Source organism: Paenibacillus allorhizoplanae (assembly GCF_927798215.1).
Taxonomy (GTDB): domain Bacteria; phylum Bacillota; class Bacilli; order Paenibacillales; family NBRC-103111; genus Paenibacillus_E; species Paenibacillus_E allorhizoplanae.
The window spans coordinates 576,717-621,370 of record NZ_CAKMMW010000003.1 but is presented as its reverse complement, the minus strand read 5'-3'; the positions used below and the strand labels follow the sequence as shown (position 1 = coordinate 621,370).

31 protein-coding genes are annotated in these 44,654 nt (G+C 45.6%); 19 read left to right on the top strand and 12 right to left on the bottom strand.

Going from position 1 to position 44,654, the window contains the following annotated elements; all coding sequences use genetic code 11:
• Positions 1-437: 437 nt before the first annotated feature.
• Positions 438-1,406 (top strand): GNAT family N-acetyltransferase, encoded by a 969-nt coding sequence (locus L6I86_RS08850; RefSeq protein WP_236286304.1) that lies wholly within the window; start codon positions 438-440, stop codon positions 1,404-1,406.
• 71 nt (positions 1,407-1,477) lie between these two features.
• Here the strand turns inward: L6I86_RS08850 and L6I86_RS08845 are convergent, their stop codons facing one another.
• Complete coding sequence (locus L6I86_RS08845; protein WP_236286302.1) at positions 1,478-3,751, bottom strand: helix-turn-helix domain-containing protein; 2,274 nt, start codon at positions 3,749-3,751, stop codon at positions 1,478-1,480.
• A gap of 335 nt (positions 3,752-4,086) precedes the next feature.
• Between L6I86_RS08845 and L6I86_RS08840 the strand changes: the two genes are divergently transcribed.
• From L6I86_RS08840 to L6I86_RS08825, 4 genes are all read left to right on the top strand, one after another.
• Positions 4,087-4,992, top strand: coding sequence for an ABC transporter permease (locus L6I86_RS08840; RefSeq protein WP_236286300.1), 906 nt, complete (start codon positions 4,087-4,089; stop codon positions 4,990-4,992).
• A gap of 16 nt (positions 4,993-5,008) precedes the next feature.
• A complete protein-coding gene (locus tag L6I86_RS08835) occupies positions 5,009-5,869 on the top strand; it encodes a carbohydrate ABC transporter permease (protein WP_236286299.1) in 861 nt (286 codons plus the stop codon).
• A 156-nt stretch (positions 5,870-6,025) separates the two neighbouring features.
• On the top strand, positions 6,026-7,579 hold the full coding sequence (locus tag L6I86_RS08830) for an extracellular solute-binding protein (protein ID WP_236286297.1): 1,554 nt from the start codon (positions 6,026-6,028) through the stop codon (positions 7,577-7,579).
• 103 nt (positions 7,580-7,682) lie between these two features.
• Positions 7,683-13,805, top strand: coding sequence for an S-layer homology domain-containing protein (locus tag L6I86_RS08825; RefSeq protein WP_236286294.1), 6,123 nt, complete (start codon positions 7,683-7,685; stop codon positions 13,803-13,805).
• A 1,019-nt stretch (positions 13,806-14,824) separates the two neighbouring features.
• Here the strand turns inward: L6I86_RS08825 and L6I86_RS08820 are convergent.
• Entirely contained in the window at positions 14,825-16,072 is a 1,248-nt protein-coding gene (locus tag L6I86_RS08820) for a carbohydrate-binding protein (RefSeq protein ID WP_236286285.1), read from the bottom strand.
• A 379-nt stretch (positions 16,073-16,451) separates the two neighbouring features.
• Here L6I86_RS08820 and L6I86_RS08815 point away from each other — a divergent pair, with 379 nt between their 5' ends.
• Positions 16,452-17,678, top strand: coding sequence for a GNAT family N-acetyltransferase (locus L6I86_RS08815; RefSeq protein WP_236286278.1), 1,227 nt, complete (start codon positions 16,452-16,454; stop codon positions 17,676-17,678).
• A gap of 61 nt (positions 17,679-17,739) precedes the next feature.
• Here the strand turns inward: L6I86_RS08815 and L6I86_RS08810 are convergent, their stop codons facing one another.
• The 3 genes from L6I86_RS08810 to L6I86_RS08800 are packed head-to-tail and all read right to left on the bottom strand — an operon-like array spanning position 17,740 to position 21,048.
• Positions 17,740-18,603, bottom strand: a complete 864-nt coding sequence (locus L6I86_RS08810; protein ID WP_236286276.1) for a transglutaminase family protein — start codon at positions 18,601-18,603, stop codon at positions 17,740-17,742.
• Positions 18,600-19,559 (bottom strand): alpha-E domain-containing protein, encoded by a 960-nt coding sequence (locus L6I86_RS08805; RefSeq protein ID WP_236286274.1) that lies wholly within the window; start codon positions 19,557-19,559, stop codon positions 18,600-18,602. The genes L6I86_RS08810 and L6I86_RS08805 overlap by 4 nt, the downstream gene beginning before the upstream one ends.
• Positions 19,560-19,593: 34 nt before the next feature.
• Entirely contained in the window at positions 19,594-21,048 is a 1,455-nt protein-coding gene (locus L6I86_RS08800) for a circularly permuted type 2 ATP-grasp protein (protein ID WP_236286272.1), read from the bottom strand.
• A gap of 350 nt (positions 21,049-21,398) precedes the next feature.
• Here L6I86_RS08800 and L6I86_RS08795 point away from each other — a divergent pair, with 350 nt between their 5' ends.
• Together L6I86_RS08795 and L6I86_RS08790 are read left to right on the top strand one after the other, a co-directional pair.
• Positions 21,399-23,606 carry a methyl-accepting chemotaxis protein gene (locus L6I86_RS08795; protein WP_236286271.1) on the top strand — a complete coding sequence of 736 codons (2,208 nt, stop codon included), beginning with the start codon at positions 21,399-21,401 and terminating at the stop codon, positions 23,604-23,606.
• 181 nt (positions 23,607-23,787) lie between these two features.
• On the top strand, positions 23,788-24,330 hold the full coding sequence (locus L6I86_RS08790) for a hemerythrin domain-containing protein (protein WP_236286270.1): 543 nt from the start codon (positions 23,788-23,790) through the stop codon (positions 24,328-24,330).
• Positions 24,331-24,781: 451 nt separating this feature from the next.
• Here the strand turns inward: L6I86_RS08790 and trhO are convergent, their stop codons facing one another.
• On the bottom strand, positions 24,782-25,687 hold the full coding sequence (trhO, locus tag L6I86_RS08785; protein WP_236286267.1) for an oxygen-dependent tRNA uridine(34) hydroxylase TrhO: 906 nt from the start codon (positions 25,685-25,687) through the stop codon (positions 24,782-24,784).
• A gap of 83 nt (positions 25,688-25,770) precedes the next feature.
• Positions 25,771-29,565, bottom strand: a complete 3,795-nt coding sequence (locus L6I86_RS08780; protein ID WP_236286265.1) for a response regulator — start codon at positions 29,563-29,565, stop codon at positions 25,771-25,773.
• 160 nt (positions 29,566-29,725) lie between these two features.
• On the opposite strand from L6I86_RS08780, the gene L6I86_RS08775 reads away from it, so the two are divergent.
• The 6 genes from L6I86_RS08775 (at position 29,726) to L6I86_RS08750 (ending at position 36,339) form a co-directional block, all read left to right on the top strand.
• Positions 29,726-31,432 (top strand): methyl-accepting chemotaxis protein, encoded by a 1,707-nt coding sequence (locus L6I86_RS08775; protein ID WP_236286263.1) that lies wholly within the window; start codon positions 29,726-29,728, stop codon positions 31,430-31,432.
• Positions 31,433-31,548: 116 nt separating this feature from the next.
• Complete coding sequence (locus tag L6I86_RS08770) at positions 31,549-32,664, top strand: stalk domain-containing protein (protein ID WP_236286261.1); 1,116 nt, start codon at positions 31,549-31,551, stop codon at positions 32,662-32,664.
• 138 nt (positions 32,665-32,802) lie between these two features.
• Entirely contained in the window at positions 32,803-33,123 is a 321-nt protein-coding gene (locus L6I86_RS08765) for an SPW repeat domain-containing protein (RefSeq protein WP_056624415.1), read from the top strand.
• Positions 33,124-33,316: 193 nt separating this feature from the next.
• Positions 33,317-33,865: a cysteine hydrolase family protein gene (locus L6I86_RS08760; protein WP_236286255.1), complete on the top strand. Its 549-nt coding sequence runs from the start codon at positions 33,317-33,319 to the stop codon at positions 33,863-33,865.
• Positions 33,866-33,918: 53 nt separating this feature from the next.
• Complete coding sequence (locus L6I86_RS08755) at positions 33,919-35,379, top strand: nicotinate phosphoribosyltransferase (RefSeq protein ID WP_420851857.1); 1,461 nt, start codon at positions 33,919-33,921, stop codon at positions 35,377-35,379.
• A gap of 120 nt (positions 35,380-35,499) precedes the next feature.
• The gene (locus L6I86_RS08750; protein ID WP_236286253.1) at positions 35,500-36,339 is read left to right on the top strand and encodes an aldo/keto reductase; all 840 of its coding nucleotides are present in this window, start codon (positions 35,500-35,502) and stop codon (positions 36,337-36,339) included.
• 73 nt (positions 36,340-36,412) lie between these two features.
• Here the strand turns inward: L6I86_RS08750 and L6I86_RS08745 are convergent, their stop codons facing one another.
• Together L6I86_RS08745 and L6I86_RS08740 are read right to left on the bottom strand one after the other, a co-directional pair.
• Positions 36,413-37,207 carry a hypothetical protein gene (locus L6I86_RS08745; protein ID WP_236286251.1) on the bottom strand — a complete coding sequence of 265 codons (795 nt, stop codon included), beginning with the start codon at positions 37,205-37,207 and terminating at the stop codon, positions 36,413-36,415.
• Positions 37,208-37,363: 156 nt separating this feature from the next.
• Positions 37,364-37,576, bottom strand: coding sequence for a hypothetical protein (locus tag L6I86_RS08740; protein ID WP_173111184.1), 213 nt, complete (start codon positions 37,574-37,576; stop codon positions 37,364-37,366).
• Between the two features lie 202 nt (positions 37,577-37,778).
• Between L6I86_RS08740 and L6I86_RS08735 the strand changes: the two genes are divergently transcribed.
• From L6I86_RS08735 to L6I86_RS08715, 5 genes are all read left to right on the top strand, one after another.
• Complete coding sequence (locus tag L6I86_RS08735; protein ID WP_236286250.1) at positions 37,779-38,726, top strand: ABC transporter ATP-binding protein; 948 nt, start codon at positions 37,779-37,781, stop codon at positions 38,724-38,726.
• Positions 38,723-39,826 (top strand): ABC transporter permease, encoded by a 1,104-nt coding sequence (locus L6I86_RS08730; RefSeq protein ID WP_236286249.1) that lies wholly within the window; start codon positions 38,723-38,725, stop codon positions 39,824-39,826. Before L6I86_RS08735 ends, L6I86_RS08730 begins: the two co-directional genes overlap by 4 nt.
• 125 nt (positions 39,827-39,951) lie before the next feature.
• Entirely contained in the window at positions 39,952-40,542 is a 591-nt protein-coding gene (locus tag L6I86_RS08725; RefSeq protein WP_236286247.1) for a DUF1989 domain-containing protein, read from the top strand.
• A gap of 70 nt (positions 40,543-40,612) precedes the next feature.
• On the top strand, positions 40,613-41,239 hold the full coding sequence (locus tag L6I86_RS08720) for a LysE family transporter (RefSeq protein WP_236286245.1): 627 nt from the start codon (positions 40,613-40,615) through the stop codon (positions 41,237-41,239).
• A 100-nt stretch (positions 41,240-41,339) separates the two neighbouring features.
• Positions 41,340-42,113, top strand: coding sequence for a YqcI/YcgG family protein (locus L6I86_RS08715; protein WP_236286244.1), 774 nt, complete (start codon positions 41,340-41,342; stop codon positions 42,111-42,113).
• Between the two features lie 7 nt (positions 42,114-42,120).
• On the opposite strand, the gene L6I86_RS08710 is transcribed toward L6I86_RS08715, so the two are convergent.
• The 3 genes from L6I86_RS08710 to L6I86_RS08700 all read right to left on the bottom strand — a co-directional run bounded on the left by L6I86_RS08710 (position 42,121) and on the right by L6I86_RS08700 (position 44,617).
• On the bottom strand, positions 42,121-43,455 hold the full coding sequence (locus L6I86_RS08710) for an amino acid permease (RefSeq protein WP_236286241.1): 1,335 nt from the start codon (positions 43,453-43,455) through the stop codon (positions 42,121-42,123).
• Between the two features lie 89 nt (positions 43,456-43,544).
• Positions 43,545-44,183, bottom strand: coding sequence for a spore coat protein (locus tag L6I86_RS08705; RefSeq protein ID WP_236286239.1), 639 nt, complete (start codon positions 44,181-44,183; stop codon positions 43,545-43,547).
• Positions 44,184-44,440: 257 nt separating this feature from the next.
• Complete coding sequence (locus tag L6I86_RS08700) at positions 44,441-44,617, bottom strand: YjfB family protein (RefSeq protein ID WP_236286237.1); 177 nt, start codon at positions 44,615-44,617, stop codon at positions 44,441-44,443.
• Between the last annotated feature and the right edge of the window lie 37 nt (positions 44,618-44,654).

The window sequence follows — 44,654 nt, the reverse complement described above, 5'->3', positions numbered from 1 at the left end:
TTCTTTAGGTTACCTTTCACCAGTTCAATATGAAGAAAACTACTACAAAGAAGTTAGTTAATTCTCTTAATAGGTGTCTACTTTCTTGACAGAGGTCCATTTTTACAGTTAATTGGATATTATTAACCAATTTCGAGGAAATAGATGTAGTTTATACAGTTAGTTGTCGGTAAGCGGGCGTGCAAGTAGCTGGTGGGTGTGGTAAGAGCGAGAGTGGGAGGCAAGCAGCTAACGAGTGTGTATATGCACAAGTGTTGGTAATCAGATGCTATATCAAACTAACGTGTGTCATCACAAGGCCATTCTTATCATCTACAAACAATTGAAAGATTTGCTTATAGGCGAGATCGCCCAGATGTCCTATATTTGTCAGTAAGGCTATGCCATTTGCGGTAACTTACGTATGTGTAATCAGGGATACCCAGAGGAGGAGCAGCATGAACTGGATTTTCGAACGGATGGAAGAGTCACATCTGAGTGATATGGTAGCGCTATGGAATAAGGAGTTGTCGGGGTCGTTTCCGATGAGGCTTCGATTGCTGGAGCAGAATGTCCTAGGAGACAGACTTTGGCTAAGGGAAGGATCCTGGGTGGCGCTAGAGCCATCGTCCGGGCGTGTTGTTGGATTCGTCATTGCTAAGAGGGCAAGTGAAGTTACTGCGCGTTTTGGCATTCGCAGGGATATGGGATGGATTCAGGCACTGATGGTAGACCCGCAGCATAGAAACAAGGGAATCGGTAGTTACTTGCTTTACAAAGCTGAAGATGCCCTGCAGAATGCTGGAGCACGGCGGATCATGCTGGGCAACGATCTGCATGGACGTCTGTTTCCGGGGATTCCAGATCAGCTCAAGGAAACGAAGGCGTGGTTTGAGAAGAGAACGTACACCTTCTTGGAGCAATCTTTCGACCTACTAAACGCGTACGAGGATGATCAGACGGTAGCTTTACCAGAGGTCCATGAGGCGACATTCCGAGTCGCAAATCCTCATGATCGAGAAGGCTTAACAGCGTTCATGAGTCGCTGCTTTCCTGGCGCATGGGATTATCAGCATCGCGACTATTGGGAACGCGGTGGTACGGGTAGAGAGTTCGTCCTGTTAGAGAAAGAGGGCTCGATTATTGGGTTTTGCAGAATGAATGATACGCAATCTCCTTTGTTAGCTCAGAACATTTACTGGTCGCCGCTTTTCGAGGGGGAATTAGGCGGTATTGGCCCACTAGGCATCGATGAGAGCTTCCGAGGACATAAATATGGTATCTCGATTGTACAAGCAGCGATTCATTATTTGTTGCAGCGTGACGTCCGTCACGTGGTCATTGATACGACCCCTTACGTAGATTTCTACGGAAAGCTGGGCTATCAGAGTTGGAAGTGCTACGCGAGATATGCCAAGGATCTATAAGGTATTAATCAAAGAGGGAGCCGTTATGCCGAACAGGCGTAATGGCTCCCTTTATTATTTGCTCCTTGTATTCAGTTTTTATTATTAAGCCTTCTGAACTCACTAGGAGTAATCCCCGTATGTCGCTTGAATACACGGTTGAAAGAAGCAGCTGTGAAGTAGCCGACGAGCGAAGCGATTTCCTGCACTTTCAGGTCGGTATCCCGCAGCATTTCAATTGATTTATTCATTCGGACGGTGAAGATGTAATCGCTGAAATTCGTTCCCGTTTTTTCTTTGAAGTAGGTCGATAGATATGGACCAGTAATTCCCAGCTTGGCTGAGATGGCTTCCAGTGACAGATCATCTCCGAAATTAGACTCCACATATTCCATGACGAACTTGGTCATGACGTCTGTTTCAGATTTCTTCTCTTTAATGGCGGCTGCAGATCTTGCTAAGAACCAGTGCAAGAAATCCTTGTACTGCGCTAAGGTATGGCATGCTTTCAAGAGATCGTAAGGTGAACCTCTGTCAGAGAACGTGTGGATGGAAATATTTTGGGCGTACATACTCTTCATTGCTTTGTTCACGATATCTTTGGTGAAGTCTTGGAACTGGTGGGCTAGTGCGCCTGCCTTCGCAAGCTGATCGAGCAGCTTATCGGCTAGAGGAATCGTGACGGCATCAGATCCTGCTTGTAGATTAGCTGTCAGCTCGTTCTCCTCAGACGGTGTAGGAATCAGTAGAGCAGGCTGTGGAAGCCATTCCGTAATAATCTGAACATCTTCGCCTAGCCGCCGTTGTTTAATGAGATCTAGCGCGTTCTGATAGGTTTCCACAAAGTCAGATGAGTTCTTGTGAATAGGGCTTGGTGCAATGGTGAAATTGCAATAAGCAGAGTCGATATCCAGCATACGCACAAGATGATCTAGATCATCAGGATGCCCGACCTCTTCCTCATTTTCGATAAAAAGAATGGACAAGATCTGATCCTTTTCCAATTGAAAGGTTAATGAATCTGTGTACATGCGCGAGAAATGGGCCTCGATCAGCTCTTTATACGTGTTAAAAATGCGCTGATGCCCGTTCGTAATTTCCGTGAGGAATTTATCCTTGAAGTCGATTTGAAAAAGGATGAGCTTGTACGGCTTGTTCGCGTCGATAGAGGTCTGCAATTGTGAGCCTTTGCCTTCCAGTTTCTTCAATCGTGTCATATAGGCAAATTGCTGCAACAGGGTATTCTTGGAGCGAATATCGTTATGAAATTCCTGATTCGATCGGGATAGATCGTGAAGTGTATTGTGAAGTAAGTTGAATTCCTTAATTCGGCTATTCGTAATGTTTTGCAGGCCAGCAGGATGATACGCTTCCAGCGAGCGAAGCATATTCGCAAGTGGATTATGGAATCTCCTAGCAATCAGATAGGAAACTGCAAGTGAGATGAATAGGGAAAGTAGGATAAGCACTAGCATATTGAGGTTAAGTCGGTGAATTTGCTTGGTGAGACCTTTGTCGGAAACGACCTCGATATAAGTTAAACCTGTCTCTGCGCTGGTCTGGTAGAAGTAATAGGTATTCTTAATTAATGAATAGCCACTTCCAGATTTCTCCTTGATTTCAGCTGGTAGTTGAACCATATCGGAGGAGAAAATCATGTTTTGATTTCCATCCATAATCAGGAGGCTGCTTTCAGGCTGTGACTGATGAAAGGCTTCATAGACCTTTGAGCTCTTCATGAAGACGATAAAAGCGAAATTCGTATCATACGCGCTCTTAATTAGGATGGGCATGAGGCTGCCGACTGGTTTATTTTCAAATGCGGTAACCGAGTTGAAAACGGCGGAAGGGTAGATTTTGAAGCTCTGTGAGCTTTCCAACTCCTTGTTCCAGAAATCGACCGTATAGGAAGGCTGGGCATAAAACTTACTGAACATGGTCTCGGCATTCCGGGTACCGTCTTTCTCAATGACAAACCGACTATCTTTGAAGTAATAGAGGATGTTGTCTAAATAAAGTAAGGAATTATTAAGTGAGTACTGTAAATTAGTTTGCGCTTTAACCACAATATCGTAGTGGGTTAACGGATTGCCATTCTTTAAGATTTCTGTGTCATTGCTGAATAGGTAGCCGACCATAATGCTTCGAATCAGCTTGATATGCTTCTCATAATTAGCGACAGTCGTATTCAAATTCAGACCGCTATTGAGGATAATCTCATCCTTGATCCGATCGCGGAAGAAGGAATAAGACCACGTATTAATCGAAACGAGCAATAGAATAATCGCGATGAAGCTGAAGAACAAGGTGTAGAACAGTGATACTTGATTTTGGATTTTTGTCGAAAATCGTGCTATCCACTTCATCGTGTCATTCCTTTCCTTAGTAGGAGTTAACCATATTGAGTATATCACGGAGCAGTGGGAGGGGTTCAATACTCTGAGCTTTAAAAAGTTCTCTATTTTCATGATTCATGACGCATAGAGCGAGGAGATGGTGCAAAATAGTGACAGATGGTGGATGCTCATGCGGAATTTTCCAATCTAGCTGAAACTGTGAATATTGACTTTCCTTAAGAATCTATGTCGATTTCGGGAATGTAGAAAATAGTGAGGAATCGAAAGTATGCCTCATTGCCCGGATAATCTCGATACCTTAAAGTTTGATGCATAGACAGGATATTCAGACTGGAGGTCAAGGCATGGGGCAATTCCAAAAGAGATGGCAGAACAGCAAGCATTTAATGCTCTTGTTTTTGCCGGCGCTTATTTACTACCTATTATTTAAGTATGTGCCGATGTTCGGGATTTTGATTTCGTTTAAGGACTACAACACCTTTAAAGGTGTGTGGGCAAGTGAATGGGTTGGTTTGAAATACTACTCACTCTTCTTTCATAGTCCTGATTTTCTGAAGCTGCTTAAAAACACAGTTCTCCTAGGGATTTCCAAAGTCGTTTTCGGATTCCCGGCGCCAATTATTCTAGCTCTACTATTAAATGAAGTGCGCAGGGCTGCATTAAAACGATTAGTTCAATCGATTAGTTATTTGCCTCACTTTATTTCGAATGTTGTTGTTGTGAGCATGATGTTCTTATTTCTCTCGCCAACGAGCGGATTAGTCAATAATGTGATCCAGTGGTTCGGATATGATGCCATGAACTTTATGCAGAATGAAGACTACTTTCGTGCGATTTATATTTTATCGGAGATTTGGCAGCATGTTGGTTGGGAAACCATTATTTATCTAGCGGCTTTAAGTGCGATTGATCCTCAATTATATGAGGCGGCAAGAGTAGATGGCGCGAACCGCAGACATCAATTGCTGCATATTACCATACCGGGCATCCGGCCGGCGATTATTATTCTATTTATTTTGAACATCGGACATGTCTTGGATATCGGTTTCGAAAAAGTGCTTCTGATGTTGAATCCTTCCATTTATGCTACCGCCGACGTGCTATCCACCTATGTGTATCGGACAGGTATTCAGTCCATGAACTATAGCTATGCGACAGCGATCGATTTATTCAGCAGTATCATTAACCTCATCTTCATTCTGACTGCCAATTGGATTAGCCGCAGAACGAGCGAGACAAGCTTATGGTAAAGAAGGGAGTACGCGTATGAAAAGAAAATTTGGTCTTTTTGATATTTTTTTATTTGTAAGTTTGCTGGGAGTGGTCGTATCGGCGCTGTATCCCTTTGTTTACATGATAGCGGTTTCGTTCAGTGGAGTCGTGCCAGTCTTAAAGGGGCAAGTATTCCTATGGCCAAAAGAGTTTAATTTGAACACGTATGCATCCGTATTTGAAAAGCCAGAAATTGGAAGGGCTTACCTCAATACGATCTTCTATACCTTACTCGGTACGACGCTTTCCTTGCTAGTTAGCGCAGCAGGCGCTTATGCCCTTTCCAAGAAACATATGCTGTTTCACCGTGGCTTCATGATTATGATCGTGATCACGTTGTTCTTCAGCGGTGGCATGATTCCGACGTTCCTAGTCGTCAAAAGCTACCATCTCATAGATACGATCTGGGCGATGATCTTACCAACATTGGTTAGTTCCTGGAACATCATCGTGATGCGTACGTTCTTTTCAGGAATGCCACAGGAAGTTGAGGAGTCTGGCAAAATGGATGGACTTACGGATATCGGCATCTTTTTCCGACTCGTATTACCATTATCCAAAGCGATTCTGGCGACTATTGGTTTATTCTACGGCGTTGCGATCTGGAACAACTTTTTCTCTGCGCTCTTATATTTGCGAGATGCCGACTTGTTCCCGTTACAAATTATTGTTCGCAATATGGTGCTGCAAGGTCAGGGTACAGGCGCTGGTAATATCGGCGGCGACAGCATGATCGTAGATGAATCCATTAAATATGCAACCATCATTATTACAACGGTTCCCATCCTGATGATCTACCCGTTCCTTCAGAAGTATTTTGCAAAAGGGGCACTAATTGGGTCGATCAAAGGTTAATATAGAGGTACAAGAACAATGGGAAGCAAGGAAGGCAAGACAAGCGAGACAAGCTAGACAAGCTAGACAGGGAAAGTCGAATCAGTCGAGCAGCATGAGGCCATTCCGCACAAGGGGAAAGCAAATTTAAGGGAATTAGGGAGAGTGGGGCAACGTATGAAGAAGAAGTCGGTCGTTATGTTAGCAACAATTATGAGCATGAGTTTTGTCATGGGTGCATGTTCCAAAGAAAACAGTGTAGCAACGCCATCCGCAGCATCGACATCAGCAGCCTCATCGGCGTCATCGGTACCGAAAGCACAAACCTTCAAGTTTCTAGATTACAGTAACCCAAGCTGGCCTTATGATGCGAATTGGAAAGTATGGGGATATCTGACGGAGAAAACCGGCGTGAAACTTGATATTCAATTACCGCCAGGAAACCTGCTTGAAGATGCACTCAGCATGACTGTTGCTTCTGGTGATATGCCGGATTTGATGTGGACACAAACGAAGGCAATCGCTGATAAATTCGGGCAGCAAGGTGCCTTGGTCAACATTCTTGACTATGTGAAGGACATGCCGAACTTGAAGGCTTGGATGGAGAAGTACCCAACAGAAGCACAGAACGTACTATCATCAGATGGCAAAATGTATGTGTTCCCTAATCAAGGGTTAGGTGAGTCTAACCGTCGTACCTGGATGTATCGGGAAGATGTGTTCAAGAAGCTCGGTTTAGCCGCACCAACGAACTGGGATGAACTTTATGAGACGTTGAAGAAGCTGAAAGCGGCTTATCCAGACAGCTATCCGTTGACGTTCCGTAATGGCTTGCGTTATATGTACGATTTCGGAGCGGGCTTCAATGTACCTGCAGAAGTAGAGAAACGTAAAGCCTCTGTGTTCTTTGACAGCGCATCCAAAGATTGGAAATATGCACCGATCCAGAATGAATACAAGACGATGTTGACGTATATGAACAAGTTCTATAAAGAAAGCTTGATCCCGAAGGATTTCTTAACGATTGATACGAAAATGTGGCAGGATATCGTATCCACGAATCGTGCATTCGTGACACTTGACTATATGGGACGTATTGACTTCTATAACAGCGCATTACGTAAAGACAATCCGCAATTCACGATGAATTATATGGCTCCGCCAGCAGGTTGGGCAGGTGGACCTCGTAAGACTGCCTTTACAGCAGTGACAGAGGAAGGCTTCATGGTTTCTTCCAAATCGACCAAAATCAAAGATGTAATGAAGTATTTGGATTTCTTCTACTCAGAAGAAGGTAAGAAACTTGTTAGCTGGGGGAAAGAAGGAGATACGGCTAGTGGAACTTCCTTCACTACGAAGTATGCGGATATCGCAGATTTGAGAAAGAAAACCGGCTTGTCCACAGATGGAGCTTATACATGGTTTGATTTCAATGCACATATCTCTGTTTCTTCACCAGAGTTGCAAGCTGCATACAAAGAAGCACCTAAGTATGATGGTGAGAAAAATAGTACGCTTGCTTTCACTTTGGAGGAGCAACAAATCTTGGATACGAAAGGTGATTCCCTGAATGCTAATCGTGACGAGAATTTCTCCAAATTCATTATGGGTTCACGCAACTTCAGCGAGTGGGATAAATTCGTTGAAGAGCAGAAGAAACTTGGCTACGAGGAAATCGTTAATATTTACAGAAATGCTGACAAACGAGCGAAAGCCGCAGTGAAGAAATAAGGTTGCCGAGGAATGGTATCATCGATTACAGCCCCGCCTGAGATAGCGGGGCTTTGTATTACCCCAGAGGAGAGGAATGAAGATTATGGTTCTTCGTCGGTTTATGAAAAGGCTGTCAGTTTTACATGCAGCACTGCTGCTCTTCAGCCTGCTGCAAGTGTTCCTTCCACTCCAAACCGCGCGTGCGGCGATTCAGGAGTTTCCGATTTCCTTACAGTTGAACAATATGGATTCGACGACGAATCTAACTGGCGACATTAAAGGCACAGCCGATCTTGCAGTCGTAAATAATTCGGATCCTCAGTATATCAAAGAGGGAACGGGATCCAAGAAGTGGTTATTAGCCTTTAATAATGGCGCTGATGTTGCGGGTTCGGCTCTTATTTATCCCAAATTAGCGCCAAATGTTGATTTAAACGGATATAGCACAATGAAAATATGGGCTTATTCAATAAAAGCAAGAACCGGCGATCAAGCTGATAAGCCTATTCAACTTCGATTTTATATGAAAGGTGACACTAGTAATTATTATTACTACAGAGTCCTTTTGGATTGGACCGGATGGAAGGAAATTCAGGTTCCCCTCAGTGTTGTAAAAACACAGAAGAGCATCGCAACATTGAATAATTGGGGTTCGTTAGATTATGTGCGTTTCGATCAAGCCGCAATCGCCAATACGACACTTGACTTGGGATTGCAAATTTACTTAGATGACTTCCGGTTGACCAATATGGCATCTGTCCAACCTGTTACGGCAGATAAGGCCTCTGGCGAATATGCAAATAAAGTAACGGTTAGTTTATCCAGCTTATCGACGCCAGCAATACTCACGAAGTTGTATTATAAACGAGAAGGCATTGATAGTGCTTTCCAACTCTACACAACCCCGCTCACATTTACATCGAACGGTGAACAGACAGCTAATGTGACACTTGTTACGAAATCGTCGATTAACAATATTGAAAGTGAAGAAACGAGCTATCAGTACGCGATTATTTATCGAGATTATGTAGAAACGGTTAATGTGAACCCGCCAGCGGGCTTGTATGCGGAAACGAAGTCGATTGCTTTATCATCCCCGACAGTTGGGGCTGCAATCTATTATAAAATTGAAGGTGTAGATAACGCCTTTAAGCTATATACAACACCATTTGTGGTGGATCACCCACTGACGATAACGACGAAGGCTGAATTCGAAGGCAAGGTCAGTGAAGTGAAGAGTTACACGTATAACATTGATTTGTCTGGAAGTTCCAGTACACCAATTGGTAATATGGAAACTTTCGCAGGTTGGACGAACACGACAGCAACCTCTGAAATACCAGCCGTTCTTGGTACGAAATCAGGGAAATGGACAGATCCAACAACGGCCATTAACGTAACAGGGATGACTGGGCCTTGGAAGCAAAATGACCAAATTGAATTCTGGATGTATTCGGAGAAAGCATCGAATAAAAAGGTGTATTTTATTCTTGAATGTAACGTTCCAACGCCAGGGTTCGATTACTTCATGTCTACGTTTTATGTGGATTGGGTAGGGTGGAAGAAAGTTGAAGTGCCCTTCAATAAAATGCTGAATTCAACGGGATTAGCTGACTTAGCGAATTTCAACCAAGTCATCATACATCCCAATTGGTACAATTTAGATGTATCGGATCCGACGGATAAGTTGTATTTCGATGGTTTTGCTCTGGCTAAGAATGCCGTAGAATCATCCATTAAACAGATTGATAAGAGCACATTACCAGATAGCACGTTGAACTATACATTTTCACTTAAAAATATTAGTGACGTCGATACCGCTTATCAAATTTCGCCGAAAACAGCATTTGGACCTGGTTATGATGTAACGGTTACTCCGACTACCGCTGTCGTTGCGAAAGGCGCGGAAACGGATGTGAATCTTCAGGTCAAGGTACCTGCCTCCGCCCAGGCGGGCGATGTACAGAAAGCGATTTATACTGTGAAGCCTATTCAGGGCGGTAAGGAAATAACGATTGAATTGAATGTGAAGGTAGGGGCTCCAAGGGTTGCGACGAAGCACCATCCCTACATTATGACATCTCAAACGCAACTGAATGAGGCCAAGGCTAAAATTCAGAGCTATGGTTGGGCTGAAGATTACTTAGATGCGATTAAAGTCAAAGCGGATGGCTGGTTGAACAAAACGGTCTATTATCCTTCCAAACCAGCAGGAGAGAGTGGGAAATTCGTCTGCGGAGATACGCCACTCGTATTTAATTATGACAAACCTCATGAACATTTATGTCCGACTGACAATCAAATATACACAGGATCGGATGTCGATGCCGGATGGCGGTTTACAGCACATACAGTTAATATCGAGGCGGTACGCAATCTAGCGCTGACTTATGCATTAAGCGGTGAAGCTAAGTATGCGCAGAAAGCCAAAGAGATGCTGCTCAATTATGCGGAGCTATATCCAAGCTACGCGATGCAAGCGCTAAACGGCAGACTGTATTATCAGTCGCTGGATGAAGCGGTTCAAATGATTGAACTCGTTCAAGCGTACGACTTGATTGAACCAAGCGGTCTGTTGAGTGCCGCTGAGAAATACAATGTGGAGCAGAATTTATTTGCCCCTTCAGCTAAAACCTTGCAAGGTTATGATGTGGGTAAGTCTAACTGGCAAACGTGGCACAATGCCGCAATCGGTGCTGTTGGCGCAGTATTGGAAGATAAGACGCTGATGGATTTCTCTGTCACAGGAAAGAGCGGATTTAATTTCCAAATGGCAAACAGCGTACTGTCCGATGGATTTTGGTATGAGGGTGCGATTGGTTACCATTTCTACGCACAGTCAGCGTTGTTCTTCCATGCGCAAGCTTTGAAGAATATGGGGTATGATCTATTTGCTAGTCCGAATTTCAAGAAAACATTTGATGTTACACTGCAATATGCGTTCCCAGATCTCGGTATTATTAACAGTAACGATTCTGGTAAATATCCTACGAATTTAGGGGCGCCAGGCAGAGTTGTGCCGATGGATTACGAAGGCGTATATGCGGAGTACAATGACGCTGATTACGGTACGCTGTTGAGTATGCTTTATAATGATAGAGAGCGGGCTAGAGGCGGCTTTATCGTGCCAGGCAATACAAACTCGGGTATTGTTGGCGAACAAGCGGTGTTCTACGGGAAATCTATTATTCCAAATGGAGGCACATTGCCGTCCGAAAGTATGAATTTCACGGGACTCGGCCATTCTGTTTTACGCGCGGGTACTGGAGATGAGCAGCTTTACGCACTTGTTGATTACGGTGTGCACGGCGGTTATCACGGTCATCCGGATAAGCTTCATTTAGAGGTATTTGGGAAGGGGGAGCGGTTAGCCCCGGATCTTGGTATCCCACCTTATAGTAACTCTATGTACACGTCGTATTACAAAACGACATTCTCTCATAACACCGTCATGGTTGACGGCGATACGCAGGCAATTCCGACTGTAAACAATGTGGAAGTGTATGAACCGACGAAGTTATTCATGCAATCTGAACCGTTCAATATTATGACGAACACATCAAGTAAGGCTTACGCGGGCATGGGGCGCTATGAGCGAACGGTGGCTGTGACGAAGGATTACATGATCGATCTATTTACCCTCGAATCAGCAACGAGACGTCAGTATGATTGGTTATTACATGGTATTGGTGCGTTCACACCTGGCACGACAATGGACACTTTCCCAGGACCGTTGGGCACGAAGGACTCAACTCCTTTCTTCCGGAATGGCACATCCAAGGAGCTATCTGGTAATTGGGAAGGTGCATGGAATACCGTCAATGGAAATGGGTTGAAGCTTTTCAGCTTAACTAGCTCTCCGAGCGCGACTTCTACGATGATCGTAGGCGAAGCGCCAGGGCCAGGCAATGATACAGCTGCTTACGCACCTACAGTGATCAATCGGGTGTATGGCAACAATGCGCAATTCGTGAGCGTACTTGAACCGTACAAAGGTACAAGTAAAATCGAGAACGTGCGCAGAACCGATCCAACACACATCGTGGTGGACATGAAAGATGGTCGTAAGCAATTATTCTATTCGAATAGTGAGAAGGAAGTCGCTGGACATTTGCAATATTATTTCGTAGACGGTTTGCAACAAACAGCGGAGAATGTGGATATTACAACGAGTGTGAACACGAATGAATTACAGCTGGCTGTTGGTGAGTTGTCGGGTGTTAGCAGTGTGACAACGGTGACTTACGCGCCATCCACAACGAAGGTGTTATGGAACGGAAGTGAGGTACCTTTCACCAAAGATAATGGTTTTGTGATGGTAAGTGTGAACGTAGCATCTGCACCCGTGTTAACAGCAGATGTGACAACGAACGATACGCTTAGTGCAATCGATATCACGTTCACAGAGGATGCGGCATGGAGAGCGGCCATTACAGCCGTGAAGGATGGCACAACGACGTTGTCATCGACGGATTACACCATCCAAGCAGGGAAGATCACGATCCATGCTGGCGTGCTAGGTGAGGGGCGCCATACAGTAACGGTAAAAGCAGCGAATTATCAAGATGCCGTGGTTACACAGGTTATCCTGCTCGGTGTTCCAGTCGTGATAAGTAACAATGCTTTGCTATCGGACTTAGGTGTAGATCCAGGCACAATAACGTTCGATTCTGCGCAGCTTTCTTATAACGTTGAAGTTCCCAATAGTGTTACCAGTCTTATTTTGACAGTAAGTAAATCTCATGCAAATCAAACTCTGACAGTGACCGGAGCAACGTATAGTTCAGTAACGGGTAGTGTGTACACGTACACAGTGAACGACTTACAAGTGGGAGCTAACCTAATTGATATTCAGGTGACAGCGGAAGATGGCATTGCCATAAATCCATATCAAATTAGTGTGAATCGAGCGTCAGAAGTGCCTGTAGTTAGCAGCAATGCCGACTTAAGTGGATTAACATTATCTACTGGCGTCATTTCTCCTGCTTTTGCAGCTGGCACAACGTCTTATAGCTTAAATGTGCCTAATTCGGTATCGCGTATATCGGTAACGGCGAATGTGTATGACAGTCATGCATCCATGACCGTGAATGGCGTTTCAACGATTAGTGGCCAAGTAAGTGGATGGGTTAATTTACAAGTAGGTACGAATGAAATTAAAATTGTGGTAACTGCTCAGAACGGTAGTAGTAAATCTTATACAGTAACGGTAAGACGCGATGCAGATAACAGTAGTTCTTCACCGTCACCGTCAACTTCAAGCAACCAACCCATTGTTTCTAAAAATGGGACTTTGACATTACCTCAAGGTAAAACTGGCGAGGTTAGTTTGAATAATGAGGTGAAGATTATAATCCCGGCTGATGCTTCGGCCAATGAACTGAAAGTCACGATAGACAAAGTGCTAGATACTGCAAAACTGATAACCAGTAAAGTGGTTCTCGCTAGTCCGATTTTTGAGATTTTGAAAAACTTCTCTGAGAACTTCAGTAAGCCAATTACGCTAACGTTTGCTTTTGACAAAACGAGCTTGAAAGCTAACCAGAAAGCAGTGGTTTTCTACTATGACGAAGTTAAAAAAGTGTGGGTGGAGGTCCCAGGCGGTAAGGTAAATGGGGATCAAATCACCGTCGATGTGGACCATTTGACGAAATATGCCGTATTCGCTGTTAGCCAAGCGACTGTTGTACCTGAGATATCGAATCTTCGTGATATTGCAGGACATTGGGCAGAGTCAGATATTCGAGCAGCGATGAAAATGGGCATCGTACATGGGTATGAGGATGGCTCATTTAAGCCGAATCAGTTCGTGTCACGTGCAGAATTCATCGTTATGCTGATGAACGCTTTGCATACAAACGCCGGGGCAGAAAAGCTGCCGAAATACAGCGATGGTGATACGATCGGCGATTGGGCGAAGCAAGCGATTGCGCTGGCAGCCAAATCGAACCTTGTTCAAGGCTACGAGGACAGCACGTTCCGTCCTGGCAATCCATTGACAAGAGCGCAACTGGCTGTTGTGCTGGCGAACGCGTATGCGCCGGGCACCTCAGGGGCGAAAGTCGTGACATTCGCGGATGTCTCCGACATTCCTGCGTGGGCCCTAGAAGCTGTAGGCATCGTACAAGAAGCGGGACTGATGCAAGGATATGCAGAGAACCGTTTTGGACCGCTTGCCACAGTTACCCGTGCAGAGGCGATTACGGTGATTACGCGATTGTTGCCTAAGCAAGCTAGCAAGTAAAATGAATTAAGCCATAACAGGAACCCGAAAGATGTACGCTTGGATTCAAGCGTTGTCTTTCGGGTTTTCCATTTGTGGGGCACCCCGTCCCGATGCCCTCGGCTTTCCTCCACTTCCCCCGACTCCCCAATATGAGCAGGAGCAGTTAAGAGTGAAATGAGAATATTTGATGAGTAGTGAGGATAAAGAAAAGAATGTAGGAAAATTGGAGTAGTGTGAAGTAGTAGGAGGATATGAAGTAATGAGTAACAAGGGAGTGAAGGCAACCCATATAGTGCCCGATGGAGTAAGGTTGTTGATTTTCTGAAAACTCTCAAGTCTTCAAGTCCTATACCCTGACAAAAATGCAAAAGAGCACTTTCTTTAATAGTTTTCCCCTCCGTTATTGGAAATTGATGCAAATAGGCATCAATTTAGCGTGATTTCAGGAGATTCTCATGAAATACGTTAAAAGGGTTGCCTATTTGCACGCATTTTCTAATATCGACATTAAATTAGTAGAAAAGGTTGTATTTTTGCATTTTTGAGAGTGGAGAGAAAACGGAAAGAAGGGAGAGATGGGAGAGATGGGAGAGATGGAGAGTAAGGTGAGAAATGAGAGAAATGAGAGATGAGAGATGGGAGATGGGAGATGGAGAATAAGGGAGATAGAGAGGAAATGGAGAGAGTGATCAACACCCCATGCCGCTACCCCGCTCTGCCTCACCTCCCTGAAGTGCTCAATGTTGTCAGGTTAGTACAATTGGGAAGTCCGAAATTACCCAACTAATCTCATTGTCAGCACTAGCAAAACCTGATTAATCCGAATAAGCCCAACTAAATCGCCCCAAACAACTCTCGTACAAGGAGCATAGCTAAATAAGTCGGCAGAATCGGACTATTAAGCTATTTTAAAGTAAAATGCTCGGTTTAGTTTGGTGATATCGGACTATTGGAATTTAGGGAGGAGTCGAGGAGATTGGCAAAAAAAGGATAAGCCAATTGCCTAAGCAACTGGCCTATCCCTCCTTCACTTCGAATTAATATAGTTTGGTGATTTTCCACCAATTGATATCAAAACCGCCGGTCGCTGCATAGAGACCGAATTGATGTGTGCCTGCTGGGATCTGAACCTGATGGGAGACGGTTTGATAAGTGGAAAAGCTGCCGGTATTGGGAATATCGATTTGACCTAGTACGGTTCCACCGGCGTTGATGTCCAGCGAGATTTTTCCGTTATTATTTGGGGTCGCGATCCGATATTCAACCAAATACGTGCCCGCCGAGGGAATGTTCACATTGCTGAAAGCAATCCAATCTTGGCTGTCAATCGCGCCAACATTTTGGCCACCGCCCGTATCGGGTGTGGTTTCCGTGATGACGCCACTCATGGAATTATAGCTTTCTGCTTGGAACGTGCGGTTATAACAGCCGCCAACGGCGAGTTCACAGATCTCTGCTTTATTGGTGGAAACCTTGAGGTCGTCGTACCAGATATAGGAGTCATTCTGAGGTGCGAATGCAGAGGTAGCTCCGCCGAAGAACGAAGAGAAGTACGCTTTATCGACTTTATCGGTGTTTCGAACGAAGCGTAATCCTGTAATGTTGGCTGCCGAAGTGCCGTTATACCAAATTTGAATCTCACCATCTGGATTGGCATCTCCGTTCGTAACGGTGTTGACTTTGAGGCGCTGAACGATGTTTACCCATGATCCTTTCGGATAATAGATGTCGGCACCGTTGTTTTTCAAAACAGCATAGTCTCCATACTGTCCAGCATTCCCCATATGATAGTAATAGATAGCGGCTTGCCCGCCTGAACGCCATATCATCCGAGAGCTAAAACCATTGTAGCCCGTACATTCCTGCCCGCCTGAACAAGCGGCACCGCCGGCTAATCCAAGCCCTAGTTTGCCTGCATTTTCGGTCGATCCCCAACTGAAATCGCTGCTAAATCGAACCCAGTAAGATAAATAGTATTCTTGCCCAGGTGTTATGGTAAAAGGTGCTTGAGCACCAGAGTTTTGCGGGTCAATTTGGCCTTGTGGATAGAACACGCGAAGTGACTGGCCGCCAGAGTGGTTAAAATTGTAGCCGTCGATCCATGTGCGTGTGCTCATGCCAAGGTCCCAGGGGGCACTCCAACCATCGACACCCCATTGCGCTAAACTGTAAGCGCTTCCGCGTGCGGGCCGCTCAAACGTATTAACATTAGGTGCGGCGTATGCAACAACGGACCCCATCATCATGAAGAAAACAAGCACGAAGAGTAACACTTTCTTTTTCATAAAAAACCTCCTATTTGAAATAGTAAACACCTTGTTTCAGAATGAATGACATGCTGCTGCAAAATTCATGCTGATTGTTGGCCGTTCGTATCTTGCGATGTTAAACTATCACCTTCTTCCTTCGTCTGGGGAATTCTCTCCACTACGCAGAATTATGAACTCTTGCTAACTCTAAGACTCAATGGATGTCTGCGCTTCTTTATTGTAGTAGCGAAAGGCTAGGTGAACTATCGTCTGATTTTCGGAAAATAACCCTAAATACGTCTTTGAAGGTGTGTCGGGTTATCACTTTTTAAGAAAATTGATCAAAATGGGTATGTATGGATTATGTTGAATTCTCCATGTTAGAATAGAGGTAAATGGACAACTAGGAGGCACTATGGATCCCATCAGATTGTTGGAAAAAGATGATTTTCAAGACAGTCTTGCCTTGTCGGAGTTTGCTTTTCAATATACGGTTTTGCCGGAGGAGCGGGATGAAAAACTAGCTGTAATGGCATCCCAACAGACCTTGGGTTATTTTGCCCAAGATCGATTAGCAGCTAAATTAACGATTCTGGAGCTGGAAACATGGGTAAACGGCAAAGCTTTTGAGATGGGCGGTATTGCGGGTGTAGCCACTTGGCCAGAATATCGTCGGCAGGGAATGGTCGGTCAATTGTTGTCCCGTGCACTGCAAACGATGAAAGAATCTGGTCAGATTCTGTCTTTCTTGGCACCATTCGCTTTTGCTTTTTATCGCAAGTACGGATGGGAGGCATACAGCGAATACATGCGATATGAAATTGCTACCCACCAGCTGCCGAAGCCAGAAGTTGCAGAGGGCAGCACGCTCCAACGGATTGAAGCGGAACCGGCAGTGCTGAATCCGATCTATGAGGCGTACGCCAAACGTTTTAACGGCATGCTCGTGCGGACGGAGGATTGGTGGCGTAAGAGAGTTTTGGGCAGGAAGAAAGGAATCGTAACCTTATATCGAAATGCTGCTGGGGAGCCAGAGGGGTACATCATTTACCAAGTAAAAGATAAGGTGCTCACTGTGCATGAACTGATTGCCCTGACAGAGGATGCGAATCGTGGGCTATGGCGATTAATCTCCAATCATGACTCGATGATTGACAAAGTGGTATGTCAGGCGCCGTCTGGCGACCCGTTGCCTTTTGTATTGGCGGATCCTCGGATTAAGCAAGAGGTCGTTCCCTATTTTATGGCACGCATCGTCGATGCTGCGGCGTTTCTTAAGGGTTATTCATTTAACGCGGTTGTGGAAGGTGCAAGCGAGTGCAAGCCGTTTTATCTTCAGCTTAGTGATGGACATGCCGAGTGGAATAACGGGATATTCCGAATTCAACCAGGATATGGGGATGGGAATGATGTTATTAATCTAAGTGAAGAACAAACGTTCGCGATGGAGGGAGGCGGCGATAAAAAGGAAGAGCGGCATATCATCTCGTGTGATATCCAGACCTTATCCGCGCTGTTGATGGGTTACAAACGAGCATCGTTGCTGCATCGCATTGGCCGTCTGCAAGGTGACGCAGGTGAGATCTCCAGATGGGAACGATTCATTCCAGAGCGTACAACGTATCTGACGGATTTCTTTTAAAAGAGTGAAAGGCACGGATCTCGGATCCGTGCCTATTAAGCATTTTCAGACTACCGCAAGTCTATTCCACTAACTTTACATCCACGATAACTTCCAAGTCCTGTGTGCCCGAGCCGCGATAGACGCCTTTGACAGGGACGATATCATTATAGTCTCGTCCATGCCCAAGCTTGATATAGCGCCAGTTCACTTCGCAATTGTTCGTTGGGTCATACCCGAACCAGCCAGAGCCGGGGATGAGACATTCCACCCATGCGTGGGAGGCTTGCGTGAAATCCGCGCTGCCGCCTTGCAAATCACCGACGAAGTGGTAGCCACTCACGTAACGGGCTGGAATACCTTTTTCGCGGCAAATGGTGATCATGAAATGAGAGTAGTCCTGACAAACACCACGCCGCAGCTTCAACATTTCGCCTACCGTTGTCTGTACGGAGGTCGCCGAAACATCATAAGTGAAGTCCCGATTGATGGTGGTATAGATGGTTTGGAGTAGATCATATAAGGGTACGCCATCATCGACAATGGCATCGGAGTAAGCTTTCAACTCAGGTGTTAGCCCGGTATAGCTGGTTGGTAATAAGTATTCAGCGTACTCATTCTGAAAGTCATCTCCGTATCTCAAAGCTTTATCTTCATAAGAGGATCGAAGGGATACAGGATTGTTATTATTTTCGTGGGTGACAACGGTGGAGACCATCTTGATTGTGAGCTCGCGATGGAGCTTGTTGACCGTAAACGCGTGTACACGGTTGTGGAAATAGTCGGAATAGGTGAAGAAAGCCGATACAGGCTCGGTTGTGATCGCATGGTGATAACAGGACTGACGATTATCCGTTAAGGGAGTTAGCCGAATTTCATTGACACTGTCTTGTGCGGAATCGGTGTAGGAATAACGAGTAATGTGTGTGATCTCCAGCTTCTTCATGCGATAACCTCCTCCCGAGAGGGAAAAAAGACTTTGGACATCCGTACCCCCATCCCATTACAGGAGTCGAGGAGTGTTTGCAATGTCGATTCTAATTTACCTGATCTCAAATCATCTTCATCCATGCAGGCCAAATTCGCTCTCACTTTCCCTGCTAATTTGGCTAGTTTATGCACAGCGTTGGTGAGTTCAGGATCATCCAATTGAATGCCCTTGAACGAGCGCTCCAAAGACTGCATGGAGAAAGCAACGGATCGTGGGAAAGTTTCATTTAAAAGCAGAAATTTGATAATGCTATTCAAATTGACCGTATCCGCATACTCTTTTCGATACGATTCGTATCCACTGACGGATTTCAAAACCGCAAGCATGAGCGGATAGGAGGAAAAGTCTTCTTTGGCATATTCCGAACAAAGCGATTGAATTAAACGCAGCAGATTCTCAGCACGTTCTAGATAGCGCCCAGCTTCAACGAAATGCCATTCGTTCTGACGAGGCATGACGGAAGTCGCCGAGCCTTGAAACATAGATAGCGTATCCCGGATGAAGCGATAGAACAAATGAGGCGAATCATTCGTGATATCGCGGACTTCTTTTTCTTTTAGCCATAAATAGAGGCCATTCATAATATCCCATAGCTCGGAAGGCATTTTCTCCCGAATATTTCGCAGGTTAGCACGTGCGTGGTTCGTGCAGGCAAGAAGGGAGTTTGCATTATTTTTATCTAGCGTAATGTATTGAAGGACATGTTGTTCGGTAAAGCTTCCGTACTGCTCTAAGAAAACAGCACGGTCTCCGATTGTATCGATGAGCCGGCTCCAGGATTGCTTACTGCTGCCTTCCATGTCCTCACGGATATGATAATACACATCGATCAGCCTTGCGTGATTCTCTGTTCTTTCCGAATATCTACCGATCCAGAATAAAGCTTCCGCTGTTCGTCCCATCATGACCATATCCCTTGGCCTCCATTCGAATTGTAGGTTGCGTTTAGCGAACAACCCACGTATCTTTACATCCCCCTCCTTGCGAAGAATTCACAACGAGGGAGCCTTCTTTCAAAGCAACACGCGTAAGTCCGCCCGGAATCACTTGAATGTCTTCACCTGCGATGACAAAAGCCCGCAAATCAATGTGCCTTGCTGCCATTTGACCATCGATCATGACAGGTGCTCTGGATAGTTGAATCGTAGGTTGCGCGATATAGCGATCGGGGTTAGCTAGGATTTTGAGCCGGAAGTCAGCGATTTCGCTCTCAGAAGCCGTTGGCCCAATTAGCATGCCGTAGCCGCCCGATAGAGAAGTTTCCTTCACGACCATTTCATGCAAATGCGCCAGGACATGCGCTCGCTCATCAGGCCGCGAAAGAATATACGTCGGTACGTTGTTTAAAATAGGTTCTTCATTCAAGTAATATCGAATCATATCGGGCACGTAGGCATAGATGGCCTTGTCATCGGCTACACCTGTACCTGGTGCGTTCACAATGTTGATATTACCTGCGCGATAGGCGTTCATTATGCCAGCGACCCCAAGCATCGAGTTCGGATCGAAAGCGAGTGGATCTAAGAAGTCATCATCGATCCGGCGGTAGAGAACGTCAATTTGACGAAGTCCTTTGATACCGCGAATGTACACTTTGTGATCAATGACGACGAGATCGTGTCCTTCAACTAATTCTAATCCCATTTGTTGCGCGAGGAACGTGTGCTCGAAATATGCGGAGTTATAGCAGCCTGGTGTCAAAAGTCCAATGACAGGATCTGATTTGCCAGAAGGACTCAGCTTGCGCAGAGCGGTTAGAAATACGTTTAAGCTATGCTCAATATCTTGAATGGAATGACTGAAAACGAGTTCAGGGAATAAGTGCGTCATGATTGATCTGCTTTTATATAGGTATGAGAAGCCCGAAGGGGAACGGAGATTATCCTCGAGAACGAAATATTCACCCTGCTCATCTCGAATTAAATCAATCCCAGAGGCCGTAACATAGACATCGTTTGGAATCGAAAGTCGCATCATTTCGGGTCGAAAGTAACAATTGGAAAGCACCATTTTTCTAGGAATAATCCCATCCTTGAGAATGGACTGCTCATGATAAATATCTTTGAGAAACATATTGAGTGCCTTTACGCGCTGCTTGAGTCCACGTTCGAGCTTTATCCACTCTTCCTGCGGGATAATCCTAGGGATAGGATCGAAGGGAAGTGTGCGCTCTAGCGCCTCTGTCTGATCGGGACTGTAGAGGGTGAAAGTAATGCCTTCTTCCATCATCCGTTTCATCGTAGCCGTTTGACGTTTGTTTAAGTTGCCTGTCTTCATCGACATGAATTGAAGGAAGGTACTTTGGTAATGAGGGCGAACCGAGTAGGCGTTCATAAACATCTCATCAAAAAAAGGACGAGGATCATAAGGGGTAGTGACCAGATTCTCAGGTTTGGACATCGCAGCTCCCTGGTTTCATCGATATGCTTTCGGAAGCTACATGTTGCTGAGGGCCCGAAGCAGAAACCAGGCCTCCTTTCTGATCTAAGTTCTTATTTGTTAGTTTACATGACGTGATAAGCTAGAAGAGATGTGTATTTTCTTCTATTTTAAATTTTTCAGAAAATTATGTCAATATAGTCAACACATAAAAATACTGACATTCCTCATGAATTTTTTGTTAATGTTCGGAAAATTCATGAAAAATTCAGTTATTTGTCTTGATTTGCATGAAAAATCACTATAATATTGTCGAATAAGGCAAATGTAAAAGAAAGTCACATTGAATGTGATAAAAGGGGTGTTATGGTATGTTTGATTGGCTGGGGTTTAGAAAAGGTCTGCCATTGTGGTGGTCTTACCGCCTGAATCGTCATATCAAGGAAGATGTTGAGCATATTTTCGAAGGAATTGCGCACACAAGAACGGAAATTTTACGTGGCTGGGCCATCGCCTACTGGTCCAATTTGGATCGACTGCTTGAACAGTTAACGGGAACTGAAGCGTTGAAGGAGTCTGCGTCGAAGGATGCATCTCTGGTAGAAAAGCTCCTGACAGCAGCAATGAAGAGTGGAGCTGATTTCTCCGAAGTATTCATTTTGAATGAAAAGGCTGCCGTCGTATACTCCACACACAACGCGCATGTGGGAAGATCGTATGCGGCGGGAGGCGTGCTTGGGAAAGGCTTGGAAGAAACGCGCAAAGGTGTGAAATGCTTATTCGGACCTTTCTCGGACCCGCTTACGCTCCAAATCGGCCCAAGCACTTCGCCATTTCATGATGCAATGACGATCGCTTTCATTTCACCTATTATGGTAGGTGGGCAATGGAAAGGAGCCGTTTGTGGACGCGTACCGAACGATGTGCTCGGAGATCTGATTCAGCGCGAGTCGGGACATGTGTATCCCGATTCGGGTGATAACTATTTATTTATGGCGAAGCCTGGGTTAAATAAGCAAATCGTTCCTGGAACAGCGTTATCGCGAAGCCGATTCGAAGATTTGACCTTTACCCATGGCGATAATTTGAAAGACGGCGTTCGCACCGACTATGGTATCGTTGGCGTCAAGGAGCATACGGAGCTGGAGCTTGTTTTCACGGATCCTGCGACGGGACAGCTGCATCCAGGCGTAGCAGGAACAATTGCTAAGGGAAATAATCTATTCGTTGAATATCCAGGATATTCCGATTATCGTCATATTTCTGTAATTGGAAAAGGTGTGACCTTTCAGTTGCCGCATTGTTCAGACGTGTGGGGAATGATGTGTGAAGGCGATTTGGAAGAGGTTTACCGGATTCGTTCGATTGATTGGAAGATGTTCAGTCTGCAAATACGGTTTATTACGCTCATGCTGCTTGTTACCGCGGGTAGCTTCTGGCTGCTAAATGGACATGTTTCAAATGGTGTCGGCGCGGCAATTATGGTTGGTGTCAATCTACTCTTCGGTGGGATTGGTGCAAGTTTAATTAGACGCCAAGGAAGTAAGCCAATTGCTAAACAACTTGCTCAAATTAATAAATTTATTCGAATTAATGCAGAAGGTAAAGGGGATTTGACGCAGCGTCTGAAGGTTGACGAGTTCGCTGGCGATGAGACGCGGGATTTGGCCAAATGGATCAATAATATGATCGATTCCTTGGAAGGCATCATGCTGCAAGTGAAGCAAGCGGCTGCTGAGGTGCAGGTGAGCCAAGAGCGGATGAATGACTCAACAGGTTCTACGGAGCAATCAACGGGACGGATGAGTACGAAAATCCATGATATGATTCGCTCGCTGCGTGGACAGCTGAAGGATATTGATGTCGCCAAGGACGTTACGCAAAATATGAGCGGAACTTTGCGCGAACTGGAACAGAAGGCTTCAGGGCAGATTGCCGTTGCGCAGGATGAGGTTGAACGTATTGGTCAGAAGATGACCCATATATCGGCGAAGGTAGAAGAAACGAATCAAACCATTCAAACCTTCTTGCAAACGACGCAAGAAATTCCGAAGCTGCTTAAAGTAATTGAAGAAATCTCTGCGCAGACGAATCTACTGTCATTGAATGCCTCCATTGAAGCAGCGCGTGTAGGTGAGCATGGCAAAGGATTTGCCGTCGTTGCCGGAGAGATCCGCAAGTTGGCGGATTTGACGAAGAAATCAACCACGGAGATTAATGAGACGATCGAGCACATTGAACGACATGCGAATGAAGCTTTCATCTCGATGGAAGAAGGGACAAAGGTCGTTCTAGAAGGAACACAAATTGTTGCAGCGGCGTCTGAGATTCTTAGCACGGCGAATGCTCACGATACCATGAAAACGCAGGTTGTGGAGGAAGTCGTTGCTCTTATGGAGAAGATTGCAGCGGTAAGCAAAGAGAACCGTCAGATCTCAGCGGAGGTTGAGCATACTGTGAAAGAGCTTCTGCAAGACATGCATCATGTGCGTCAAACGACGGGTGATGTAGGGGCAATAACGCAATCTATGTTGCTGCTTGTGAATCAGTTTCATTTGACGGAGAGCCGTATTCGTTAAAAGGTTATTATTAGACATTCTTTCGCATGTTAACAACCCCATGCCGCATACAATGATAATGCGGTATGGGGTTTTTCTGTTTCATACAATGTGAATACTTACGTGGCAAGTTTCTAAAGAAACTTAGCGTTAATGCTTACGAAGAAAGTTTTCTTACGAAAAACTCGGAGGAGGATGTCGAATGAGTGACCGTTTGAGCATTCAAACGAATCGGGCAGATAATGTGAATCCTAGTGAATTTAGAATGCTAGCCCAGCGTTTGAAGGAGGAGCATGTGCAAATGCGTGAGCAGCTCTCCGACATTCGAACGCTAGCTGCAGCTTTGTACACCCTTGAAGATTGCTCAATTGGGATGTGTCGTCTGATCGAACTTCAGGACGGCATTCTATCCTTGGTGGAGGAGTTGGAGCAGCATTCGGAATGGGAAGAACAAGTGTTGTTCCCGAGTCTGCAATCCTATTTACATCCGACGATGGCCATCTCTGTTTCGCGGTCCATGCATGTGTTGGAGCAGGATCATGATTTGGCCAAAAGAGTCGTACAGTCATACGTCAACGGTGTCAATGCCATGAGTGTGCCGATCGACATGGACTTCGTCCATGTGATGGCTTCTGAGCTATTGACGGCTTGCCTCATTCTGCTTAAGCACTTCACGTTGGAGGAGGAGCTAGTCTATCCTCTAATTGATCGGATTATGGACCAGATCGAGGATCAGATTAGTTAGGGTAGCCAAGAGGCCCCTCCCAAGTCAATCGACTTGAGAGGGGCCTCTTCTAGTGAAAGTGATAGTGTATGTGATGGGAAGCGATGCTCCCAATAGCTCACGCGACTTTTAGCTCCGTAGGCCGCTGCAGACGCCGCTACCCCGCAAATAACGGGAAAACCTACAGCTAATTCAGACGAATTAGCTTGATTGGAGTGATTAACTGCAAAAACTCCAGCTATTTTCAACCTTCTGCTCGCTTTCCGCGACAAAGGTGAAATTTAACTGGAGTTTTTCCATTAAAATGGAAGAATCGGCCGAATCGAGCAAATTTAGATGTAGTTTTTCCATCTAACTGCGGCAAGGGCAGCATATGGAAGTGAATCGATCCGCCTAGTCTGAGCAAAGAGGGGAAATCGATCCACGCAAGGGTCGGCAATTTAACATTTCTTCGAAAAGAAGGGACCCCCCTCTATGCCTCCAACGCGCTTAACGTTTTCTCTTCGCATTCCTTGGAACAGAAGCTGTCATGCTCCTCTTCACAAGCCTCGCAGCAAATGTGCTTCAAGTGGCATAGATCGTTCGCACAGTTAATATACCGATCCTCTGCGGTTCCGCAGTGGTAGCATTTGCCCACAATGATATCTTCATCCGTGCGGTTAATCGGTACGGAGATGCGCTCATCGAACACATAGCATTTTCCATCGAATAAACGACCTTGCACCTCTTCGTCTTTGCCGTAGGTGACAATCCCACCATCCAACTGATACACGTCAGTGAAGCCTTCGTTGATCAAGAAACCAGATAATTTCTCACAACGGATGCCTCCCGTGCAGTAAGTGAGAATTGGTTTGTTTTTGAACTCCTGCAGATTGTTGCGAATCCACTCAGGGAATTCCTTGGTCGTCTCGACCTCAGGACGAATGGCGCCGCGGAAATGCCCGATATCATACTCATAATGATTACGGCCATCAAGCACGATGACATCTTCATTTTTGAGCTTCTCATAAAATTCCTTCGGCTTCAAATGTGTACCCGTAAGCTCATTCGGATTCACGTCTTCTTCAAGACGGAAGGTGACGAGCTCTTTTTTCGGACGGACAAACAGCTTTTTGAAGGCATGTCCTTCATGCTCATCAATCTTGTAAACCATATCTTTAAACAATGGCATGAGATTCATCATCGCCATGTAGGCTTCCGTTTGCTCTACGGTCCCAGAAAGGGTGCCGTTAATGCCCTCAGGAGCAATCAGAATGCGTCCTTTTACACCGAGCTTTTTGCAATAAGCCAAGTGTTCTCGCGCCAAGGCTTCGTGATCAGCAACAGCGACGAATTTATAATACAACAAGATGCGGTATGGAGCGCCATGTTCAGTCATAACAATAACCACCTATACGTATAAAATGACACACTCCATCTTGATGGAGTATACGCATATAGTGACATAAATTCGTGTTTTTTTCAATCAAGCAGCAATTTTTGGATGGTTTGATAAACGAACTGCAACTCAAACTCTACACTTTGAAGCAAATGGAACACGTCAGACAGATCTCGATCCGCTGCGTGCAGTTTCCGTTGTGCCCTCACAGAATCCTCCAACTCGCTTGCCGCGGCAAACACACGATTAGCTGAAAGGTTGCTGGAAGAACCGCGTATGCCATGAAGTAAACGAAGAGCCTCCTCAAAGTTACCTGCGTCAATGTTACCTTTTAATTGCGCCATCAGCGGGTCGGTTTGGTCTTGGAATTTACGGAGCATCTCACGATAGATATCCGTTTTTCCACCCATGCGTTGGAGTGCCTCCGCGATATCGAGTCCAGCCATCCTATGATTCTCCACTTGCAGATGAAGAGTGGATTCAATAGCTGCTCTTAACCGTTCGGGTATGATGGGCTTGGAGATCATATCACTCATACCTGCATCTATACAGGCCAGCCGATTGTCGAGCGTTGAATCCGCTGTTAAGGCAATAATCGGAATATGTGCCCATTTCGGCTCAAGACGAATGCACTTGGTCGTTTCGATCCCATCGAGCTCAGGCAAGTGAATATCCATGAGGATCAAATCAAACGTGTGATTCGCCAAATCATGCAGAGCCTCGAATCCGTTACCAGCGACTTGAATGCGACAGTTCATCATACTTTCTAGAAGAGAGCGAGCCACCGTTTGGTTAATTTCATTGTCCTCCACAATCAGAATGCGGAGTGGAGCATTACTTAAGCTGTTCAAAGGGAAAAGCGCCCAGTCCATCTCTCTATCATTCGTCATTCTCTCTGTCATTTGAGTATGAACGATATCGTTTTCAGCTTGCAGCGAAGCTAGTGTCCTGTACAAGAGGCTTCGAGAGATCGGCTTGACCAGAATGGCATCGGGTGAGGCTTCTGTAGGTAGCTGTTCAAGAGCATCTCTTCCTGATAACGAAGTGTAAATAATCGTTCTAATCCCCTGTTGTTGGCAAGCTGCCAGCATGCTTAGCCACACTTCCTCTCCATACATATCTTCTGCCTCCATATCGAGCAGTAGGAAGTCGAGAGGGATATGATCGATGACCTGGAGGGCTTCCTTCCAGGCGTACACACCCGCAGCGTCGTTGCAAATGGATTGCAAGCTTTGGACAAGTACCTTATTGAGCGTAGGATGGTCTTCTACGACGAGCATAGCCAGCGGTAAGGGATTGTACGCTTTGTTGCCAGGCAAGTAGAGCGTGAAGGTGAGAAGGACCACAAATTCGCTCCCTTTACCTTGCGTGCTGGAGACTGAGATTGAGCCGCCCATATTCTCGATAATATTTTTGGAAATAACAAGCCCAAGTCCTGTTCCTCCATATTTGCGGCTCGTCACCTCGTCACCTTGGATAAAGGGTTGGAATAAATTGGCCAACTGCTTCTCATCTATGCCAATCCCGGTATCTGTGACGCTGAAACGGAGAGTAACTTCATTCTCATGCAATTGATCGACTCCAGCGCGAAGTATGACGGTTCCTTGCTCCGTGAATTTAATCGCATTGCTGGAAAGATTCAGAAGCACCTGATAGAGTCGCAAAGAATCGCCAATCAGTCCACTAGGCACTTGGTCAGGTATATCGCAAATGAAATCCACAGGCTTATGACCTAACAGCACGCTCAAAGTTTCGCACACGCGATCGATGGTTTCATCTAGCTGAAAAGGGTGATGTTCAATCACGAGCTTATCTACTTCCAGTTTAGAAAAGTCCAGTATATCGTTGATGATATGTGAGAGCGACTGGGAGGAACGAGAGATTTTGCGTATATAATCCATCTGTAGTTCAGTCATTGCTGTTCTCTCAAGCAAGTGGGAAAGTCCAACAATCCCATTTAGAGGCGTACGTATTTCATGGCTCATTCGAGCGAGGAAAACACCCTTGGCCAAATTGGCATCATCCGCCTCCTGTTTTGCTAGGATAAGCTGTTCCTTGGCATGGACTTGTTCCGTGATATCTCTGGTGATTGCCGAGAAATACAGCTCACCATTATCGAGAGGGAAGTGGGGGACGATGATAAGTGATGCAATAATGCGTTGTTGTTTCTTGGTCATGACCTCCGCTTCGATTTCCCAGAAGCCATCTTGGATGGCTGTTTGAAGACCTTCATCGAAATTAATGTCATTCAGGATTTCAACAAACTCATGAAAATGGGTTCGTTCATAATTCGTTCCAGCTAATCCCATCAAGTGGATGCCGGCGGGATTAATATAGAAGATATAACCGTCTTGATCAAAGGTGAGAATGGCATCCCGTGCGCTTTCAACAATCGTGAACAGCCGTTCCTTTGTCTCATTACTTTCTTTAATATCACTGATATCGCGTGCAATTAAGACGTAACCTTTTAATTCGCCATTCGGATGTGTGATACAGCTAACACTCGCTTGTACATAGATACGGGTGCCGTTTTTATGGTACCAGGTCCATTCTAAATCCTCTTTCAAATGGCGCAAGGAACGAATGACGAGTGCTGTACAATCTGCGGGAATCGTCTCGCCAAGTTCTGCAGAATATTGTGCGGCTCTTTCATTCAGCTGTTTTTGATCTAACCAGATTAAGGGAGAGGCGATTTTATGTACGTCTGCAAAAGAATACCCAAGCATCTGCGTAGCTCTGCCGTTGAGATGGTTGATCGTAAAGTTCGGATCCATCACGATCATGGCGTATTGATTATGACGAATAAAAGCTTCGAACGGCTCGAAAAGCTCGCGGATATTCTCCATCATGCCATTGACAGATAAGGCAAGGGCACCTAATTCATCTTTACTATTGAATACGATGGGCTTCATGTGGAAATCACCTGCAGCAACCGCCTCGGTTACTTGGAGAATTTGTTTAATTCTTTTGATAATCAGATGGTTCGTTGTGAGGTAAATAAGGATGAAAATCATTAGCGCTGCCATGACGATTAACCCTACTGTAGACCAAAGAAGTGGACTTGCAGGGGCTTCAATGGCAGTGATTGGCATGGAATAAGCAAGGTACCAATTTATTTGAGGGATGCGTGCATAGAACCATCGTGTCTTCCTTCCGGTGAGAATGGATTCGTCGAGGTATCCTTTTCCAGTTCGTAATGCCTGTTGAAAAGCAGGACCTAATTCGGGATATTCAGTGAAAATATTCATCTTAAGAATGGTAGAAGGGTCTGTATCATATAAGATAAGTCCTTCTCGATTCACGATCAGCTGGTCTCCATTAACGAGTGGAGCTAGTAAATGTTCTTGAAAAACAGGTGTTGCATCCATAGAAACATCGATGATACTAACGACATTATGATGATCGTCAAAGATGGGCGCTGTAATCGAGATGACGTAAATGCCCTTCATTTTGCTTAGATGAGGGTCCGATATGAAGGTTTTACCTTTCAGAGCCTGCTGGAAGCGAAGTTCACCCGATATGGAGAAAGTCAATCCAGAGGTAAATTGCAAGGTGCCATCCAAACCAGAAATAGCCATGGCGTGATAGCGATTCCCATCTGTTTGCAATTCATGAGTCAGAAATTGGAGTCGTTCTTCTTGCGTACCATTTTTCATAATGCTGACCCGGCTTATAAGCTCAACTTCTGCCAAACGAATCGACAAGAAATCATATAAGTTTCGTGCGGAATTCGATACAGCGGTTAAGGATTGCTCGTTCATTTGCTGCAGTAACTTATTTCTCGAAAGTTTATAATTGGTAATCCCTACGACGGCAAGGGAGATGGATGTGATAAGAACAAGCCAGGCGACGAGTTTAAAACGCAAGGATGATGACATTTTTTTCCTCCGAGAGCTATGTAATTGTTAGGAAATCTCATAGATTCATCATGATTAGAACAGAAGAAATTTAATGATTTCAATTTATGATATATCCAACAGATCAATTACGTATACACAGATGTTCAAAATTGCGTTAAGTACATAGGGGGATTTAGGTATGCAGATGACAGTAAGGACGAAATTTATTGCGGTATTTGCGATCATCTTCTTGATGGTTGTTGGAATGAGCTATACAGCTATGAGTCGTATGGGCGCGTTAAAGGACATGAATACTAGTCTAGCAAACAACTGGATGATGGGGATTCAAGATATTGAGGAAGTTCATTATTACTCGGAGCATTTACTAACCTTGTACTATCAGAAGAAATTAGAGCCAGACGTGAAAAAACATGAACCTATAGACAATGGCATCATAGCGACGATTACACAAATCGACAAATTGTTAGGAAAATATAAGGATTCTGTGTCAAGTGAAGACGAAGGGGCACGTTTGCAAGAGCTTACTCAGAACTGGGATGGATTTAAAACGGCATTCGTTGCCAATAAACAGCTAGCAAGTGATCCAAGTAAAGTGAAGGAAGCGGCAGAGAGCCTTACAGTGATGTCGGCAGCCTTCACTAAGGCACAGAAATCGATGGCTGATATGGTTAGCTACAACCAAGAGGGCGGTCAGCAAGGTGTAGTCGACAGCACAAAGGAATACAAGAAAAGCGTCCAAATATCACTTACTGCATTGGCTGTGATGCTTGTATTCATGATTGCGACTTGTTATTTCCTCGTAAGTAACATTTCAAATCCTGTTCGAAAAGCATCACAAGCTTTAAATCGTATCTCAAAAGGTGATCTAACCGTTGAATCGATTGTCGTGAAAAATAAAGATGAAATTGGCCATCTCATCGGGGCCGTTAACCAAATGGTGAGCCATCTACGCCATTCCGTAGAGCAAATGCTGCATGCTTCGACTAGTGTGGCGGCTTCCTCTCAGCAGCTGTTTGCCAGTTCGGAGCAGAATACCTCCGCTTCACAGCATGTTGCAGTTTCGGTGCAGGATTTCGCTAATGGAGCGGATGCGCAAGCTCAAAGCTCTGTGGAGTGTGGGAGAGCTATGGAAGAAATGGCAGCGGGCATTTCCCGTATCGCCGAAACCACAGCTGATGTATCAGAACTATCCATGACGGCTACGAACATTGCCGAGCAAGGTACACATGCCATGGAACGTGTTGTGAGTAAAATACAGGCGGTCAGCACCTCCGTTGATGCAGCGAATCAGGTGATTCAGGAGCTTGAGAAGCATTCCCAAAGCATTGGTCAGATTACCACGTTAATCGGGAATATTGCATCGCAAACGAACCTACTTGCGCTGAACGCAGCGATTGAAGCTGCGCGTGCGGGGGAAAGCGGAAAGGGTTTTGCCGTAGTAGCTGGTGAGGTGCGCAAGCTATCTTCTCAAACAGATGATTCCGTTCGTGAGATCTCGGAACTCATTTCGTCCATTCAACGGGATTCCGCGCGTGCTGTTGGAGTCATGAACAACGGAAGAACAGAAGTGCAGGAAGGTCTATATGAGGTAAGCATTGCCGAGAAAGCATTCGGTCAAATCGTAACAGCTTCGCAAGAAGTAGCTAGCAAAATTCAAGAAACAGCGGCAGCTGCAGAGCAGATGGCAGCGAGTTCGGAAGAAGTAGCTGCAACCGTCGCGCAAGTTGGTTTCGTTGCTCAGCAAACCTCAGGTACAGCGCAATCCGTCGCTGCAGTTACCCAGGAACAGCTGGCATCAGCCGAAGAAATTACGGCGTCAGCCAAAAACCTTGCCGGAATTGCCACGGATTTGAATCAAGTGGTAGGTACTTTCCGTCTTTCGTAAATTATTTTTGAAAAAAATGGTCTAGGATCAGACTTTTCCGAAAGCTGGTGCGTCTAGTTATCGTGAAGGTTAAACAAGCGATACAAACACGATAACTCAGAAGGAGTGAATAGGAAATGAAAAAGAATCCTTGGAACATGTTGAAAATGGGTGTTGTTAGTTGTGCGGTGCTCGTAAGTGTGAGTGCTTCGGTACTGCCAGTTGCGAGCATTGCTTCAGCAGATTCCGTTGTACCTATATCGGCAACTACATCAGCAGTACCCGTTGTCATTAAAGAAGTGGTGCTTACCTCCAAAAGTACAGACTTAACGACCAACATCAAAGTACCACAGTTGAGCGGTATGCTGGATACGAAATACCAAGACGAACTAAATAACATTATTCTCTCCCATGCGAACAAAGATTTAGCAAGCTGGGAAAAGGATGCTGCGGAGGCAGCTGCTGCAGCCAAAGATAAGGGATATACGTATCGGCCTTATGGCCTTACGATTGTCTATACTTTGAAATCGGATGGCACAGGAAATCCTTCAGGTGTTGTTTCTCTTACCGTTACTACGTACGGAGAAACGGGCGGCACTGGCATGCCGAGAGTGGATACGTATAATGTGCTGAATGCAGCAGCTGCTCAGCGTGTAACGCTGCAGGATTTGCTTGGCGCAGACTACAAGGCCACGATTGATGCAGGTGTTATTGCCAAAATGGAGGAGGAACCGCAATATTTCTTTAAAGATCAATTTAAAGGGATCTCTTCGGAGCAAGGCTTTTATGTAGAAAAAGGAGCAGCAGTTGTTGTATTCCCGAAATATGCGATTGCAGCTGGTGTCGCTGGAAGTCCAGAATTCCGCTTCGTCTTGCCTAACGATCTGACAATTAAACCGAACCCTACTCCGCTGCCTGGTACTGACAAAGTGAAAGTGGATTTGGCACCCGTTGATGTCGAACAGAATGAGGATGGCGTTACACTTGTTCCTTTCCGTAAAGTAGCTGAAGGTTTAGGCTACACCGTGAAATGGAATCAAGATACGTATGCGGCTGAACTATCGAAAGGTGCGCAGTGGACGAGTGTGAGTGTGGGGAAAGATAGCTATTTCTTTGCCAAAATGGCGCCAGTTGCGCTAGGAGCGGCTCCGGTCATTCTAAACGATACCCTTTATGTGCCTACTAAATTTGTGTCAGACATTTTAAAGGCCGATGTGACTATTGATTCAAAAGGGATTCATATCGCACAGTAATTGAGTGAAAAACATGAATAACCAGTAAAATAAGCCTTCAATTGCCGATTTAGGTGATCTGGAGGCTTTTTTAACTAACACGTTGTTGTAAGCGTTTGCATATACTAGAACATCCCGCATGTAGGAGGTGTGATCGGTATGTATCTCAAAAATAGTTTGTCAGCACTCATGGGTCTCTGGTTTCTGATGACTCCTTGGGTGTTTGGATTTGGAGATGTAACCAATGCGCTTTTCACCTGTGCACTGTTCGGAAGTCTTCAATTCGTAAGTTCTATGCTAGCTTTAGGGAAAACGGGGAAACATATGTGGCAGAACTGGGTTTGTGTCGGCAGTGGTGTCGTTTTTATCGTATTCCCAAATGTGTATCACCTATCTTTCATGGCTTTTTTCTCTTTCGTTGCACTTGGGTTTATGACCATTCTCATTAATTACGCCAATTTGTACCCGGATTCACAATAGATTTCTTCAAATACCTATTGAAATGTGAATTTAATTATGTCATAATGAATTTATCGAAATGACAATATGAAACGCGGAAAGAAATAGGTAAGATCAAATGCCTTAGCTGTTGTTCTACAGTTAGGCTTCTCTTTTTACTAGTTGATAAAGTCGTTATAATAATATTAAATATACAATATAAGGAGTGGTGGATATGAGAGCCTTTATTCTGATTGATTATACAGTGGATTTCGTAGTAGGCAAGCTTCCTTGCGGGGACCCCGCTATTGCGATAGAAGCTCGCCTGTGTGAGCTAACCAAAAGCTTTGTTACAGAGATGGACTATGTTGTGATGGCTGTTGATTTGCATGAGGAAGGAGATCCGTTCCATCCGGAGACGCTCTTGTTCCCACCCCATAATATACGTGATACGGATGGCAGGGAGCTCTACGGTTCTTTAAAAGAAGTGCATGTAGCTCATAGAGCTGCGATTTATTGGATGGACAAAACGAGATACAGCGCATTCTGTGGGACGGATCTTGAACTACAGCTTAGAGCTAGAGGTATTCAGGAGCTTCATCTAGCTGGTGTGTGTACAGATATCTGTGTCTTACATACAGCGGTGGATGCGTATAATAAAGGCTTCTCTCTCGTCATTCATGAGGATGCGGTTGCCAGCTTTGATGCAGAAGGCCATGCGTGGGCATTGCGGCATTTTGAAAAGACGCTTGGGGCTAAAGTTGTTCGGGGTTGGAAAAATTAAGTAAAATGATAGTGTGTAAGATGAGTGGATGTAGGATGGGGAGGATGAAAACGATGAATTGGCAAACCATGGATGCGATGAATAACTTAACGCTGCATACCGATAAATATCAAATTAACATGATGTACGCCCACTGGTTACAAGGGACACATACGGAGAGAGCAGTGTTCGAGGTGTATTTCCGCAAGCTGCCTTTTGATGGGGGGTATGCGGTCTTCGCTGGGCTGGAGCGGGTGATCCATTATGTGCAAAATCTGCATTTCGGTGAAGAGGAAATCGCTTATTTACGCGAGCAAGAGGAGAACTATAAGGAAGAGTTCCTTGATGCGCTTCGTGCTTTTACGTTCAAAGGTGATATCCAAGCCGTGCCTGAGGGAACGCTTGTCTTCCCGAATGTGCCGCTTGTTCGTGTCATCGGCAGTATCTTTGAGGCGCAGCTTGTGGAGACCGCGATTCTCAACTTCGTGAACTTCCAGACGCTCATTGCGACGAAAGCCTCGCGCATGAAAGGCGTTGCTCCGCACGATGTGCTGCTGGAGTTCGGCACGCGCCGCGCCCAGGAGGCTGACGCCGCCATCTGGGGCGCAAGAGCCGCTTATATCGCGGGGTTCCACGCGACATCGAACCTAAGAGCCGGGATGCTGTTCGGCATCCCGACCAAGGGCACGCACGCGCACGCGTGGGTGCAGGCCCATGACACGGAAGCGGACGCCTTCCGTGCGTATGCCGAGGCCCTGCCCGAGCAGGTCACGCTGCTCGTGGACACCTACGACACGCTGCGCAGCGGCGTGCCGAATGCGATTGCGACGGCGCGGCAGCTCGCGAGCCGCGGCAAGCGCTTGAACGCCATTCGCCTTGACAGCGGCGATTTGGCGTATCTATCCCAGCAGGCGCGGCGCATGCTGGATGAGGCGGGCTTTCCGGAGGTGAAGATTGTGGCATCCAATGACTTGGATGAGCACATCATCGCCGGGCTGAAAGCCCAAGGGGCTAAGATCGACAGCTGGGGCATCGGCACCCAGCTGATTACTGCAGCCGACCAGCCGGCGCTAGGCGGGGTGTATAAGCTTGTTGCCCGTGAGAAGGATGGCGCACTCGTGCCGGTCATTAAGATTTCGGGCAACCCGGAGAAGGTGACGAATCCAGGCTTCAAGGAAGCCTACCGGATTATGAACTTGGCGACAGGCAAAGCGGAAGCCGACTATTTGGCCTTGCAGGATGAGGTGGATATTCGGGAAGGCCAGCGAATTAAGCTATTCGACCCCATCCATCCGTATCTGTTCAAATATATCGAGAATTATGAGGCCGTTCCGCTGTTGAAGCCAATTTTCGAAGCGGGAGAGCTAGTCTATGAATTGCCAACCTTGGATAATATTCGTGACTACCATGCTGAGCAAATGCAGACCGTTTGGCCGCAATATTTGCGGATGCTGAATCCTGAGGTATATCGCGTTAATTTGAGCGCTGCCTTGTGGCAGCTGAAAATGGATTTAATTCATGCGCATCAAGACTAAGGAGTCTTGATGCCATCAAACGCAGGATTTTGGAATACCCGACTTCGGTGGTATGATTAATAGGAGCTACACGGTAAAGATGCGCTCATTTTAATCTTATTCCGATGGAGGTTATGACGAATGTCTACGAAAGCGAATCAAGCATTTACAGCAGGAGTTACACTTAATAATGGTGTACATATGCCTTGGCTGGGTCTCGGCGTTTACAAAAGCAAGGAAGGTCAAGAGGTCATCGGAGCGGTTCAAACCGCTTTGCAATTAGGATATAGAAGCATTGATACGGCAGCGGTTTATCGCAACGAAGAAGGTGTTGGTCAAGGTCTGCGTCAAAGCGGTGTACCGCGTGATGAGATTTTCGTAACCACGAAGGTGTGGAACGCGGATCAGGGTTACGAGTCTACGCTGCAAGCGTTTGAAGCGAGCCGCAAACGACTTGGTTTGGAAACGATTGATTTGTATTTGGTGCACTGGGCCGTCTCCGCAACGTACCGCGAAACGTGGAAAGCGCTGGTCCATCTTTACAACGAAGGGCATGTTCGTGCGATTGGCGTGAGCAATTTCCAAATCTCTCATTTGGAGCATGTCATCGAGGATACCGGCGTAGTGCCTGCGGTTAATCAAGTGGAATACCATCCGGAACTGTCGCAAAAGGAGCTGCTCACGTATACCCGTGAACACGGCATCCAATTGGAAGCGTGGAGCCCGCTTATGCAGGGCAGGCTGAACCAGCCTGAATTGGCGCAGCTTGCGGCTAAATACGGCAAATCAGCAGCACAAATTGTGTTGCGTTGGGATATCCAGCATGGTGTCGTAACGATTCCAAAGTCTGTGACAGAGCATCGTATTCGAGAGAATGCGGACATTTTCGATTTTGAGCTGAGTGCTGAGGATATGGCTTTGGTGGATGCTTTAAATGTCAACAAGCGTATCGGTCCAGATCCGGATCATGTGACGTTCTAGTTTGATTCCATAGAGGAAGAGGAAACACCTGATTGTACGGGGTTTCCTCTTTTTTGTTCGATCCTCCCTCCGCTTATTTCAACAAAGCTATCATCTGATACACCTCGCGGTGGTCACCTGGCAGTAAGAAATTCGCGACTTTCAGTTGAGAGGAACCATCGCCGTCAAGAAAAAGCCCATCGACCAACTGCTTCTCCCCTACCTGCTCTTGTACGGCTGTACGGAACTCTTCACCCGTACAAGGGGTAGGCGCAACCACCAGATACACGTTGTTCATTCGATCATACACAATACCAGATCGCATGCGCTTCTCGTTAATGACAGGCATTTCTTCCGAAATGGCTTGCTCGGCCCATCCCATTGGATTCGTAAGCCCCATGCTTACGCCTCCCTGCGCCCAATATCGGGTGCGATCCAGCACCTGTAACTCACTAGCATTTTCGACAATTTGGACGGTAAAGGTTTGCGCTTTCTCATCCCAAACAAGTGTCCCTCGTTTGCGATCTGTATTGTACCAGCCTGAGCCGTAGTCGCCAGGTTGCCCCTTAACAGGCTGATCATTGGTCACTGCGATGCTTAGCAGATACCCCTGCCAGAAAAATCCGCCATTAATCCCATTGTCCTGCCGATCGGTCACATTAGCTGTAATGGCTTTGAGTCCTATGTTTTCAGGAGAAGTTTGAATAACGTGCAGAAGGACACCGTTTGTCGCTGGTTTAATGCTATACTCGGCACTTGCTTTTGGAGGTGGTTGTGAAGTGGTGGTGTGAAGGCCCCAAATTAAGGTCCATACAAAACTGATGATTATGATAAGTAGATAGATTAGTAGCTGAGCAGCATGCGCTTTGAAAATGCGAATAAGGTTCATAGATTTCCCCATCCCAGCTGTAGTAGTCTCATTCATTTCTATTAGTCTATGAAAAGAGCAGGAGGGATATGCCTATTTATCTACGAAAAAAAACGCTTACGAAGGAATCTACCATTCGTAGGCGTTTTTTCAGAAACATCTATGTAACGACAAGAATTAGAAAATAGGTATGCGCGCCTTATTTCCATCTTTGGCATATAAAATAGCTTCTGAACTAAATAAATCTACACGCTCTAACGAATTAACTAAATTCATGGTGGTGAATTTGTTATGGCGAAGTGCGTTGATCAAAGAGGGAATTAACTTATGGTCCGTGCCGACGAAATTAACGGAAATCGGCTTTTTATTAAATAAAATATTCATTCTCACTTCAACACATCTCCTTCTGATTTTGTTTGTTAAGTAGATATTTAGATTATCATACCTTTCTCAATAAGTTCGTCGATTCGCGTTGTCGGAATTCCACTAGTTCTGTCAGTAGATATTTCAGGGTGTTGTTGGACGGCGTAGCCGTTTATTTTGTATGATAGGGTGAGTTACGTAAAATTTGGAAGCGGAGGGGGCTAGCGTTATGGAGTCTTCACACATTGTTATTGAAGCGGATGGCTTAATTAAAAATTATGGGTCTTTCCAAGCTGTGCGAGGTGTTAATTTCCAGGTCTATCAAGGCGAAGTATTCGGCTTGCTCGGTCCTAATGGTGCTGGGAAAACGACAACGATGGAAATGATCGAAGGGCTGCGGAAGCCTGACGGCGGACGTGCTATTGTGGCTGGATTTGATACACAGAAGGATTTGGGTAAGGTCAAGGAAGTCATTGGTGTTCAATTGCAGTCAACTTCGTTATTCGAGTTGTTGACTGTAGAGGAAATTATGCGGATGTATGCCAGCTTCTATCCGAGTTCTGTTCCGATTGGACCGCTTTTAGAAGATATGACGTTGGTTGATAAAAAGAACGGCCGTGTCAAGCATCTATCCGGTGGGCAAAAGCAACGGCTTGCCATTGGTCTAGCGCTTTTGAATGATCCCAAGGTCATCTTCTTAGATGAGCCTACGACAGGGTTAGATCCGACAGCTAGACGAACGCTGTGGGAGATTATTTTGAAGCTGAAGGAGCGAGGTAAAACGATTGTGCTGTCCACGCATTATATGGAGGAAGCGCACGTACTTTGCGATCGTATTTGTTTAATGGATCAAGGGAAAGTCGTCGCATTGGATACGCCGCGCAATCTTGTGAGCAGCTTGCAATCGGATAGCGCGATAGAGTTTAGACTGCAAGATTTGGCGGAAGCGGACAAAGAATCGGTTGTCGAGGAGCTTCGCGATATTCGTGAAGTCAAGGGCATTGACGTGCGTAAGGATGTGTTCGTCCTTTATACAGATAAGCTGCAGGAATCTCTCATTGATCTTGTAGAGAAAAGCGCTGGCGGCAGATGGCAATTGGCAGATTTGCAGACACGAACGGCTACGCTGGAAGATGTGTTTATTTCCATGACCGGAAGGAGCTTGAAAGAAGAATGAATGCTTATATCCAATTGACGTTAAGCCAGCTTCGGTTCTTTGTCCGTAATCGACAAGTGTTGATATTCACCTTGTTCATGCCGCTTTTCTTCATGATTATGCTCGGTTCCTTTCTCGGAAAGGGAAATGACATCATCGTCGATGGCGTTGTCATTGATCAGGATCAAAGTGCAGAATCCAGAGTCATGGTGGAGGCGCTGCAAGCGAATAGTATTTTGAAGCTAAAGCCTGCAGATGACTTGGATACGTCACTTGAGCAGCTGAAGCATGGGGATCAGAAGTTGGTCGTCGTTATTCAGAAGAATTACGGGCAAGCAGTCGGGTTGAAAGGAGCAGATAGCTCGAAGGCCAGCTTCCTTCAGGTTTACTATGATCAAACGAACCAACAGAGTGCACAGATCGGTTTGCAAACAATAGGTCAAGTAGCGGATGGCGTTTCCAAGCAAATGTCCAATTATATTCCAATTGTTAAAATTGAACCGGTTGGCGTGCAAGCTTTGCAGCTTCGCTACATCGATTTCCTTGTACCGGGAATTCTGGCTATGATGATCATGACCAACAACTTAAATGGCGTTTCGGGACAAATTGCTTCATGGCGTGAGCGTGGTGTGCTGCGACGCATGCAAAGTACACCGCTGAAGGCGTCCACGTTCATCGCCGCGCAGATTACTGCACGCCTTGTGATGAACACGGCGCAAGCCTTAATCGTACTGCTTGTCGGTGCTTTGATTTTCGGCACGCAGGTGAACGGTTCATGGTGGCTGCTTCTGCTGTTCGTTGTCATGGGAACATTGACGTTCATGTCGATCGGCTTCATTATCGCTGGTTTGGCCAAAACCCCAGAAAGCGTAGGGCCGATTTCTGGTTTAATCTCGTTCCCGCTGATGTTCTTGGGCGGTGTGTTCTTCTCCGTGTCCAGCATGCCGGAGTTCTTGCAGCCGATCGTGAAATCGATTCCGATCACTCAGCTCAGCACTGCCCTTCGGCAGATTATGAATGTGGGCGCGGGCATTGGGGATCTTTGGCAGGAAGGGCTGATGCTCGCCATCTGGCTGGTCGTGTCGTTTATTGTGGCGACGTTTACGTTTAAGTGGGAGTAGCTAACTGAAAGCCCAATCTCTCTGAGATTGGGCTTTTTGCTGGGAGTAATAGCACAATTTATCATAAATCCATAAACGATAAGCCATACTGTAAGGGGAACTTACCTATAAGCAGGAGGACTTGAATGAGTAAACAGCAATGGCAAATTCCGGCTACAGAGGGCCTCGGTTTCCAGCTCAAGAAGGGCCAAGTGATTCGAGTTACCGATATAGAGGGAGAACAAGTTGCCGACTTTGTGGCTTATCGTGAGGATGATATCAGCGAGCGGCTTGACCCTAGCGTTACGATGGACGCTTTACATGCGATGAAAGTGAAACCCGGCGATAGGATCTACTCTAATAAATATAGCCCTATGTTCACGATTATTAAGGATACGGTAGGACAGCATGATTGGATTAACTCGGCCTGTCGGCCTGAAATGTATGAGCTGCTTTACAATAAGCGAGACCACACCAGCTGTTATATGAACTTAAATGCAGCTCTGGCACCATTTGAGATCCCCGCCCCAGATCAGCATTATCCCTTTAATATATTTATGAACACCATCATTCAGCCATCTGGACAAATTAGTATTGAGAAGCCTCTATCTAAAGCGGGTGATTATATCGAGCTTCGTGCAGAAATGGATCTGGTTGTGGCTATATCTGCTTGTCCCTGCGCAGAAAGTCTCTGCAATGGATACAAGTGTACACCTATTCGCGTTGACATCATTTGATCTTCTAATGGACTAGCGCCTCTCATACAATAACTTGTACAAGTTATTTGCTATTCAGGGGGCGAAGTCTATGGATGCTTTTATTACTTATCTGTTTCTTGGCATTTCGTTATCGGCTCCCATTGGTCCTATTAATGCTGCTCAACTCGACAACGGAGCCAGATATGGCTTTACTGCGGCGTGGTTGATCGGACTAGGTGCGATGTGTGCCGATTTGCTGTATATGCTGCTGATTTATTTTGGTTTAGCCCATTTCTTGACCACCCCGTTTATGAAAACATTTCTATGGTTATTTGGCTGTTTTGTACTTATCTACACGGGTATTGATACGCTAAGAAACGTGAAGATAACTCAGAAAGACAACCCTTCTGAAAGTCATTCCAGCGTTAGCTCTTTCCGCTCCGGATTTGTTATGGCACTTACCAATCCGCTAAATATCTTATTTTGGCTTGGCATTTATGGCTCCATTTTAGCCGAAAGTGTACAAAATTATGGCCTTACCCAGGTGCTTTGGCATACCTCCGGTATCTTTGTAGGCATCCTTCTGTGGGATGTTGCTATGGCCACACTCGCCAGTTCCTTTCACAAGTTCGGAAATCGCACTACCTTGCAGCTGATTTCTGTCATAGCTGGCCTATCTCTCATTGGCTTCGGTATGTACTTTGGCTATCAAGCTTATAAGCAGTTATTGAGTTAGTCAGAGGTTTCCCAGTCCAATGTACCTCCTACCGGGACACTCACCCATCTAATCTCCTTCGCATAGTATGCTTCGTACTTACGAAGGAGGTTATTACGACATGGCTGATTTATATGCCAAAGACTGGCTTGATACACATATGAACACCCTTGCCGCATGGAAACAGGATGCCTTCCGCCAATTCGGCAATATGATAGCAGATCCAAGCAATGCTTACCCTTGTATCCCCGGTCGTCAAGGCTTCCTTACCAATAACCTGCGCTTTGGCTTTGCGGCAGATCCGAGATCAGAGCAAGCTGTCATTGACGTCGTCAAGCTCCTGCAAGCCTATGGCCGATGCTCACGGGAGACAGGGAAGTTCGCCTCGCTTGTTATCTTTTTCCACACAACAGCAGACATGCTGAATAGCTTCTCGGTAGAAGACTACGAGGAGCTATTTTGGTCTGTTCTAAAAAGGGTTAGCGCCAATGATACGGCACCATGGCCTGAACATATTTCAAAGGATCCATCACACCATTCATGGGAGTTTTGTTGTGATGGGCAGCCTTATTTCTCTTTTTGCGGAACACCTGCCCATGTGGTTAGAAAGAGCCGAATGTTTCCACATTTCCTCATTGCTTTCCAGCCGCGATGGGTGTTTGAAGAAATCAACGATTCTACCCCTTTTGGACGCAATATGAAAAAGCGCATTCGCCAAAAGTTAGAGGCCTACGACGGTATCCCCGCTCATCCTTCTCTGAAATGGTACGGGCAAGCAGATAACCAAGAATGGAAGCAATACTTCTTGCGTGATGACGAAAGCGTCCCTTCTAAATGTCCGTACACGTTTATGAAAAATAAATTAAAAGCCGTAGGCGTACTATTTCATAAATAGAACATCGTTACACAGGCTTTGTTCGTTCTGATTTATGCTTCATCCACCATGTAATTAGGATAATCATCATGACGATAAGAAGGCTAGTCCAGAATCCCGGTCTTCCGGTTTTCTCCAAGAGAGAACCCGTTACAGCTGCCATGATAAGAAGGATAGCGGTCCAAGATTTCAGTTGCCCGTTTAGGCTTGGTTTAAGTTGTTTCAGATAAGATGCAACGATTAGCGACCACGTATATAGGAGGACCAATCCCCCAGCTGTGGTTATATGTTCAAAGATTTGGCTTGGCATCACTAGCGCAAGGACGATAGAAACACACAGCCCGATCGTATTCACACCTAGTGCATATAGTGGTAATTGCTTTTTGCCTTTCCTTTTGGCTAGCCATGGCGGGGCATCCCCGCCTTCCGCTAAAGCAACCAGCATCGTAGATACGCCGTATAGCGAGGCAACGAGAATAGAAAATCCTGCGACAATCAGAACGCCATTCATCAAGTGAACGAGAATAGGTAATCCCATGATGCTCAGAGCGAGAAGCAGGGGACTTTTATCAGGTGTTAACTGCTCTTTGGTAATAAAAAGAAGCGCTAAACTAAGAGCTAGCACATAGAGCACTGTGATCGTAAGCAGCATAAGTCTTCCAGCCTTAGAGGCTTCTTTGGGATTTTGCAAATGGACAGCCATAAAGCCCATGACTTCTATACCGCTAAACGCATAAAACGCATACAAAAGTCCTTTCCATGCGCCGGTCCAACCAGAACTAAACCAATGGGTCGTGCTGCTTTGAATGGTGTTTATGCCATGACTTCCTTTGAAGAAAACGATGCCTGCAATGGCGATGAATAGAAATACGGCTCCCATTTTAACGATAGCGCATATATTCTCAGTTTTGTTAATTCCTTTCGAGCCAAGGATAACAACGAGGAGGGCAAGGAATGAGTAGATAGCGGTCAACAACCAGAGTGGCAGGTTAGGAAACCAGAATTGTGTGAAAATTCCTATTGCCGTTAAGGAACTGCCGAGAATAAGCATTTCTGAGGACCAATATAACCATCCCACGCCAAATCCTGCCCAGCGGCCATACGCTTCCCTCACATAATTACGAAAAGACCCCTTTTCAGGGTTGGCAGCCGTCATCTGTGCTAAGGCATCATATACAAATAAGGTGGCTAGTGCTGCCAATAAAAATATTCCGATAACCAGAAACCCACTCTTCTGAATGGCGATGCCAGAACCTAGGAAGAAACCTGTTCCAATGGTGCAGCCAATTCCGAATAAAGTTAACTGCCACCAGGATAGCTTGTTCGTGTTGTCGTCATTGTTCGTAAGCTGCAAAGTCACCATAAGTGATTGACCTCCATATCTCTGGCTAAAATATGAGAAAAGCCCAAACAGCGGCCGTTGGGCCGATGCTGGGCTTCACAATTTGCTAGTTAGTGAACAGACGCTGCCCCTCTGTTATTCGGCGGCATTTGTGGCGCCGCGGTTGCGGGGACGAATGCTGTTAGCATGCTTTGCATATCGGACGCTTCTAATTGTGGCACCTGGTAGTAAGCAAGTCTATTTTGATAAAGGAAGATTTCATAAGCCATTTCTATGAAATTTTGTACCTGAGAAGCTAATACACGCCGAACAACGGGATTCGTCACTTCCACGGCTGTCATCGTTAGCAACGATGCATGCGTTTTGACCAGACCAAGCATATGTCCGCTTATTCCCGCATCCTTCACATCAGCGAGCGACTGGTTAGGCTTTTTCGGCGCAGTTGGCTTAATGCCGTAGATCGGCTCTGATAATTGCCTAATCATATACGTGGACGTTTCTTGGCTTGGCTTAAGCCCGGTTGTGAAACACTCAGCGGTTAAATTGTACTGGGCAAGTGTGAACTGGTATTGACGATCCAGAATGTCCAGCAGCTCGCTGTCTTGTACAAACTGTCTAAACATCATGAATTGGTCCAGCACATTGATGGTACAGGCCAACACTTCATGTAAATCGAAAAGCTCATGACCGCCGTGGTTTGTGTTCGGCGTAGTTTGCGTTTGATAATTGGGCTGTATTTCCTGTTGCATAACGAAGTCTCCTTTGGCTTTGAGGTAAAGTAACTTCGTTAATGTTAGTCTCAGTTCGTTGGTTTATACATGTGAGAGACATGAATTTACAAACGAATGAGCTAGTGAATTTTTGCAGCGGTCAACGTGAAATACATGTTAGGAGGCGAAGCTCATGCAATTCAGTCTCAGAACTCTCGACGGCAGGGCAAATAAGGGACCCACGTTACCAAGAGGAACGTAGATCCCTTATTTGCTTTTAAATCGTGATTGAGGGTTTAAACACTTATATCAAGATTTCCGCCTAAGTTCGGCTGCACACTGCGTTCAATCAATTGGACCACTTGCTGGCCTTGTTCGGTCATTTGCTCTTTCGCCATTTTCAAAACGCTTATTCCAACCGCTTGGGATAAATTGTTTTGGGCTAGTACCATTGACATAGCTGGAATGTCCATGAGATTCCTCCTTTATTTCTGAGTATCTAACCATTTC

What these genes read in the sequence shown, in the direction of transcription:
- L6I86_RS08765 (WP_056624415.1), top strand. Translation starts at nt 32,803, where the DNA reads ATGTATCTCAAAAATAGTTTGTCAGCACTCATGGGTCTCTGGTTTCTG.
- L6I86_RS08725 (WP_236286247.1), top strand. Translation starts at nt 39,952, where the DNA reads ATGAGTAAACAGCAATGGCAAATTCCGGCTACAGAGGGCCTCGGTTTC.
- L6I86_RS08795 (WP_236286271.1), top strand. Translation starts at nt 21,399, where the DNA reads ATGTTTGATTGGCTGGGGTTTAGAAAAGGTCTGCCATTGTGGTGGTCT.
- L6I86_RS08710 (WP_236286241.1), bottom strand. Translation starts at nt 43,455, where the DNA reads ATGGTGACTTTGCAGCTTACGAACAATGACGACAACACGAACAAGCTA.
- L6I86_RS08705 (WP_236286239.1), bottom strand. Translation starts at nt 44,183, where the DNA reads ATGCAACAGGAAATACAGCCCAATTATCAAACGCAAACTACGCCGAAC.
- L6I86_RS08715 (WP_236286244.1), top strand. Translation starts at nt 41,340, where the DNA reads ATGGCTGATTTATATGCCAAAGACTGGCTTGATACACATATGAACACC.
- L6I86_RS08730 (WP_236286249.1), top strand. Translation starts at nt 38,723, where the DNA reads ATGAATGCTTATATCCAATTGACGTTAAGCCAGCTTCGGTTCTTTGTC.
- L6I86_RS08850 (WP_236286304.1), top strand. Translation starts at nt 438, where the DNA reads ATGAACTGGATTTTCGAACGGATGGAAGAGTCACATCTGAGTGATATG.
- L6I86_RS08745 (WP_236286251.1), bottom strand. Translation starts at nt 37,207, where the DNA reads ATGAACCTTATTCGCATTTTCAAAGCGCATGCTGCTCAGCTACTAATC.
- L6I86_RS08845 (WP_236286302.1), bottom strand. Translation starts at nt 3,751, where the DNA reads ATGAAGTGGATAGCACGATTTTCGACAAAAATCCAAAATCAAGTATCA.
- L6I86_RS08750 (WP_236286253.1), top strand. Translation starts at nt 35,500, where the DNA reads ATGTCTACGAAAGCGAATCAAGCATTTACAGCAGGAGTTACACTTAAT.
- L6I86_RS08775 (WP_236286263.1), top strand. Translation starts at nt 29,726, where the DNA reads ATGCAGATGACAGTAAGGACGAAATTTATTGCGGTATTTGCGATCATC.
- L6I86_RS08805 (WP_236286274.1), bottom strand. Translation starts at nt 19,559, where the DNA reads ATGGTCATGATGGGACGAACAGCGGAAGCTTTATTCTGGATCGGTAGA.
- L6I86_RS08825 (WP_236286294.1), top strand. Translation starts at nt 7,683, where the DNA reads ATGAAAAGGCTGTCAGTTTTACATGCAGCACTGCTGCTCTTCAGCCTG.
- L6I86_RS08820 (WP_236286285.1), bottom strand. Translation starts at nt 16,072, where the DNA reads ATGAAAAAGAAAGTGTTACTCTTCGTGCTTGTTTTCTTCATGATGATG.
- L6I86_RS08780 (WP_236286265.1), bottom strand. Translation starts at nt 29,565, where the DNA reads ATGTCATCATCCTTGCGTTTTAAACTCGTCGCCTGGCTTGTTCTTATC.
- L6I86_RS08835 (WP_236286299.1), top strand. Translation starts at nt 5,009, where the DNA reads ATGAAAAGAAAATTTGGTCTTTTTGATATTTTTTTATTTGTAAGTTTG.
- L6I86_RS08790 (WP_236286270.1), top strand. Translation starts at nt 23,788, where the DNA reads ATGAGTGACCGTTTGAGCATTCAAACGAATCGGGCAGATAATGTGAAT.
- L6I86_RS08810 (WP_236286276.1), bottom strand. Translation starts at nt 18,603, where the DNA reads ATGAAGAAGCTGGAGATCACACACATTACTCGTTATTCCTACACCGAT.
- L6I86_RS08720 (WP_236286245.1), top strand. Translation starts at nt 40,613, where the DNA reads ATGGATGCTTTTATTACTTATCTGTTTCTTGGCATTTCGTTATCGGCT.
- trhO (WP_236286267.1), bottom strand. Translation starts at nt 25,687, where the DNA reads ATGACTGAACATGGCGCTCCATACCGCATCTTGTTGTATTATAAATTC.
- L6I86_RS08840 (WP_236286300.1), top strand. Translation starts at nt 4,087, where the DNA reads ATGGGGCAATTCCAAAAGAGATGGCAGAACAGCAAGCATTTAATGCTC.
- L6I86_RS08800 (WP_236286272.1), bottom strand. Translation starts at nt 21,048, where the DNA reads ATGTCCAAACCTGAGAATCTGGTCACTACCCCTTATGATCCTCGTCCT.
- L6I86_RS08735 (WP_236286250.1), top strand. Translation starts at nt 37,779, where the DNA reads ATGGAGTCTTCACACATTGTTATTGAAGCGGATGGCTTAATTAAAAAT.
- L6I86_RS08830 (WP_236286297.1), top strand. Translation starts at nt 6,026, where the DNA reads ATGAAGAAGAAGTCGGTCGTTATGTTAGCAACAATTATGAGCATGAGT.
- L6I86_RS08770 (WP_236286261.1), top strand. Translation starts at nt 31,549, where the DNA reads ATGAAAAAGAATCCTTGGAACATGTTGAAAATGGGTGTTGTTAGTTGT.
- L6I86_RS08755 (WP_420851857.1), top strand. Translation starts at nt 33,919, where the DNA reads ATGAATTGGCAAACCATGGATGCGATGAATAACTTAACGCTGCATACC.
- L6I86_RS08760 (WP_236286255.1), top strand. Translation starts at nt 33,317, where the DNA reads ATGAGAGCCTTTATTCTGATTGATTATACAGTGGATTTCGTAGTAGGC.
- L6I86_RS08700 (WP_236286237.1), bottom strand. Translation starts at nt 44,617, where the DNA reads ATGGACATTCCAGCTATGTCAATGGTACTAGCCCAAAACAATTTATCC.
- L6I86_RS08815 (WP_236286278.1), top strand. Translation starts at nt 16,452, where the DNA reads ATGGATCCCATCAGATTGTTGGAAAAAGATGATTTTCAAGACAGTCTT.